Genomic DNA, 57,671 nt, shown 5'->3' with positions numbered 1-57,671 from the left:
GCCATCATTCTGGTTTGGTGAATCTTTATATCGCGCATCAGGGCCAAAGCGTGCGCACTTATTGGCGTAAAGTGGATAGAGGAGTTATCGCCAAACACAATGAAGTGCTTGAAAAAAACCCTAAAGCAAAGCTCAAAGACCCTAGAGGGCCTTTATTCATGCTAGGGAGTGAGCGCTTCATGCTTTTATGGAAAAACCGCTACGCTTTAGCCAAAGTCCAATCGTTCAAGCTAGATCCTGGGTTTTATTACTTGGATTCTTTTAGCGTGGAAACTCAAAAAGGCATCTTGCAGAGCGCTCCTGGCTATTCATACACTAAAAATGGCTATGATTTCAAAAACAACCGCCCTTTTTTCCTAGCCTTTGAAGTCAAACCTGACAGCAGGATCATTCTTCCTAGCGTGGAATTGAGCCTGATTAAAACCCCTAGAGGCCTTTTAGGGGTGTTCTTGTTTGACAATAACGAAAAGGGGGCTAATACCCAATGGATTGAAGGGAGCTTGAATTTAAAGCTTAAAAACGCTTCTTTTAAAGACGCATGGGGGTTGGAACGATAAAACGCAAGGCTTTATTTTATGGAGCGTTGGTATTAAAATATTAAAAAGTCTTAACAATATTATTAAATAAAAAATTACTTTTTATAGGCATTGATGAGTATTTTTAACATTAATAAATGTTTGTAAAAATAAAAATCAAGCGTGTTGCGGTGGTTGGATTGGATTTAATGGGTTTGATTAGAATGGGTTAGAATGGAATGATTGTATCTTAAGGTCAAAGCTAGAGACAACCCTAGTCAAGTTGCCCCTAGCCACACCGATATTACTCGTGATGCCCGTGGCAGCAACCTTCTTCTTGATGATGACTATCGCTAGTGCTGCAACAACCTTCTTCATGATGAGAGCTGTGATGGTGATGGTGGTGTTCACCGCCATGATAGTGGTGGTGGTGTGTGTGGTGATGGTGGTGGTGGTGCCCGCCGTGTTGTTCTTCATGGTGTGCCATGATGACTCCTTTGATTAAAAATTTAAACTCTAGCTCACTGGCTAGGATTTTATTCTACAATATAAAATCTAATTAATTGTTAATGAAAGAAAATTTAGCACTAATTTTTAATCCATATCCCCTAAATTTTGAATTATCGCTTGACTAAAACCAACGCCCCCTATTAGAAAAAAGACAAACACCACAAAAAAGTTTTCAAATTTGCTGAGAGAGTTTTTTCTCCCTCAATTGCCCACAAGCCGCTTCAATATCCAAAGCTTTAGATTCTCTAATGGTGCATAATAAGCCTTTGGAGTTTAAAAAATCCGCAAACATTCTAGCGCTCTCTAAACTGGGGCGTTCAAATTTAGAGCCTTCATGCGGGTTGAATAAAATCAAATTCACTTTGGATTTAATGCCGTTTAAAAGTTTTAAAAGTTTTTTAGCGCAATCCAGGCTATCGTTTAAATCTTTGATCAAAAGGTATTCAAACATCACTCTTTTGCGTTGCTCTAAAGGCCATTTCCTCACTTCATTCAAAACGCATTCAATGTTGTATTTTTTATTCAAGGGCATTAAAGACGAGCGCGTTTTGTCATCTACGGCGTGTAAGGATATGGCTAATTGCACGCCTAAATTTTTGCCCGCTAAAATAGGGATTTTATCGGCTACGCCGCTCGTGGAAATCGTGATTCTTTTAGGCGAAATTTGCATGCCAGTATTGAAAATTTCAATCGCTTTACACACCTCATCTAAATTGTTCAAAGGCTCGCCCATTCCCATAAAAACAATGTTGAGCGCTTTTTCAATGGGGAGGTTATTGTCTTCTTTAATGAGTAGGGCTTGCTGGATGATCTCGCTCGCTTTTAAGTTCCTTACAAAACCGCCTTTTTGAGTGAAACAAAACGAGCAACCCACTTGACAGCCGATTTGACAAGACACGCACACGGTGTATTTTTCCCCCTCTAAAATAGCGTTTGTCTCTTCATCAATCTTTTTGTCTTTCATTTTCAACAACACCGCTTCAAAAGTGTGATTGTCTCTTAAAGATTTAAAAAGGTATTTTTTAGAGCCATCAACGCTCTTTCTCACATGCGTGATTTCTATCGTGCGCAAAGTAAATTCTTGTTCCAAATAAGCGATAAAATCTTTTGAAAAATTATTTTGCATGTCTTTAAAGCTTGTTTTATACTTCGCATAGAGCCACAAATAAAGCTGTTTAGCCCTAAAGCTTGGTTTTAAAAGCTGGCCCAATTCCTTTAGAGTGAAATCATAAATGCTAGCTTTCATGCTTTAAGCCCTAATTCTAAAAGTTGGTGCAAGTGCAAGACCCCTAAAACCTTATTATGATCATCTACGCACACTAAAAGCTGGATCTTATGGCGCTCTAAAAATTCTAATGCTTCTAAAAGAAGAGCGTCCAAATTCTTAAAGCTTTTAGGCTTTAAAGTGGCAAAATGCCTCACCTCACTTTCCAAGCTAAGCCCTTTTAATAGTGCCCTACGGACATCGCCATCGCTTAACACCCCCACAAGCTCGTTGTTGTCATTGACTAAAATCGCGCTGCCTAGGCGTTTTTCACTCATTTCTATGAGCGCGTCTTTAAAACTTGTGCTAGGGGCGATTAGGGGGAGGTTCGTGGTTTGCAATAAATCTTTAACCTTGACAAAAAGCTTTCTGCCCAAAAGCCCGCCCGGATGAAAGGAGGCAAAATCTTCTTGGCTGAAGTTTTTCGCTCGCATCAAGCATGCCATTAAAACATCGCCTAACGCTAAGGTTAGAGTGGTGGAAGTCGTTGGAGCGGTGTTGATCGGACAAGCTTCTTTTTTGATTTTCAAGCTCAAATAATAATCGCCAAGTTTAGAGAGCGAGCTATTAGGGCTTTTGGTGAAAGTGATGATTTTATGGCTTAAGCGTTTTAAATGGCTCACCAGATTCAACAATTCCAAAGACTCGCCCCCATAGCTAATCATTAAAATCACATCGTTTTTTTCCACCATGCCCAAATCCCCATGCATGGCTTCTGTGGGGTGTAAAAACGCGCTCCTGTTACCGGTGCTTAGCATGGAAGCAACGATTTTTTGTGCCACTAAAGCGCTCTTACCCACGCCCACTATCACAAGCTTACCCCCCTTTTCTTGGCTTTTTAAAATGAGCTTGACAATCGCTTCCAAATCGTTAGGTTCTTGGAATTGTCCAACGCTTTCTAAAAGCGCACTCGCTTCATCTTTTAAAACTTGTATAGCGGTAGCGTTACAATCAAAAAGAATGGGCATGACAAATGATAGCCGGGTATTTTCTAAACTTTTTAAAGAGCGCTTTTCTGATGAAATTACGAGTGTGATCTTCTAATTTTTTAGGGTTATTCAAAATTTCGGCGTTGCTGGATTTTAGTAACATTTCTAAGCCCCCTTGAATTTCTTTAATCAAATGCTTTTCATCTTTGAAACCCACAAGCCCTAAACTGGAAAATTGAGAGCTTTCTAAAAGCGCTTGTTTGTTTTTATTCACAAAAATCGTAGCCGCAAACACCCCGGCGCTAGCGACTTCTTCTCTTTGCTGCACAATGCTTGTGTCAATACTCAAATTGCTTTGGTTATCCACATAGCTTTTCCCGCTTTTAATCGTGCCGACTTTTTTAATGAACGCAGGACCAACCTCCACCTGATCGCCATCTTCCATTAAATAGATGTTTTTTTCAGGCACCCCGCAAGCAATAGCGGTTTGTTTGTGGCGCGCGACATGGTTATATTCCCCATGCACGGGTAAGAAAAACTTAGGCTTAATGAGTCTTAACATGAGCTTTTGCTCTTCTTGGGCGGCATGCCCGCTCACATGGATATTGTCAAATTCTTGGTAAGCCACTTTGGCTTCTTTTTTGATCAAGAAATTCAACACCGCTGAAACGCTCGCTTCATTGCCAGGAATGGCTTTGGCGGAAATGATGACCAAATCGTTGGGTTTGATAGAAATGTGGCGGTGCTCATCAGTCGCCATGCGATAAAGCGCGCTCATGGTTTCGCCTTGTGAGCCGGTCGTTACGATTAAGACTTCATTGTCCGGGTATTTAGCGACTTCATTGGCTTCAATAAAAGATTGATAAGGCAAATGGATATAGCCCAATTCTCTAGCGATGTCTAGGTTTTTTTCCATAGAGCGCCCGATTACAGCGATCTTGCGGTTGTATTTAATGCCGTATTGTATGGCTTGATAGACCCGGTGGATATTGCTAGAGAAAGTGCTCATAATCACCCTCCCTTGCGCTTCTTTAAAAAGGGTATCAAAAGCCGGTGCTATGGTGCTTTCACTCGGCGTGGTCCCGGATTTATGGGAGTTGGTGGAATCGCTTAAAAGAAGCATCACCCCCTTTTCGCCATAGTGCGCTAAACGATACAAATCCGTGGGCAAATTATCCACCGGAGTGTGATCGATTTTAAAATCGCCGGTGTGGATGATCGTTCCCGCTTTAGTTTGGATCGCCAAAGCGCTGCTGTCAATGATAGAATGCGTGATGTGGATCCATTCAATGATAAATTCGCCCACGCTAATGGGGCAACGCTTTTCTACGATTTTAAAATACGAGCGGTATTTTTTCAAACCATGTTCATCAAATTTGCTCCCGATCAACCCCAAACTCAAAGGCGTGCCATAAAGGGGGAATTGCAACTCTTTAAACAAATAAGGTGTGGCCCCTATGTGATCTTCATGGGCATGGGTGATGATAATACCGGCGATTTTGTCCTTGATTTGGTGCAAGTAGGAAAAATCCGGGATTAAAATATCCACGCCAAAAAGCCCTTCTTTAGGGAAGCTCATGCCCGCATCAATCACGATCGCGCTTTTTGGGGTTTCAATGACCATCATGTTCCCCCCAATCTCGCCCAATCCCCCTAAAGGCGTGATTTTAACGCTCGCTTTAGAGTTTAAATTCATCTTATAATGCGGGTTTAAATGCTCCACTTGGATCTTGTTATTCGCTTCAACGCCCTTTTTTAACTCCTTATGAAAGCCTAAAGTCCCTCTCTCATTCACATGCAAAATTTCCGTAACGCCCTCTACTTTGTTGTTATCCAGTTCTTCTTTGGCGTAATTTCGTGTTTTGGCATGTTTAGGTTTGTGGTGGTTGTTTGGCTTTTTGTTGGGGCGATGCTCTTTTTTATGGTGCGAAGGCGCTTCATGGTTTGAAGACTCTGCGTTTTTTTGCGCGTTTTCTCTGAAACGCTTTTTGCGGTTGGTGAATCGCTCAAACGCCCCGGCTCGCACCTCATGGTGATCTTTTGAATTTTCACTGCTGTTTTCATGGTTTTCATTATTTTGGTTGTTATCAGTCATAACGATTATTCCTTTATTTCAATTTTTATCTTTCAATTTTTAAAAAGGCATTAGCCTTTTAAAAGGTAATTTAAGAGCTTGAGATAATCTTTTACCTCAGACGCCCTCACGCTTGTTGGTTGGCTTTCTAACGCTAGAAAATCTAACACCTTATCAAGCTTTTCTTTATAAGAAACGCTTTTTTTAAGATTGTTTGAAAGCGTCTTCCTGGGAGATGAGAAACAAGCTTTCAAAAAATCTTCTAATGTTTCAAACCCTTTTTGTAGGGCTTCTTCAAAAAATGGTGCTTGGGCTAATGAAGCCAACGCCTTTTCTTTCAGCGACTCTTTGATCACTTCAAACACGCTAGAAAACACCTTTGGAGGCGGACTAAACGCACTAGGCGGCACATCAAACAAAAGGGTAGCGTTCCCTATCGTGTGCACTAAAACGCTTAAAGCGTTCTGTGAATCTTTAGCGCAAAATTTGAGCGCCACTTCCTTTTGCGTCATCACCAATAAGCCCCTGCATTTAGGGTCTTTGAGCGCGTTTAAAACAAGCCTGGTAGCGATATAATAAGGCAAATTAGAGATCAAAAAATAAGGCTCTTCTTCTTTTAAAAAAAGAGCATCTTTTTCCACCAATTCTAATTGAAAAGGCTTTTTTTGTGCCTTTAGTTTTGATCGCATTTTCTCGCACAAATTGCTGTCTATCTCATAAGTCTTTAAGGGATAGCGATCCAACAACTTGAGAGTCAAATCCCCTAACCCCACGCCGATTTCAATTAATCTTAACGAATTTAAGGGAGGCAAAGCATTAACAATTCTGTCTAAAAACGACTCGTCCGTCAAAAAATGCTGTCCTAAAGACTTTTTAGCTACTACCATAAGAAGCGCTTCTAAAACTCCTCATATTATACCTTAAAAAGGGGATTTGTCTTTCCTTTTTAATGCAACTTTTTTATTATAGCTTTTTTCATTCAAAGATGTTGGTAGTTTTGACAATAGGAACGCTTCAATTAACACTCGTGGCGCTCGTATTAAAAATTAGTATTAAAATCTTTTTCGTTAATAATTGGTTAGATTTTGCATTATAAAATGAAATCCTAGCCAATGAGCTAGAATTTAAATTTCAATTAAAGGAGTCATCATGGCACACCATGAACAACAACACCAAGCGCAACAACAGCAACAACAACAGGCTAACAGCCAACACCACCACCATCACCACGCACACCACCACCATTACTATGGCGGCGAACACCACCATCATAATGCGCAGCAACACGCCGAACAACAAGCAGAGCAACACGCCGAACAACAAGCAGAGCAACAAGCTCAACAACAGCAACAACAACAAGCACACCAGCAACAACAACAAAAAGCACAACAACAAAACCAACAATATTGATTGGAGCGTTTTGTGGGGGCGGCCTTAGGGCTACTCCTAGCTTTTAGCTCTTTCTTTTAATCTAGTAAATTTATCCATTTAAACCAACCCTTTAACTTCGTTAGATTTTTAAACTTTTAAAATCCCTCTTTTGATGGTTATCAAATGGCTCTGTTTTCTATCCAATAAAGATAAGCTTATTCATTGAGTAGTCATAATGGGGCGTAAAACTTTGCCATGCGTATTTGGTGCGATCTAGGGGTGTTTTAAAGGGGTTTGTTGTAGAATCTCATCACGCCCCATAGTTGCGATATGGGGCAAATCCTATGTCAAAAGGAGCATGCCATGAAACACAAAAGTGGCAAACGCTCTTGGAAAACATTATACTTTGAGTTTGCTTTTTTAGGGCTTAAAGTGATCGTTTCTGTGAAACGCTGATTTTCTAAGAGCGTTCCCTTAAGCTTTTAAGCTTAAGGGTTTCCTTTATAAGCGGGTTTGTCCTTGACTTTTGGGGCGTTGGTCATTTTGGTATAAAACTTATTTTTTTAAGGGGATAGAAATAATTCTCCCCTCTATAAAACTAAATCCTCTCATAGAGTGCTTTTAAAAAATACCGCTTTGCTTTAACTCTTTGATTATTTGTCTTAAAAACTACTCCCTTAAAAACCCGTATTCATAGACTTTAGGCTGTATTTCTTTGGCGAGATCTTTTAGGGCGTCTTGCAAGTTAGCGTAAAGCTGTTTGTAATATTCATCTTTAGCTTTAGCGGGTGAATTTAATTTGCCTTGCGCATTACGGCCTTGAAAAAATTCCTTGATGTCATAAAGGCTTGCGTTGGCGTTATAGGGGCGATTTGCGAAATCTTGTTTGTGGTAATAGTGGTAATAGCGATAAATCTCTCTGCCAGCGTCAAACACCCTTGAAGCGCTCGGGCTGAATTTCAGGGGCTTGTTTTCTTTTTTGTCGTTTAAAAAGAGGCTATCGCTCTTTTTAGGCTCTTTGATTTCGCCTTTTAAAAAGTCTAATAAAGCATGGCTAGAATATCTTTCTTTGGCATTGACTTCAGTTTCGCTAAAGGGGATGAAATGATTGATCCCTTGAGCGGTGGTGATGCGGTTTTGGGTGTGAAAAAGCATGAAAATCAAACAATTGTTTTTGAACTCGCTATCGTCTTGCCATGTATCATCATAAGGGGCGTAGAATTGATCCCTATCGTTTTGCCATGTGGCTTTGATGCAATGGCGGATGGAAAAGTAGATTGCGCCGATGAGAAGGTTTGTGGGGGTTAAATTTTCATAGTGTAAATGGCTTGTGCCTTTATGATTTTGTAAATAATTTGTATTTTGGTGAGAAAAATCAGGGGCATCATAAACCAAAATACCCAAATAATCCTGCTCATCTTTGTAGATCTTAAACCACTCGTTTATACTCTTAACCCTATCCACTATCGGCTTAAAAGTTTTATACCCCAAAAATTCGCCAAGCGAGTCAAACACTTCCAAATTGAGCGCGTTGGTTGGTTTTAAGGGGGGGGGGTAGCGGTATCCCACACCAAAAAGCCGATGGGGAATTGCCCTTTCACGTTATCAAAGCTATCCGCAGGCACCATAAACCCCTCTAAAAATTTGGCTTTAAAGACTTCTCTGAATTTTTTAAAATTGCTAGAATTAAGGTATTTGAGCTTTGAAAAACTCGCCATGATGCAACCATCCAATTCCTTATAAATGCGCATGAAAAATTGAGCGAAAAGTTCGTTAGCCCCAGACCCCAAACAATCTTTATAGGTTTCATGAGTCTTGTTGTTTCTTGCGACTTTGGCTTTGTGTTCGCCTGTGCCGCTCATTTTAGCTTTGTTGCCCGCTTCTGCATAAGGCGGGTTGATGTAAATGATGAGCTTTTTTAACTTCTCTTTATCTTTTAAAATTTCTTGTAGGCTTTTAGGCACTTTTTCACTATAAAAATCATCGTTTAAAAAGTCAAATTGGAAAACATGGTTTTCTAGTAGTTTTAAGTGGTTTTTTGCAGCCAGATCTTTAATAATCGCCACATCGTTATGATCTAAAGTGGACAGATACAAATTCGCTTTATTCAATAAACCTCGAAGCAAATTCCCAGTCCCCCCAGCGCAATCCCAAATGATATAATCCTCTTGATAATCTTGCCCCAAAGCTTTAGCTAAATATTCTTGACTCTTTTCTACCCAAATCTTAGGGGTGAAAAACGCCCCCTTTCTTTCTCTAATATCATTTGAAACCAGTAAATCACGCCTTTCTATGATGTAGTCCCAAAATTCTCTTTTAGGTGGTCGTTCATAGATGTTCCAAAAGGTTTGGTGGGCTTTTTGCTTGTCGTTAAATGAAGTTTCATCAAAATTAAACGCCCCAAAATTATTTAACTTCTTATTGAATTTGTAATGATTGATTTTTAAAATGGTGTTAAGGCTTTCCAAAATGGTCTCATTACTCTCGCTTAATAAATCCGCTAAGTAAAAATCAGCGTCTAAAATGCCTTGTTTTTTAGCCTGTTGCCACTCAATAGAAATGCTAGGCTTAACATGTTCTACCCATTTGAAATACACATGCACGAAATTATTCTTATCTACAGGAATTTTAGAGCGTTTAGAATAGAGCAAATTATCTTTAATAAAGGCTTTGAGTTCTTTATTTTGAGTTTCATAATCAAAGATTAAAGCTTCTTTTTCTAAGAGTGGGGTAAGCTCATTGAGTAGGTGTTTAAAACTCTCGGTGTTATGGTTGCTTGGAGTTACAGAAAAATCTATATCGCTTCGTGTAAAAATAAAATCCAGTTTGTGATATTCCACAAAAAGAAAACTAAACGCATCAAACGCCCCTAAATATGGTGGGGGGAAATGCGTATAAAACTTATGCTTACCTATGGTTAGAATGAGTTGGGCTAAAGACTTAAAAAGCTCGCTTTTACCTTTTTTGCCCTCAGCCCATAAAATCGGCTCAATCCATAAAGGCTTGCCTTTGTTCTTATGGCTGTAAGTGATGATAAAATCAATTTTATCTCCGCTAAAGTCAAAGTTTTCAAAAAAGGCTTTGGCTACGCTAGATTTTAGGGGTTCTTCATTGAGGTTACTGAAATCTAAAAGCATTCAAAACACCACCGTTTTGTTTTCATGCACAAACACCCGATCTTCTAAAACCAGTTTTAAAGCCCTAGCCAAAACCAGTTTTTCTATATCCTTACCCGCTAGGCGCATTTTTTCCACGCTGTAATTGTGGTTAATGGGCAGAGTGTCTTGTATGATAATTGGCCCGGCATCAAGGCTTTCATTCACAAAATGCGCCGTGGCCCCAATGACTTTCACGCCCCTTTCAAACGCTTGCTGGTAAGGGTTAGCCCCAATGAATGCGGGCAAGAAACTATGATGGATATTTAAGATCTGATTTTCATAGCGCTTCGTAAAATCATGGCTTAAAATACGCATGTATTTGGCTAAAACGAGCAGATCCGCGCTCACTTTGTGTTTTAATTCCAGGTCTTTAATGATCGCTAAAACTTCTTTTTCATGCAAAATTTGATCAACACAAGGCGCGTAAAAATAAGGGATGTCAAATTTTTCCACTAAAGGGCGTAAAATCTCGTGGTTGGAAATAACGCCTAAAATTTGAGCGTTCAATTCCCCCCCATACACCCTTAAAAGCAAATCCCCTAAGCAGTGGCTCTCTTTAGTAGCGAGTAAAATGATGTTTTTTTTATGCGTTAAAATGACTTCAATCAATAACTCGTTAAAGTTTTCTAAGGCTTTAAAAAGAGCGGTTTTTAAGGATCGCTCTTCTTGCTCTTTAATTTCAGTATTCAAGGGCTTCATTTCTTTTTGGATTTTTAGCCGCATGAAAAAGCGCTGTTTTAAGGGATCAACAAATTCATCGTTTTTGACGATGTTATAGCCCTTGTTAGCGATAGTACTACTTATTGCGCTCACCAAGCCTTTAGAGTCTCTAGCTTGAATTTTTAAAATAAATTCTAACATCTTCATCTCATCAATAATTGATAGCCAAAGGCTTGCGTGATGATACTACTCGCTGATTGCGTGGCTTTTTCAATGAAGCGCTCCATAGGGCTTTTTTCTAGCCAATAAGCTTTTTTAACCTTACTCAATTCCATTAAGCGATCTTGGGCTTGTTTGATCGTGCTGATTTTATCAATGAGTTTTAATTTTAGAGCGTTTTGAGCGCTAAAGACCTTCCCTTCAGCAAAATCCTTATAATCCTTAGCGTTTAATTTTCTGGCTTTAGCGACATCATCCACAAACATTTGGTATTGCTCATTGACTAAATTTTGCAAAAAATCTTTTTCGTTGGGTTTCCACGCTCTGGTGAAAGTGCCTATTTCTTTGTATTCGCCCGCATGCACGCCTTGAGTGGCTACGCCGACTTTATTGAGCAAATTTTCCACATTCGCGCCTGAAAAAATCACCCCAATGGATCCTATCAAACTCGCTTTAGAGGCATAAACTTCGCTCGCTTGCATGCCCGCATAATAGCTCCCGCTCGCCATAACCCCCCTAGCATACGCTAAAACGGGCATTTTTTGCTTCAAATCAGCGATTTTTTCGCTCAATTCCACGCTCGCTGACACCGCCCCACCAGGAGAGTCAATCAAAAGCAAAACGCCCTTAATGCTAGGGGTTTTTAGGATTTTATCCACTTCTTTGTCAAAATCATCGGTGCTAAAAATCGCCCCATTTAAATAGAGTTTAGCGAGATTGGGCGGTTCGCTTGGCGCGCTTTCTTTAGCGCTAAAAAAGACTAACACAATCAATAACAGCACAAACGATTTGAAATACTTCGTGATAAAATCTAAAGGCATAATGATTAAAGCCTTAAAGATTTTTTGAATGAAACTCCACATGCGGTTTTCCTAGACTTAAAAATTTGACCATAAGAGTGTATTATACTTCAAATGTTTTAAGGATTAAATCATGGCGTGTAAATTTTGCCCTAAGATCAGAAAAACAGATTGGATTTTTATTTTAATCGCCGCTTTAGGCTTTTATGCAGTCAATAAACTAGGGTATGCGCCCAAATTCAATACCCACACTTCAAAGCTTTCACGCCCTATTGAAAAGCCTAGCGGTATGACTGAAGAAGAAAGGAAAAAGCGCTTTATTGAGTTGCAAAAAGAATGCTTACTCCATAAAGACAAGAAGGCATGCGAAGAGGTTTTTTAGATTGCATTTGTTGTTTTTTGCGCTTTTAGGGTGTAAATTTTTACGCCCTTTTTGTTTGCAAAAAGGCTTTTTTTAGCGGTGGTTTTTAGTTATTCTAACAACCCCAAACACCCCAAAATTCAAGCACTCTTAAGCTAAGTCTAAGTCTACTATAATCAAAGGATTTTAAAGGGAACTTAAAATCGTATTTATAAAGGTTTGGAATGAGTGAAAACATTAAAAAAACCACGAAAGCTTTTAGGGTTGATTTAGATAGTAGTGAAAATCAAAGTATTTTAAAATCCAGCACACGCTGTTCTAACAACCAGGCCCGTCAAGTTAATGAAGCGGCCAAAAAGATTTATGAATTGATTAAAAACGCTCCATATTCTAACGATGACATCATTTTAAACCACAATAAAATTAAAGAAGCCTTTTTTAGCCCGTTCGAACCGCAGCTAAAAACGCTCAAGTGTTCCTATCGCATTCGCATGCGGATAAAAATAAGGCTTTAAAGGTTAAAGACTATTTGGAAAGCAAAACAAAACACAAAGTGTTTATAGACTCGCTCTTTTGGGATTATAAAGACGATGTCTTAAACAAATTGGCAGAATACGCAGAATACGATGATATAAGTGGGATTGAAGACGCTTTCACGCTCATTCTCAAAAAGTCTTTAGAATACATGATCAAAAAATGCCCTTACTTCGTGTTTTTACAAAGCAAGAATAGTGTTTCTCTTAATCAAGATCTATTAGGCATCACTTATTCAGAATGGATTTATGAAGAATTAAGAATCGCTCATTCTATTAGCAGCGAGAGTCGCTTAACTATAATGATGGAGAGCTTTCAAGTTAGTCATGATATATCGCCATTTTTAAAACATCTAGAGACTATAACCCTCAGCAAACTATCGCAACAAATCAATTCATAGGAACAAGCATGCTTTTAGAAACTTATCAAAAATTACTGGGCGCGAGCTGTTTGGTGCTGTATTTAGTGGGCTGTGGGAGTGGCGGTGAATCGCCGATTGGGATGATTGCGAATAGTGAGAGTGAGTTTCAAATCAGCTCCAAAGCAGATAGCGTTACTATTCAAGGCGTGAAGCTTAATCGGGGTAATTGTGTCGTCAGATTTTCTCAAGCATATGATCGATCAATTTCTGTGCAAGACTTTAAAGATAAAGCAAATGCGTACTGGTATTACTGGTATTTTCAAGATAATAAACCGTTAGCAGGCATGCGGAATAAATTCTCTCAATTAGAGCAAAAGGGTGTGATGATGGAACCTCAAACCCTTAAATTTGGAGAAAGTTTCACAGCGCATTATAAGTGTCAAAATCTCATAGAAGTTGGAGTCAAAACCGACAAAGGCGCTTGGACTTTTAACTTTAAGAGATAAATATCAAACATGGAAAATACCCCAAAAGACAGAGCAAAAATCCTTATAGAAGAGCTTAAAATCTTGCAAGGCGTTATCAATAGAATGGCGCAAAATTCTTTAGAGTGCAAGAAATGGACACTCGCGCTCGCTGTGGGTGTCTTATCCCTTAAAATAGAAGCGATTTCTAATTCTTATGGGTTATGCGTTTTAGGGGTGTTGTTAGCATGTTTTTATCTTTTAGACGCTTATTATCTCACGCAAGAAAGGTTGTTTAGGGAGCAATACCAATGGCTGATAGAAAACAGGCTCAAAACCGATGAAAGATTGTTTGAAGTCTTTCCTGCTCATCAAACTTGCCGGTGCGTGCAATTCTTATGCTCCATGTTTTCGTTTAGCCTTTTCCCTTATTGGGTGTTAGGTCTTTGCTTGGTGGGCTATGGTTTTTGTTTTTGATTCTGTTTCAATGGAGTGTTGGCTATAAAACAACTTGACTCCAATCAAACGATAACTTTTGAAGCGTTTTAAGATTTAGGGTATCGCAAAATAACCCCCTATTTTCTCATGAATTTCACCATTTCTCATGAATTTCACCATAAAATAAAACTTAAAACTATAAAAATAAGGCTTTAAACACCAATACTTGATAAGAACAGAATTTTCAAATCCAAACGCATTCATAATCAGCTCAGACCCACCAAAAACACCAAAAGCAAAAATCAAACATTAAGAAATAAGAAACAACAAAAACAACAAGTAAAAAACCATAAGCAGTAAAAAAACAAACGATTAAGACATAAAAATTAAAACGCAATAAGTAAGAAATAACAAACAACAAGTAAACTAAACACATTAAACATTAAATATAAAGACACCAACAACTAAAAATATAAGCATTAAGAAATAACAAACAATAAGCAAACAAGAATTAAACAAAATCAAGAAGTAAAAAAAAGAAAGAATAAGCTCAATCTTTCAAAACTAAGCAACAAGAAGTTCTTTTGTCAGGTAATACTCTTGGCTTTCAATAAGCGAATATTAAAAGCTTTTCTCTAGAAAGGAGGTGATCCAACCGCAGGTTCACCTACGGTTACCTTGTTACGACTTCACCCCAGTCGCTGTGTGTGCCGTGGGCAGTAGCCAATTTAGCATCCTGACTTAAGGCAAACACAACTCCCATGGTGTGACGGGCGGTGAGTACAAGACCCGGGAACGTATTCACCGCAACATGGCTGATTTGCGATTACTAGCGATTCCAGCTTCATGCAGGCGAGTTGCAGCCTACAATCCGAACTGAGAGGTGTTTTGAAGATTGGCTCCACTTCGCAGTATTGCTTCTCTTTGTGCACCCCATTGTAGCACGTGTGTAGCCCTAGGCGTAAGGGCCATGATGACTTGACGTCGTCCCCACCTTCCTCCTCCTTACGGAGGCAGTATCCTTAGAGTTCTCAGCATGACCTGTTAGCAACTAAGAAAGGGGGTTGCGCTCGTTGCGGGACTTAACCCAACATCTCACGACACGAGCTGACGACAGCCGTGCAGCACCTGTTTTCAAGGTCTGGCAAGCCAGACACTCCACTATTTCTAGCGGATTCTCTCAATGTCAAGCCTAGGTAAGGTTCTTCGTGTATCTTCGAATTAAACCACATGCTCCACCGCTTGTGCGGGTCCCCGTCTATTCCTTTGAGTTTTAATCTTGCGACCGTACTCCCCAGGCGGGATGCTTAATGCGTTAGCTGCATTACTGGAGAGACTAAGCCCTCCAACAACTAGCATCCATCGTTTAGGGCGTGGACTACCAGGGTATCTAATCCTGTTTGCTCCCCACGCTTTCGCGCAATCAGCGTCAGTAATGTTCCAGCAGGTCGCCTTCGCAATGAGTATTCCTCTTGATCTCTACGGATTTTACCCCTACACCAAGAATTCCACCTACCTCTCCCACACTCTAGAATAGTAGTTTCAAATGCAGTTCTATGGTTAAGCCATAGGATTTCACACCTGACTGACTATCCCGCCTACGCGCTCTTTACGCCCAGTGATTCCGAGTAACGCTTGCACCCTCCGTATTACCGCGGCTGCTGGCACGGAGTTAGCCGGTGCTTATTCGTTAGATACCGTCATTATCTTCTCTAACAAAAGGAGTTTACAATCCTAAAACCTTCATCCTCCACGCGGCGTTGCTGCTTCAGGGTTTCCCCCATTGAGCAATATTCCCTACTGCTGCCTCCCGTAGGAGTCTGGACCGTGTCTCAGTTCCAGTGTGTCCGTTCACCCTCTCAGGCCGGATACCCGTCATAGCCTTGGTAAGCCATTACCTTACCAACAAGCTGATAGGACATAGGCTGATCTCTTAGCGATAAATCTTTCCCCCGTAGGGAGTATCTGGTATTAATCATCGTTTCCAATGGCTATCCCAAACTAAGAGGCACATAACCTATGCGTTACTCACCCGTGCGCCACTAATCAGCCTTCTAGCAAGCTAGAAAGCTTCATCGTTCGACTTGCATGTATTAGGCACGCCGCCAGCGTTCACTCTGAGCCAGGATCAAACTCTCCATAAAAGTGTTTGTCCCAAAGCTCTTTTGTTTTTTGATAGGCTGTTGTTATTCCTAACAACAGCTTTAGCGTATCACAAGAACTCGTTTTATTTGATTATTGAATAAAACGGGTTGTGTTCTTAAGTATTACAACAACAAAACAGAAAGAAACTTTTTAAAAAGGTTTAGCCAAACGCTAACCTAAAAATACTCTCATGCCATATCAGTCATCAATCATAATGATATAATCATCATAATCAATGAAATTGATTGGCACTGGTTGGATAAGAATTTCTTATAAAAGAATGAAAGTTATAAAAACCCTCACTCTTTCAAATAAGTTATCCTTAAATCATTTAGAATATCCCTTTAAAAAGAACTTCTATCAATTTGCTTAGTTTTCAAAGATCGTTTGCTTTTAATCAGCTATCCTTGTAAGGTATCAAGCGACTTTTTAAAAGCCCTTGCTGAAACAAGGAAATGAAAGTATAGTCATAGAAAGCTTAAGGTTTGCTTAAACTATGGAATGTTTGGGAAAATATTTTGATTTTTTAGAGCGCTTAAAAATTGCACGATCTTTTCTTTAGGGATAATCACCAAACTTTCGTGGTTTTCTAAAGTGCTGCTAGCCATTCCCATAAACTCCCCTACTTCGCTAAAATAGGGCCTCCCTCCCCACAACATGCTCCCCTTTTTAAAAGAACTATCAAGCGAAAGAAACTTTTTAGATTTCAAAAGTTCAGCCACAGAAATGCCCGTTATCTGTATAGAAAAAGAATTCCCCTCATTCAACGCTGGGTAGTAGAGATCAGAATTGGGTGCTTTTTGATCGGTATAAGGATTTGAATGAAAAGTTTGAGCGTATTTTGTGTAAATCCTTGCATGATAATAGCTCTCTTCTCTTTTATGGCAATAATCGTCTCTAAAATCGGCGGTTTTTAAAAGCGAAAGCCCTTGATTCCTATCCATCGCTTCAAGGCGTAGGCTAGCTATACAAATCAGCTCTTTAGCGCTGCTGTCTTGCATTTTGGCCAAAATCGTTTTAGGGTATAAGCCGTTAGAATAAAGCGTTTCAGAAGAAGCGATATAACGCCCGTTTTTGAGCAAAGTCGCATAGCCTTCTTTATAAGTCCCATCGCTAAAATACACCTTCAATAACGCAACAGAATAAACCCATGCAGGGAGCGTTGGATCAAGGGGCGGATCGTCTCTAACGATTTGAATGCTATTAGCGTTCATCATGCATGAAAATAAAACGATACAACAACCAACCGCTAATCTTTTATGCCAAAACACCATTATCAAACTTACCGCTTAAATTTCAAAAGTATCCTACGGCACTATCGGCCAAAATACCATTTGTTTTAATTTGTTGCTATAATAGATCATTTGAATGACAAAAGCTTATCGCAAAGGTTTATGATGGATCCAATTAAAACTTATGAAATTAAAGAAGAAGAGCTTGCAAAAACCGCTTACGCCACGATCAAAACCAATAAGGGCAATATCGCTCTAAAGCTTTTTTACAAAGACGCGCCCCAAGCGGTCAGTAACTTTGTAACTCTAGCTAAAGAAGGCTTTTATGATGGGCTTAATTTCCATCGTGTGATCGCCGGCTTTGTGGCTCAAGGAGGCTGCCCTTATGGCACAGGCACAGGCGGGCCAGGACACCGCATCAAATGCGAAGTGGTCCATAACCCCAACAAGCACAAAAGAGGCTCTATTTCTATGGCGCATGCTGGGAGAGACACAGGGGGGAGTCAATTTTTCTTGTGTTTTGTGGATTTGCCCCATTTAGATGGCGAACACACCGTGTTTGGCAAGATCACTAGTGCAGAAGGTCTTAATGTCTTGGATAAAATCAAGCAAGGCGATATGATAGAGAGCGTTGTGTTTAGCCCTTCTCTATAAGGAACAAGAGATTAAACATGCTCATACTCAGCCGCAAAGTTAATGAAGGGATTGTCATTGATGATAATATCCACATTAAAGTCATTTCCATAGATAGAGGGAGTGTGCGTTTAGGGTTTGAAGCGCCTGAAAGTACCCTTATTTTGCGCGCTGAACTCAAAGAGGCCATTGTGAGCGAAAACCAAAAAGCTTCTGCTTCCGTAGATGAAAGCGTGTTAGAAAACATCAAAAAGGTCATTAAGCCTTGATGCATGTTTTTGAAGTTTATCCTAAAGTCAATATTTTTTTAAAAATCCTTCACAAAGAAGGGGCTTACCACAAGCTCATTTCTCGCATGTGTTTGGTCAAAGACAAGCTCAAAGACATTATCAGCGTCAAAAGCGCGCTTTCTTTTTCGCTAAAAGGGGATTTTGACTGCCCTTTAGAAGAAAACTCGCTCTTTAAAGCCCTCCAAATTTTAAAAAATTTTTTAAAATCAAAAAATTTCTCTCATTCTGTCATCAAATCCCTAGACACCCTAGCGATTGAAGTGGAAAAAAACATCCCCACTCAAGCCGGATTAGGCGGTGGGAGCGCTGATGCTGGGGGGCTATTGTATCATTTAAATCAGATTTTTGACTGGCGTTTGAGTTTAGAAGAGCTTTATACTATGGGATCTTTAGTGGGCGCGGACACTAACTTTTTCATCTCGCAATACAAAAGCGCTAACGCCACTTCTTATGGCGAAGTCATTGAAAATTTTGAAGAAGAGTCTTTAGGAAATCGCCTAGAAATCTATGCGCCAAATCATGTTTTTTGCAGCACTAAAGCCGTTTATCAAGCTTATAAGCCTAAAACTTGTTTTTCTCAAGCTAAAGAATGGCTTAAAAAACCGAGTTTAGAATGCCTAAAAACTTATGATAGAAACGAATTAAACGATCTTTTAAAACCGGCTTTACTCACTAACCAAGCTTTAAGAAGTATAGAAAGCGAATTAGGCAAGGAGTGGTTTTTTAGCGGGAGCGGGAGTGCGTTTTTTAGGCTAAAGCCTGTGCAAAAAGGGGGCGAATGAAACTCATTGCTAGCAATAAAAAAGCCTATTTTGACTATGAAATTTTGGAAACTTTAGAAGCGGGATTAGCGCTTTTAGGCTCTGAAGTGAAGGCTTTAAGGCAAACTAGGGTGAATTTAAAAGATAATTTTGTTAAAATAATCAAAGGAGAAGCTTTTTTATTTGGTGTTCATATATCATATTTAGATACAATCCATGCGTATTACAAGCCCAATGAAAGGCGAGAGCGTAAGTTGCTTTTACACAAAAAGCAATTATTGAAATGGCAAATTGAAGCGTCTAAAGAACGCTTGAGTATCGTAGGATTGAAATTGTATTTTAACCAAAGAAATAGAGCTAAAATCCAAATTGCTTTAGTGAAAGGAAAAAGATTGCACGACAAAAGACAAAGTCTTAAAGAAAAAGCGCTCAATAAAGAAATTCTTACCGATTTAAAACACCACTTTAAAGGATAATAATGAAAGAAATGGTAGATTATGGGATTATAGGGTTTTTGATCTTCCTCTCTGTTATCGTTATAGCGATCGCAATAGAAAGGTTGTGGTTTTTTGCCACTCTTCGTGTAGATGACTACACAGACAGGCGTAAACTGGAATTAGCCTTACACAAACGCTTGACTTTAGTGGCCACGATTGGCTCAAACGCTCCTTATATCGGTCTTTTAGGAACGGTTATGGGGATCATGCTCACTTTTATGGATTTAGGATCCGCTTCTGGCATTGACACTAAAGCGATCATGACTAATTTAGCCCTTGCTTTAAAGGCGACCGGCATGGGGTTATTGGTAGCGATCCCTGCGATTGTGATTTATAACTTGCTCGTGAGAAAAAGCGAGATTTTGGTTACCAAATGGGATATTTTCCACCACCCGGTTGACACGCAATCCCATGAGATTTATAACAAAGCCTAAGGATTAAGCGGTGAAAAAAGTAGAATCCATGAATGTGGTGCCTTTCATTGACATCATGCTTGTGTTGTTGGTGATCGTGCTTACAACGGCGTCTTTTGTGCAAACTTCAAAGCTCCCTATCAGCATTCCTCAAGTGGATAAAGACAGCACTGATTCTAAAGACGTGTTGGACAAAAAACAAGTTACGATCGCCATTTCTAATAAGGGTTCTTTTTATTTTGACGATAAAGAAATCAGCTTTGAAAATTTAAAACACAAGGTTTCCACTTTGGCTAAAGACACCCCTATTGTCTTGCAAGGCGATAAGAAAAGCAATTTGGATAACTTTATCAAAGTCGTGGATTTATTGCAAACGAACAATTTGAAGCAGCTTTACATTCTTGTTGAAGATAAAAAGAATCAAAAAAATTAGTTTTAGTCAATTTTTAGCATTCTTTAGCTAAAATCTGTGTTTATGTTTAATTTTTATCAAGGGAGTTTTAAATGAAACGCACTTACCAACCACACAACACACCAAGAAAGCGAACCCATGGCTTTCTTGTGAGAATGAAAACCAAAAACGGGCGCAAGGTGATTAATGCCAGACGAGCTAAGGGCAGAAAAAAGCTTTCCGTCTAAACCCTATGACTCTTTAAAAAACAAGAGTGAGTTTGACAGGGTTTATCAAAAGGGGTTTAAAAAACATAACCCTTTTTTTTCGCTCTTTGTTTTGGATTTGTCAAAAGAGTCGCCAAAAGAAAAAGCGGGCTTTAAAGATCCGCTCTTTTGTAGGCTTAAAGACAAAAAAACGCTTTATTTATTAGGCTTGAGCGTGTCCAAAAAAGTCGGCAACGCCGTGAAACGAAACCTTATCAAACGCCGTTTGCGTTCGCTTACATTAAAGCATGCCGCTCTTTGTCAAGGGCTTGCTTTGGTGTTTGTGCCTAGAAGCGATTGTTACCATTTGGATTTTTGGGCTTTAGAAAAACATTTTTTAGAAATGCTAACTTCCATTAAAAACTATATGAACAAAGCCTTAAAAGACTTGAAAAAAGGAATAACTCATACCTATGCGAAACAATAAAACGCCTTTTTTGAGTGCGATTTTTACGGCATCAATTAAGGGTTACCAACGCTTTTTTTCGGCTTTCACTTTTTCAAGCTGTCGGTTTTACCCCACTTGCTCCAACTACGCTCTGTGGTTGCTCTGTTTTGAAAACCCTTTGAGCGCTATGGGTAAGATCATTCTAAGGATACTCTCATGCAACCCTTTTTGCTCTGGGGGCATTGCTTACCCTACTACTCGCTTGAAACGCCCTAGTTTGCTCCAATCTCATAAAGATTTTAACCGCAATTTTAAAACCATTACTTTTTGGCTCGTTCCTACTACAAAAAGCCGCACAACTTACTACATCATTAAGGTTTAATCACAATGGATAGAAACAACAATAATAATCTCCGCTTGATTTTAGCGATCGCTCTGTCTTTCTTGTTTATCGCTCTTTATAGCTATTTTTTCCAAAAACCAAACAAAACAACAACCCAAACCACAAAGCAAGAAACAACCAACAACCACACAACAACAAGTCCTAACGCGCCCAACGCCCAACATTTTAGCGTTACTCAAACCATCCCCCAAGAGAATTTGTTAAGCACCATTTCTTTTGAACATGCCAGGATTGAAATTGATTCTTTAGGGCGCATCAAACAGGTTTATCTCAAGGACAAAAAGTATCTAACCCCCAAACAAAAGGGCTTTTTAGAGCATGTGGGCCATCTTTTTAGCTCCAAAGAAAACGCGCAACCCCCCCTAAAAGAGCTCCCCCTTTTAGCAGCCGATAAACTCAAGCCTTTAGAAGTGCGTTTTTTAGACCCTACGCTCAATAACAAAGCGTTCAACACCCCTTATAGCGCTTCAAAAACCACTCTTGGGCCTAATGAACAGCTTGTTTTAACCCAAGATTTAGGCGCTCTTACTATCATTAAAACCCTGACTTTCTATGATGATTTGCATTATGATTTAAAAATCGCCTTCAAATCGCCCAATAACCTTATCCCTAGCTATGTGATCACCAATGGTTACAGGCCGGTGGCTGATTTGGACAGCTACACCTTTTCAGGCGTGCTTTTAGAAAACAACGACAAAAAAATTGAAAAAATTGAAGATAAAGACGCTAAAGAAATCAAACGCTTTTCTAACACCCTCTTTTTATCCAGCGTGGATAGGTATTTCACCACCTTGCTTTTCACTAAAGATTCTCAAGGTTTTGAAGCCTTAATTGATTCAGAAATCGGCACTAAAAACCCCTTAGGGTTCATTTCTCTTAAAAATGAAGCGAATTTGCATGGCTATATTGGCCCCAAAGATTACCGCTCTTTGAAAGCGATTTCACCCATGCTCACTGATGTGATAGAGTATGGCTTGATCACTTTCTTTGCTAAAGGCGTGTTTGTTTTACTGGATTATTTGTATCAATTCGTGGGTAATTGGGGTTGGGCTATCATTCTTTTAACGATTATCGTGCGCATCATCCTTTATCCTTTAAGCTATAAGGGCATGGTGAGCATGCAAAAGCTCAAGGAATTAGCCCCTAAAATGAAAGAACTCCAAGAAAAATACAAGGGCGAACCCCAAAAGTTGCAAGCCCACATGATGCAGCTTTACAAAAAACATGGGGCTAACCCATTAGGGGGTTGTCTGCCTTTAATCTTACAAATCCCGGTGTTTTTTGCCATTTATAGAGTGCTTTATAACGCTGTGGAATTGAAAAGCTCAGAGTGGATCTTATGGATTTATGATTTATCCATCATGGATCCGTATTTTATTTTACCGCTTCTTATGGGAGCGTCTATGTATTGGCACCAAAGCGTTACGCCAAACACCATGACCGATCCCATGCAAGCAAAGATTTTTAAACTCTTGCCCCTATTATTCACAATCTTTTTAATCACTTTCCCTGCAGGGTTAGTCTTGTATTGGACCACGAACAACATCCTTTCGGTGTTGCAACAACTCATCATTAATAAAGTCTTAGAGAATAAAAAACGCATGCATGCGCAAAACAAAAAGGAACATTGATGCAAAATTTTATTGAAATCAAAGCCAAAACCTTAGAAGAAGCCCTCATTCAAGCTTCTATCGCCTTGAATTGCCCCATTATTAATTTGCAATACGAAGTCATTCAAACGCCCTCTAAAGGTTTTTTAAACATCGGTAAAAAAGAAGCCATTATTTTAGTGGGCGTTAAAGAGAGCGTTAAAGAGGTTAAAGAAGAGAGCGTTAAAGAAACCAACACGAAAGAAATCCATCAAAACAATATAGAAGAAAAAAAACAAAACTTAGAAACAGAAACACCGCAAGAAGAAAGAATCACCCCTAAACCCCCTAAAAAAAACCCTAAAGAAGAATCTCATAATGGAGACAAACTCCATGAAATTAAGCAAGAATTGAAAGACTTATTCTCCCACTTGCCCTATAAAATCAATAAAGTGGAAGTCAGCCTTTATGAACCGGGGGTTTTATTGATTGATATTGATGGCGAAGATTCCGCCCTTTTAATTGGCGAAAAGGGTTATCGCTACAAAGCCCTTTCTTACTTGCTCTTTAATTGGATCCACCCTACTTATGGCTATAGTATCCGCTTAGAAATCTCCACTTTTTTACAAAACCAAGAAAAGGTTATGGAAGCGCAACTCCAAAGCGTGATCATGACCGTGCATGAGGTGGGTAAAGGGCAGATGAAAGCCCCTGATGGCGTTTTAACCTATATCGCTTTAAAGAAACTACGAAAAGCGTTCCCTAACAAATATGTTTCTATCAAAACCAACTTAAACGATGAAAAATACATCGTTATCAACGACTTTAACAATGAATGACACCATCGCCGCTATCGCTACCCCTTTAGGCAAGGGAGCGATTAGCATCATTAAAATCAGCGGCCATAACGCCCTAAACATCCTCAAACAACTCACCCAAAAACAAGACTTCACCCCCAGATACGCTTACGTGTGCGATATTTTTTCTAATGGCGTTTTATTGGACAAAGCGCTAGTCATTTATTTCAAAGCCCCCTATAGTTTCACCGGTGAAGATGTGTGCGAAATCCAATGCCATGGAAGCCCCCTTTTAGCGCAAAATATCTTACAAGCCTGTTTGAATTTAGGGGCTAGGCTCGCTAAAGCGGGGGAATTTAGCAAAAAAGCCTTTTTAAACCATAAAATGGATTTGAGCGAGATTGAAGCGAGCGTTCAGCTCATCCTTTGTGAAGATGAAAGCGTTTTAAACGCTCTGGCTAGGCAGCTTAAGGGCGAGTTAAAAATTTTTATTGAAGAAGCCAGAAATAATCTTTTAAAGCTTTTGGCGAGTTCAGAAGTTTTGATTGATTATAGCGAAGAAGACATCCCTAGCGATTTTTTAAAGGAAGTGTCTTTTAATTTAGAAAAACAAATCGCCTCTTTTAAGGATTTGTTAGACTTTTCTAACGCGCAAAAACAAAGGAACAAAGGGCATGCCTTAAGCATTGTTGGCAAACCCAATGCCGGTAAAAGCTCCCTATTAAACGCTATGCTTTTAGAAGAAAGGGCTTTAGTGAGCGATATTAAAGGCACGACAAGAGACACTATAGAAGAAGTCATTGAACTAAAAGGGCATAAGGTGCGCTTGATTGATACGGCTGGCATTAGAGAGAGCACGGATGAAATAGAGCGTTTAGGGATTGAAAAAAGCCTTAAAAGTTTAGAAAATTGCGACATCATTTTAGGCGTGTTTGATCTTTCTAAACCCCTAGAAAAAGAAGATTTTACTATCATTGACACCCTTAATCGCGCTAAAAAGCCTTGTATTGTCGTTTTGAACAAAAACGATCTAGCCCCCAAACTAGAGCTTGAAATTTTAAAATCTTATCTTAAAATCCCTTATTCTATCCTAGAAACCAACACCCTAAATTCCAAGGCTTGCTTGAAAGATTTGAGCCAAAAAATCAGTGGGTTTTTCCCCAAACTAGACACTCAAAACAAACTTTTGCTCACTTCCCTAGCCCAAAAAACCGCCCTAGAAAACGCCATTACTGAATTGCAAAACGCTAAAAGCCATTTAGACACTTTAGAGCTTTTTTCTTATCATATTTTAAGCGCGATAGAAAACTTGAACTTGCTCACCCGCCCTTATGAAACCAGCCAAATGCTTGATAGCATGTTTAGCGAATTTTGCTTAGGCAAATGAAACCGCTTAAAGAATGGATAAAACCCTTTTTAGCGCTACTTTTTAAGACTTTTTACCCATTAGCGCCGTTTAGTATCCGTATTTGCAAAAAACCATACTGCCATTTTTCAAAAAGGGGTAAAATGAGCTAGTTTAAAATATATACATACTATCAACTGCCTATCAACTGTTTTTGAGTAAAAATGTTAAAAAAGACAATAAGGAGATTTCATGCTAAAACTCGTTAGTAAAACGATTTGTTTGTCCCTAATCGGATCATTCACCGCTGTAGAAGCCTTTCAAAAACACCAAAAAGACGGCTTTTTTATAGAAGCCGGCTTTGAAACCGGGCTATTACAAGGCACACAAACCCAAGAACAAACCATAGCCACCACTCAACAAAAACCCAAACCAAAACCCAAACCCAAACCCATTACCCCTCAAAGCACCTATGGGAAATACTACATCTCCCAAAGCACCATTTTAAAGAATGCGACTGAGTTGTTTGCAGAGGACAATATCACCAACTTAACCTTTTATTCTTTAACCCCTGTGTATGTAACCGCTTATAACCAAGAAAGCGCTGAAGAAGCAGGCTATGGTGATAGCAGCTTGATTATGATACAAAACTTCTTGCCTTATAATTTAAACAATATTGAGCTGAGTTATACAGACAATCAAGGCAATGTAGTCAGTTTGGGCGTGATAGAGACTATCCCTAAACAATCTCAAATCATTCTGCCCGCAAGCTTGTTTAACGATCCGCAACTTAACGCTGATGGCTTCCAACAACTCCAAACCACCACCACAAAATTTTCTGATGCCAGCACGCAGAATCTGTTTAACAAGCTCAGCAAGGTTACAACCAATCTTCAAATGACTTATATCAATTACAACCAATTTTCTAGCGGTAACGGCACTGGTTCTAAACCCCCATGCCCTCCATACGAAAATCAAGAAAATTGTGTGGCTAAAGTGCCGCCTTTCACCTCTCAAGACGCTAAAAATTTGACCAATTTAATGCTGAACATGATGGCGGTGTTTGACTCTAAATCGTGGGAAGATGCTATTAAAAACGCCCCCTTTCAGTTTAGCGACAACAACCTGTCAAAGCCATGTTATTCCAATTATTCTACATGCGTGAACCCTTACAACGATGGGCTTGTGGATCCTAAATTGATCGCTAAAAATGCCGGAGATGAATACAATATAGAAAACGGGCAAACAGGCTCAGTGATATTAACGCCGCAAGATGTTATCTATAGCTATAGAGTTACAAATAATCTTTATGTGAATCTCTTGCCCCCAAGAGGAGGGGATTTAGGGCTAGGGTCTCAATATGGCGGCCCGAATGGCCCAGGCGATGATGGCACCAATTTTGGCGCTTTAGGGATATTGTCTCCTTTCTTAGACCCTGAAATACTGTTTGGCAAAGAATTGAATAAAGTCGCCATCATGCAATTAAGAGACATCATCCATGAATACGGCCATACTTTAGGCTATACGCATAACGGGAACATGACTTATCAAAGAGTGCGCATGTGTGAAGAAAACAATGGGCCAGAAGAGCGCTGTAAGGGCGGGAAAATAGAGCAAGTAAATGGGCAAGAAGTGCAAGTGTTTGACAACGGGCATGAAGTGCGAGACACCGATGGCTCTACCTATGATGTGTGCTCTCGTTTTGGCGGCAAAAATCAGCCCGCTTTCCCTAGCAATTACCCCAATTCCATTTATACTGATTGCTCTCAAGTCCCCGCCGGGCTTATAGGCGTTACCAGTGCGGTTTGGCAGCAACTCATTGATCAAAACGCTCTACCGGTGGATTACACTAATTTGAGCAGCCAAACCAACTATTTAAACGCCAGTTTGAACACGCAAGATTTTGCGACCACTATGCTTAGCGCGATCAGTCAAAGCCTTTCATCTTCTAAATCTAGCACCACTACCTATCGCACTTCAAAAACCTCACGGCCCTTTGGAGCCCCCCTATTAGGCGTTAATCTTAAAATGGGCTATCAAAAATACTTTAATGATTACTTAGGGTTGTCTTCTTATGGCATCATCAAATACAACTACGCTCAAGCCAATAACGAAAAAATCCAGCAATTAAGCTATGGCGTGGGAATGGACGTGTTGTTTGATTTCATCACCAATTACACCAACGAAAAGAACCCTAAAAACAATCTAACCAAGAAAGTTTTCACTTCCTCTCTTGGGGTGTTTGGGGGGTTAAGGGGCTTATACAACAGCTATTATTTGTTGAATCAATACAAAGGGAGCGGTAATTTAAATGTGACCGGTGGGTTGAATTACCGCTACAAGCATTCTAAATATTCTATAGGCATTAGCGTTCCTTTAGTCCAGTTGAAATCTAGAGTCGTTTCTAGCGATGGTGCAACTACCAATTCTATCACCCTTAATGAAGGGGGCAGTCATTTTAAAGTGTTTTTTAATTACGGGTGGATTTTCTAGGGGTTAAAAATTGGCTTTAACCCTCTATTGACTCTAAAACGCTCTTTTTAGGATCTCTTGTAGGCGTTTTTAGTTCTGTTTTGCACATGGGTGTGAGAGTTCGCTCTTTTTGTTCTCACATCGCTTGCGTGTTTTCTTTAAGCTTACTGAAGCTTTTTTCTATCTCATTTGTTTGTTTCATGTTTTTGTTCTCCTTTCACATTCAAACGCCCCTTTTTAGGCGTTTGTTTGGTTTAAAATTGCGTTAGTTTTTAAAAAAGTTTGTTAGTTTGTGGGACAAAAAGATAGACCCTAGCTTTGGGTATTTGAACGCCCAAAGTCATTTGGTTTTTTCAAACAAGCTCGCTTGCGTAGGCTCTTAAAAAAAATTTTAGTTTTTGCGGATTTTAGTTTTTAGTGGGTTTAGTTTTAGAGAAGCTTGTGGGATAAAGAGTATTGAATGATATTTAGTTTATTTGGCGAGAACAAAAGCCACAAACCTTTAGAGGGTTTATTTTAATGGGTGCGAAAATGCCACGCTAAACAAAATAATGACGCTATAAAACTGAATGAATAAAAAAGTGCAAGCAAGATTAATATCCTGCTTATAACCCCGTATTGCCTTGCCCTTCTTTATTGGCATAATCTTTCAGTTCTTTATAAAGCAAAGATTGCAAGCGCGTGATAGCAAAATTCTTATTCTTTTCATCCACTTCAAGGCTTCTATTCAATACAGGCGTGCCTTGACAATCGCTCGCGCTAACAACCACTCTAATGCGTGTGGTGCCATTAGCGTTTTCGGTAAAAACTTCATTTTTGATTTGATAAAGCTTTTCTTCATCGCTAGGGGTCAATACTCTAGCGTAAGCGCTCATGAGAGCGTTTTTAATCTCTGCGTCGCTGTTATCATCAAAAGCGATTCGCACTTTAGGTTTGAAAGCGTTTTGATAATAGATTTTTTCATAATTTTCTAACGAACTCACCGGGACAGAATACGCTTTTAAAATCCTTTCTATAGGCATCGCTTTAGCCAATAAATCCCCCATGCTCTTAGATTGTTGTAAAAAAACCCCTTTACAAACTTTAGGCATTAAGGTGGAAAACTGCCCATAAAGAGCGTTATACTTATCCCTTAAACCCTGCAAAAACAAGTTTTGATTAATCCTTACTCTGGTGTAGTAGATCCCTTTTTGCGCTTCTTGATTGACAATTTCTACATTATTCAATTCCAAGTCATCGGTTTTTAAATTAATCGTTTGCGAATCACTGGATTTTAACTTATTATCCACACGACTTTTTTGAATATGGATTTGTGAATTGACCACCACGCTAATAGAAGCCACTAAATCCGCTAACGCTTTTTGTTTAGAAGCCTCTTTAGAAGTGGCTGAACCACTCCCATAAAGATAGCCTTTTTGGGTGTTTGTTTTGTTATAGGCCTTGCTATACCACTTAGGCTCTGCACTTAAATTGGCACCCACAAAAGCCACAAGGCATGCAAGAATAATCTTTTTCATTATCAATCCTCACTCATTCATTAAAGCGACATGCTTCTTAGTAATCCTTAAAAGCACATAAACTTTATCCGTATCAATAAAAGTGGCCTTTAGCTCACTAGCCTTAATCTCTATTTTATCCCCCTTGAAAGCTTCCATCACTTTCTCTAAGGCGTTTTGTCTGGCTGAGGACAAGCTATAATCCATATCTGAAAGCAATATATCGCTCACCCCACACACTAAAATTTTTTCGTCTTTGGTTTGGGTCTTTTCAATCTGCACTTCTTTTGAGCAATCTTTTGCCCACTTAGGCAAGGACTTCCCCCACGCCACTCCCAACACCAAAACAAGTGCGATAGCAAGGCGTTTCATTAAAACCCTACTTTTTAACCATGCCTAACTCTTCGCGCACTTTATCCACAATTTGCTTATCCAAGCCCACTAAAACAAAAACCCTATCTTTACCAACATAGCGGGCAAGCATTTTAGAAGCGATCAATTCCTTATCCACCAATTGAGAAATTTTTTCAGTATCAGTGCCGCTGATGGACCTTTTACCAGAAGCGTCTACCGTTCTAGTTTTTTCATTTTCCAAATCTTTTTGTAAAGTGGATTTTAAATTCGCCGCTAAATTAGCCCTAGCCTTCGCTGTAGCCTGGTTAGTAGAATAATCCACATCATTATTGGTGATCAAATCTTCAGCCCTTCCTAAAAAGACCCCTGAATATTTTTCATACTTCGCCACTTTTTCCAAATCCCCTACAACCCAATCAGGAGCGCCTTTAGTCGCTTCTTTGTATGCCTTATTGCTTTTACTGATACCTGATTTTGGGGCATGGCTGCAACCTACGATCACCATCGCTGCTATCACACTCATCCCTAAAATTTTTTTAACTTGATTTTTCATTGTTCATCCTTTCAAATATAAATTTAAAACATACGCTTATTGCTAGCGTTCTTCACAATAGGCTTAACATCGCTCCATACCTCTTCACCCGTTTTCCTATTGGTAAGGCTTAGGGTGAAGTCATAGTCCAAGCGCTGCCTAGAACTACTAATAGAGGCTGCGATACTAGATACTTTACCACTTAAAGATAAATCAGCGGCTTTTAAAGTGCCTTTTTCTACAGTGGTGTCTTGATTATACTCTTCGCTCTCTCGTTCTTTTTCGCGCTGTTTCACCATTCGGCTATCCGCTGCAATGCCACTCCCTCCACTCGCCCTTGTGATATTGAACCTCCCATTAGATCGCAACCGCAACTGCCGTGCGATTTCAGTCGTCAAAAGATTCATGTCCAAATTGGGTTGCGTGGTGTCGTTAATCACATCTGAAACTTCAATCAAATGCTTGCCCTTGAGTTGCTCAAAATTAGGGTCGCTAAACATGGAATCTAACATCGCGTTAGCGGTTAGTAATAAATCCGTGCTGTTAATACTTGCAGTCGTATTTTTAGTGGCATCATTCACATTTTGATAAGTCGCCATTTCGCTTGAGCAACCCACCCACAATAAAGCACTCAAAATCACCGAGCTTATAATTTTTAATTTTGTTTTCAATAACATAATGATAGAAACTCCCTATTCAAAATTTAAAACAGATACTTCCGTTCCTAATTTTAAACTTCTAATATAAACACATAGTCAGTGTTTTTGCGGATTTTAGCATTTTATGTGTCTTTTTTTTCACATTCTACAAGTTCTAGCCCTACAAATTTCACACTGTAAGCATTAATACCACAAATCCGCTCATTTTTAGCTTAATTAAAGAAACTTTTTTAACAAACATCTTATTTAAAAACGATAAAAACGATTTTTTGAGATTAAAGAAATAATATAAAAGCTATTTGAAGTTAGCCCCCTATCAAAAAAGGGCTAAAAAAGATTTTTACAAGCTCTTATTTTGACAATAAGACTCTTTAACGCCCTTTATAATAACGCTTTTAAGGCGTCTTCAATCGGTTTTTGAGATCCGGGTTCTACAAGCCTTTCACCCACTTCTTTGGCGTTTTTGTAAAAAATCAAAGTAGGGATCTTGCGAATGCCTAAGCTCTCTTTTAAATCCTGGCTCTCATCAAAAGAAACCTTAAAAAATTCCACCTTGCCTTTGTAAGTTTTGGCTAAATTTTCCATGATCGGCTCAATCTTCCTGCAATCCGGGCACCAGCTCGCCCCCACATTAACCACTACCGCTTGATGGGCGGTTTTTTCTGCGTAATTCTTCCCGTTAATCACTTCTAACATGATAATCCTTATTTTTTATTTCCCCCAACCGCCGAAGTATAGCATAACTCAAGCGCTAATCCTCTTTAACATTAGCCCTATTAGCCATAAACGCATGCAACTCATTGTATTCTTGGCGGTTTAAAAAACGCATTTTCCCTACCGGCAAGGCATTCAAATTCACAAAACCATAACGAACGCGCCTTAAATCCAACACTCCAGCGTTAAAAAACGCAAAAAAACGCCTCAATTCTCTGTTTTTCCCCTCATTGATGATGACTCTCAGTTTAGAATATTTGGCATGGTTTTTGATGATTTCATAACCAATAAAGGGGGCAAATTCCATGCTTTTAATGGGGGTTTTTTGGTGCGCTCCCTTAGTGGCGTTTTTTAATTTCAAGCCCTCTTGCATGGCGTTTTCCATCTCTCTTGTAACAAAACCTTGAATTTTAATGAGATATTCTTTTTCTAAATCCGCATGCATCAAAGCGCTCACCACCGCCTTACTATCGCTTAAGAGTAGCACCCCCTCGCTCGCAAAATCCAAACGCCCCACCGGCGCGAAATGGGCGTATTTTTTCTCCAGGCTTTCATAAATCACGCGCCGTTTTAAGGGATCGGCTTTGCTCACTAATTCGCCCTTTGGCTTGTGATAGATTAGCACGCTGAATTTTTTGTTTTTTAAGGGCTTGATGAGCCGTTTGTCTAAAAACACCTTGTCGTTTTCTTTAACCACGCTAGCGAGTTTGGCATGCTCATGGTTGATTTTCACCCGCCCTTCTAAAACCAATTTTTCAGCCTCTCTTCTGGAGTGCTTGGTGTAATGGGCTAAAAACTGGTTGATCCTCAAGCCAAATCCCTCCACTCTAATTCTTTAAAATCGTCCTTAATCTTTTCATTTACCATTAAATCGCTTTGGATTTTGAATTGTTTATCCTTATCTTTGATGATCAAATACAAGGGGCGTTTGCCCTGGTGTTTTAGAGCGCTCTCTTTGATTTGTCTTAAAAACTCTTTTTTCACATCGTTTTCTAACACGATCGCTAAAGAGCAAGAGCTAGAAGCGAGCATTTCCATGGGGGGGATTTCGCGCACCTCTTCTTTTTGCTTTTCAGGGTCTTTATAACGGGCTTTAGGGATTTTAACCTCTCTAGCGCTCTCTAAATCCAAGATTTCAAAAAGCCTTAATCGCGCCACTTCTTCTTGCTCCTCAATCTTGCATTTAAACACTAAAGGCTTATTAATATCCAACTCTTCTAAGGCGTTTAATTGCTTTTCAAAAAGCATGAGTTCAAACTTGCCGTATCGGTCCAAAATGTCCGCCGTACCATAAGGCTTACCGCTTCGTTTGCCAATTTTCTTTTTAACTTCCATGATTTTACCCAGCAAATAAGCTTGCGATCCGATTTCTAACTCTTCAATATCAATGCTTTTGACTAAATTTTTAAAGCCCTTAATTTCTTCTTTAAACTCATCTAAAGGGTTGCCTGAAACATGGATTCCTAAAGTTTCATACTCGCATTCTAAAAGCGTTTTAGCGTCATGTTCGCCCAAATCAGTCATGTCCAAAATAACCTGCTCTTTAATTCCGCCTTCCATGGCTCCAAAAAGGGAGTTGCCCCCTTGCATCATTTCATTAGCCTTGTCTTTAGCACGCCCGGCATCACAGATCAAATCCAAGTTAGCGAGCATGGTTTTTCTAGTGTAGCCTAAATTGTCCAAGCTCCCTGATTTCACTAATGGCTCTAAAGATTTTTTAGTGAGTTTAGAAAAATCCACCCGTGAAATAAAATCTTCTAAACTCTTATAATCCCCTTTAACCCTTTCTTCAATGATGTTTTTAATCGGCTCACCCCCAACCCCTTTAACCGCTCCTAAACCAAACACGATTTTCTTTTCCAATTCGCCCTTTTGGTTTTTAAACTCCGCCACGCTGAAATCTTGCATGGAAGAATTGATGTGTGGGGGCATCACTTCAATTTCTAAAGCCCTGACCTCATCAATATAGCGCGCCACGGATTCGATCTTATTGGATTCGCTAGTGAGCATCGCTGCCATGAACTCATGCTTGTAATAAGTCTTTAAATACGCCGTTTGGAAAGTGATCATCGCATAAGCGGCCGAATGCGATTTATTGAAACCATAACCAGCAAATTTAACGATCAAATCCCACAAATTAGCCGCTTTTTGGCCATCATGCCCTAAATTCTTAGCGCCTTCTACAAACTTAGCCTTATTGTCCGCCATGATTTGAGCGTCTTTTTTCCCCATAGCGCGGCGGATGAGATCCGCTTCACCCAAACTAAAACCACCGATAGTTTGCACGATTTGCATCACCTGCTCTTGATAGACGATCGTGCCGTAAGTGGGCTTTAAAATCGGCTCTAATTCTTTAAACGCATAAGCGATAGGCTCAACGCCATGCTTTCTATTCACAAAATCATCTACCATGCCTGATTCCATGGGTCCCGGTCTCCCTAGCGCGATAATGGCAATAATGTCTTCAAAGCTTGAAGGCCTTAAGCGCTTGTTAAGCCCTTGAAACATTCCGGATTCAATCTGGAATATCCCCACCGTGTCCCCGCTTTGGATCGTTTTATACACTTTCGGATCGTCCATATCCAACGATAAAAAATCCACGCTAATTTTATGCTGCGTTTTAATGATTTTAAGCGCATCATCAATCACGGTCAAGGTTTTAAGCCCCAAAAAGTCAAACTTAATCAAATCCACCGGCTCTAAATACTTCATGGAATATTGCGTAACGATACCGCCGGTTTTTTCAGAGGCAAACAAAGGGGTTTTGTGCCACAACTCTTTTTGGCTATCCACCACTAAGGCTGCGGCATGCACGCCTGCGTTACGATTCAAATTCTCTAAATTGAGCGAATACTCCCACACTTGTTTGGCTAATTCATTACTCTCTACTAATTCTTTGATTTTAGGCTCTAATTCCCACGCTCCCTCGATGAACTCGCCATTTTTTTCATAACCCTTAAGCGTGATGCCTAAGCGGTTAGGAATGAGTTTGGCAAAATCATCGGCTTCTTTATAGGGCATGTCCAAAACCCTTGCGACATCTCTGATCACGCCTTTAGCCAACATCTTGTTAAAGGTGATGACTTGAGCCACATTGTATTTGCCGTATTTTTCAATCATGTATTCTATGATTTCCTTACGCCGGCGTTGGCAAAAATCCGTATCAATATCAGGCATGCTGACTCGTTCAGGGTTTAAAAACCTTTCAAAGAGCAAATCGTATTTCAAAGGGTCAATATCCGTGATTTTTAGTGCAAAAGCCACCAAACTCCCGGCCGCGCTCCCCCTACCAGGTCCCACAGGAATGCCCATTTCTTTAGCGTAACGGATAAAATCCCACACGATCAGCATATACCCTGGGAATTTCATGTTCGTAATGACTTCAATTTCTTTTTCTAGGCGTTCTTTGTATTGATCGTGCTTTTCTTTAGGTACTAAGATCAAGCGCTCTTTCAAGCCTTCTCTAGCCTTATGGGCGAAATAAGAAGCGTCATCTTCAAAATTCAGCCCCTCATTTTGAGCGTAAGCTTTAGTGAATTTGAAGCTTGGGGGGGTTGGGGGGTTCTTTTTATCGTCTTTTAAATCAATCTCTAAAACGCATTTATCAGCGATTTCTTGGGTGTTTTCTAAAGCTTCTGGAATATCTGCAAAGAGCTTTGCCATTTCTTCAGGGGACTTAATGTAAAACTCATGCACGGAGTGTTTCAAGCGCCCCTTATCGTTTAGGGTTTTACCCATCGCTACGCACATCGCTACTTCTTGAGCCTTGGCGTCATTGGGCATGGTGTAGTGGGTGTCGTTGGTGGCAATGATTTTTAACCCCGTTTCTAAAGACATTTTAATGACTTGCTCATCAATGAATCGCTGATCTAAAATGCCATGGCGCATGATTTCTAAATAAAAATCGTCTTCAAAAATCTCCTGGTATTCGCAAGCGATTCTTTTAGCTTCATCATAGCCTTTAGCCCCATACTTGCGGTTCCTCTCATTATTGGTATTCAAATGGTAATTAACTTCCCCTTGCAAACACGCGCTAGAAGCGATAATGCCCTTAGAATGCTCCCTTAGAAGCTTTTTATTGATGCGCGGGAAATAATAAAACCCTTCTAAATACGCCATAGAGCTTAAGAACATCAAGTTTTCATAGCCCTCTTGGTTTTTAGCGAACAGGCACAAATGGAAGCGTTGCTTGGTTTCTTTGCTAGAAAGGTTGTCATCATTATGGATATACGCTTCCATGCCGATGATAGGCTTAATGCCTTCTTTTTTCATGCTCGTGTAAAAATCAATCGCTCCAAACATATTCCCATGATCAGTTACGCTCACGCTTTTCATGCCCAATTCTTTAATGCGCTTGGCTAAGATTTTAATCTTGTTCGCCCCGTCTAAAAGCGAATATTCTGTGTGCAAGTGCAAATGCGTAAAGGCTTTATTCTCTTTCATTGTCTAACCCCTATTTGGATTTAACGCCATTATACCTACCGCTCTTTAAAAAACTCTTTATTAGATTATTTAGTGGTGAATTATTTTAAAATGGTGGTTATAATAAGAAAGTTTTGTCTTATTTTTAACGCTATTTTAGGAGCTCATCATGAAAAAATCCATTTTATTGGGCGTTTGCTTGGCTTTTTCTTGCGTTTATGCTTTAAGCGATATGGATTTGATTAAAAAAGCGAAGGAAAGCCAATTAGAACCCATGCCTATGGGCAAAGCGCTCAAAGAATACCAGATTAAAAAAACCAGAGATGTGGGCATTGGCGCTAAAAACAGCGAAATCATGACCTCCGCTCAAGTGGAATTAGGCAAAATGCTCTATTTTGACCCTAGGATTTCCACTTCCTATCTCGTGTCTTGCAACACATGCCATAATTTGGGCTTAGGCGGGGTGGATCTAATCCCAAGCGCTATAGGCTCTCAATGGAAGAAAAACCCCCACCTTTTAAGTTCCCCAACGGTGTATAACTCTGTGTTTAACGATGTGCAGTTTTGGGATGGTAGGGTTACGCATTTAAACGAGCAAGCGCAAGGGCCGATCCAATCTTCTTTTGAAATGGGGGCTGATCCTAAAGTCGTGGTAGAAAAAATCAATTCCATACCAGGCTATGTCAAGCTCTTTAGAAAAGCTTATGGCTCTAGAGTCAAAATTGATTTTAAATTGATCGCTGATAGTATCGCTATGTTTGAAGCCACGCTTATTACCCCAAGCCGTTACGATGATTTTTTAAGGGGCAATCCTAAAGCGCTCAGCAAAGCCGAAAAAGAAGGGCTGGATTTATTCATTTCTAAAGGCTGTGTGGCTTGCCATAACGGCATCAATCTTGGGGGGACAATGCAGCCTTTTGGGGTGGTCAAACCTTATAAATTCGCTAATGTGGGCGATTTCAAAGGCGATAAAAACGGGCTTGTTAAAGTGCCTACTTTAAGGAATATCACCGAAACGATGCCTTATTTCCATAACGGGCAATTCTGGGATGTTAAAGATGCGATTAAAGAAATGGGCTCTATCCAGTTAGGCATTGAAATCAGCGATGCAGAAGCGAAAAAAATTGAAACTTTCTTTGGAGCCTTAAGGGGTAAAAAGCCTAAGATAATCTACCCAGAACTCCCCATAATGACAGACAAAACCCCTAAACCCTCTTTTTGATTTAAAAAGTCCTTTTTAAGGGGGCTTTTGGTGCCAAATCTAAAAAACGCTCAAAGCATCTTTTGCGATCAAAATAATAAAAAAGCTTTCAAAAAGCAAGCGATAATCCCTTAAAAAGCGATCTTTATGGGTTTAGAGGGATTTAGTTGGAGGGTTGTAGGGGGAGAATTGTTTCAAAATACCCCTATCCCCTTAAAAGAATGAGTTTTACTCCTATTTTTTAAAAATTTTTTAATCTCTTTATCATTTAGAATGTTTTTTGATTTTAGATCGCATTTAAAACACAAAACATAAATTCAAGGCGTTTTCAAATAAATTTTCATTTTTTGGTTGTCTAAAATGAGCGTGTCCTTGCCCTTAGTTACCGTAAAATTACCCTTAAAATTCTCCATAAATTCCAATTCAAACGCCATTAAATGCTCATCTTTACACACTTTTCTTGAAATCCCGCTATCTTCAATCCCAATGTGCCTATCGCCCTGCCATACATAGCTGGCAAAATACCGGTTGCAATAGCCTTTGCCATAAATACGATTTTCTTTTTGGTCAAACACAAACTCTCCCATAGAGCTTTTAGGCTTTGGCTTCTTTCTAAAAAGCTCATACCAGTGTTTTCTTTTTTCTTTTTGTTCCTGCTCTTTGGCTTCAAGTGCTGCTTTATCTTCAGGTAAAGCGGTATTTAGAGAGGAATCTTGCTCTTCTTCATGCTCTCTAAAAGCGCTATCAGCGAGCATGGTTTCAATGTCATACACTTGATGGTTCATTTCTACTTTTTGGATATGCCAATCGTTACTAGAAAGTTTTTTATCAAACATTTTTAAAAAAAAACACCCCGAAAAGACACAAGCCGTTAAAACGCTTGCTCCAGCCAATCGTAAATTCAAACAATTCCTCCTTATTTTATTTTTTTAACGGGCTTACGCTTTGCGCTTCAATGGCTTTTTTAATCAAAGAAATCGCTTCTTGCATCGCTTGCGTGCTGACATGTTGGAGGGATTGTATTGCGCTTTCTTGAAAATCTTGATTGCCATTTTTACTCGTTTTGGTCGTTTTATTTTCCAAGCTAGAAATATTTTCATGCTTAATGATCACTCCAGAATGCGAATCGCCTTTCACGCTAATGTCATAGCCTAGCGCGAATTCCGCCCTATAGGTAGAATTTTCTTTTTCTAAAAGAGAAAACGATAAAATCGTAAAACGGACCGCATAAGTGGGCGCGCCCGCGCCATAAGGGGGCAAAGCCACGCCTAAGCATGCTTTTTGCGCTTCTTGCATGAACATGGTTTTTAACATGTTGCGAGGCAAGTCTATCCATTTTTGGTGCTTCCCATGCGTGATCTGCCCGTCTTTGGCTTTAAACACGATCTCTTTAGTGTTGAATAAATCCGCGCTCAAAATACTAATAAGCCTTACTTCAGTCAAAGGTTTAGGGCATTGCGTCATTTCAAAAGAACTCGCATTCAAATCATAAGTTCTGATCTCTGGCAGCATTTGTTTTAAATTGATGCTCAAGCAACCCTGAAGCAACAACGCTAATGCTGATGAGAGTGAAAAGATTTTTATCGCCGTAGCTCTCATGGTTATTTCCTTTCTCCAAAAATCGTTTTATAGGGGTTAGCGTCAAATTTATCTATCAAAGCAGAGCCTTTTTCCACAAAATTATCAATGTTTCTTAAGCTCAACTGCGCTTGCATGATTAAGGGAGTGAACATCGCCTTAAAGTCGTATTGCCCCTGTTTGACGCGTTTATCCACATCTAAAGCCACGTTATTGACATTAGAAACAAGGTTGTTAGCGTTGCTGATTAGCGAATCAAATTGAGTCTTTCTTGAATCCAAGTTAGCGATGAGATCATCTACTGAAGCGAGAATGTGCTTGAATTTTTCCACGTTTTCATCGTCTAAAATCCTATTCACATTCCTGATCGCTTTCATCACTTCTTGCACCACTTGATTAGCATCACCGCTCAAGCGATCCATAAGCCCTTCTTTAAAGATTAAAATCCGCTCCCCTTTATCGCCACTACCATAAAATTCTTCATTGTGGCTTTGCTCTAAGGCTAAAAATTTTAACCCCATAAACCCTCTAGAAGAAACCGCCACTTTGGAGTCTTTGCGGATCTTAACGCTGGATTTAATCATCAAATCCAAACGGACCACCCCCACTTTATCCTTTGCAAAACCCACCTTGATGACATTACCCACTTGAATCCCTTTGTAATTAATGGGCGAGTTGGTCGCAATGCCTCCCAAGTCTTTGTCCGTATAGACCACGTATTCATAATATTTTCCGTCATCTAATCCCAAATGGCCTAGCCATAAAATAAAGCCTACCATGCACACTAAGCATAAAAAGAAGAGCCCGCCGATTAAAGTGTAATTTACATGCCTTTCCAAAATTTCTCTCCTCGTGTTGAATTGAATAAATTGCCTTCATCTAGCCCTTGAGTTTGAGCCTTTTTAATAAAATCCTTTAAATCCCCATTAAATTCTAATAGCCCGTCTTTGAGCATGATGAATCGATCCACGCAATCATGCACGGAGTCTAAATCATGCGTAATCATCACCACCGTGAGCTGCAAGCTCTCTTTGAGCGTCATGATCAGTTCATCAAATTTGCCCGCGCTATAAGGATCCAGACCGCTTGTTGGCTCATCTAAAAATAAGATTTCCGGATTAGTCGCCATAGCCCTTGCTATACCCACGCGCTTTTTCATCCCCCCACTCAATTCATAGGGGTAAAGGTGGTAAGCCCTAGGGGGCAAACCCACTTTTTCAATCCACATTTTAGAAATTTCTTCAACAATTTTTTTAGAATAAGCGCCGTATTGCTCTAGCATCACACCCACATTTTCTAAAACGGTTAGAGAGCTATAGAGCGCCCCAAACTGGAAGCAAATCCCACAGCGGTTAAAAATCTTTTGCTGCTCTCTTTCTTTGAGTTTCCATATATCTTCCCCAAAAAGCAACACTTCCCCCTTTGTGGGGCGATTGAGTAAGATCATGCATCTTAAAAGCGTGCTTTTACCGCTCCCTGACCCTCCTAAAATCGCCATCACTTCGCCCTTATGCACGCTAAAACTCACGCCCCTATGGATAATGGTGCTCCCAAAAGCGCTATGGAGATCCTTCACTTCAATTAAGACTTGGTTGTTAGTAGCGTTCATTATATGTTCAACTTAGAAAAGAGAATAGAAAAAATAGCGTCTAAGAAAATGATCCAAAACAAAGCGTTCACGACGCTAATGGTGGTCAAGCGCCCAATGCTCTCAGTATCCCCCTTGACTTCAAACCCGCGCATGCACCCCACCATCGCAATCGCAAACCCCCAAAAAGGGGCTTTGACAATCCCTACCAAAAAATGATTCCAACCCACTGTGTCATGCAGTCTGTCTATATAGCTTGGAAAGCCTAGATCCAATTGGTATTTAATCGCAAACATGCCCCCAAGAATGGCGAACGCATCAGCGATAAACACCAATAAAGGCAAAACAATCACTAAGGCTAACACCCTAGGCAACACTAAAAATTCAAAAGGGTTAAAGCCCATGGTTTTCATCGCATCCAATTCTTCAGTGATCTTCATCACCCCAATTTGGGCGGTAAAACTGCTCGCGCTCCTCCCGGCCACCACAAGGGTTAAAATGAAAGGGCCGATCTCTCTTAAAGCGAGTTTGGCCGTCATTTCCACCGACATCAAAGGCGCGCCCAAGTCTTGTAGTTGTAAAGCCCCTTGCAAAGCAACGGCAAACCCCACGATAAACACCGTTAAAATACTCACCGGCAAAACCTTAAACCCGGATTCATTAATATGATAGAGCAAAGGAGTGATGCAAAAGCGTTTGGGGTTGAAAACGCTTTTAATGAAGTAAAATAAAATCATGCCGCAAAAATTGAACGCGTTTAAAAAGGTGTTATAAGTCTCTACAAGACTCTTACCCAATTTAGTGATCATGAGTTCGTATTTTTTGCCCGCTTTTTTAGATTCTAAATCCTCTTCTTTTTCAAGCCAGTCTTTAACCACTTTCAAAGCGCATGCGTTATTCTCGCTCACGTTGCACAATTCAATGTTTAAAGAACGCTCCTTAACTAAATCAAATAAAAACATGCCAAAAACAAAATCCACTTTTTGACACCCTGAAAAATCCATTTTTAAAGGCCCTTGATGATCTAATAAATTTTTTTTCAACTCATCTAAACGAAACACGCTCGTTTTAAAATCCCAATCCCCTCTTAAAATCAGCACAGAGTCCGCCCCATCTTTACGCATCTCTAAAAATTTTTGTTTCTCTGTCTTCATTAAAATATATTCTCTCTCAGATTAGGTAAAATCTATTAACAAAATTTTGTTTGTTAAAACGGCTATTTTAACACAATGATAAAACAAAAGGTTAAACAATATTCTGTTTAATAAAGGATTAGTTATTTTTAAAATGTTTAAAAAAATCATTTTTTTGGCGTTTTCTTAATGGGGGGATTTGTTATTCCGCCCCTTGAAGCCATGCCTATTTTGCATAATAAAACCCCTAAAAAAAATTACCAAGAAGCCCATGAAAAGCTCTATAGAAGCATCATTAACCGCCAAAAGCTCACGCGCAAAAAAAGCGGGTGGTATTTTTTAGGAGGGTTTGGCGCTGTAGAGGCCATTAAGGACTATCAAGGCAAGGAAATGAAAGATTGGATTGCAACGCTTGATTTAAAAACCGGCGTGCAAAGTTTTTTTAAAAAATACATCGGGATTAGGGGGGTTTTTGCATGGGATCTTGGGTCAGGAAAAGTGAATTACCAAAGCCATAAAGATCCTACAAACTCTTTTTTTACCATGCTTGCGGTGGGTTTGGATGTGATTATGGAATTCCCTTTAGGGAGTTATAAGCATTATTTGGGGGCGTTTGGGGGAGCTAGGGGGGCTTTAGTCGTTTATACAGACAAGCAAAATTTCAAATTTTTTAAACATTCTGTGGTTTCAGGGGGTTTAGCGATTAATGGGGGGGTTATGCTCACGCTTTTTTTAAGACACCGCATTGAATTAGGGTTTAAAATCTTACCCACCGCCAGATTGCTTTCTAGCTCCAAACGCTTTGAGACTTCGCCCCTATTTTATGCGGCATACAGCTATAAATTTTAACCTTTTAGCCAACTTCAAAAATCCAATCTTTAGGGGCTTCTTGTTCGCCTTGCTGAATGGATAAAAGCAAGTCATAGAGTTGTTTAGTAATATGGCCCGGTGTTTCAAAAAAATAAGACTTGTTATTATGCGTGATTTCTTTAATGGGCGTAATGATTGCGGCTGTCCCACACGCTCCAGCTTCTTTAAACGCGCCCAACTCATCCATTAAGATTTCCCTCTCTTCTACTTTTAATTTCAAGTGTTCTTTAGCCAAAACCATCAAGCTTTTTCTAGTAACGCTTGGCAGAATGCTTGGCGAATGCGGGGTGATAAAGGCGTTGTCATGCGTGATGCCAAAAAAATTCGCCGCCCCCACTTCTTCAATTTTAGTGTGCGTGGCAGGATCTAAATAAATGCAATCATCATAGCCTTGCTCTACAGCCATTTTATGGGCTAACAGGCTTGCAGCATAATTCCCCCCCACTTTCACCCCACCAGTGCCTTTAGGCGCGGCCCTATCAAAAATCGTAGTGATAAACCTAGCCCCTCCTTTTTCTATACCCCCCTTAAAATACGCCCCCACCGGTGCGCAAAACACGATAAAAAGGTATTCATTAGCCGGCTTCACCCCCAAATTATCCCCTACGCCTATGACAAAAGGGCGCAAATACAAACTCGCCCCGCTTTTATAAGGAGCGAGCCATTTTTGATTCGCTTCCACCACTTCAGCGCATGCCCTTAAAAACAGCTCTTCGCTCACTTTGGGCATGAGCAGTCTTTCGCATGAAGTTTGCAAGCGTTTGGCGTTTTCTAAAGGGCGAAAAAGTAAAGCCTTCCCCTTTTGAGAGCGGTAAGCCTTCAAGCCTTCAAAACAAGCCTGTCCGTAGTGCAAGACCGGCGAGCCTTCGCTGATCTGTAACACGTTTTCGCTAACCAATTCGCCTTGCGACCAAGAGCCGTTTTTATAAGTAGCGATGAAGCGAAAATCCGTTTTAATGTAGCTAAAGCCTAAATTTTTCCAATCTAAATTTTCTAAATTTGCCATTTTCACACCTTTAAATGGATAGTTTCAGGCGTGATTGTATCTAAAAAGGGGTTAAAAATCCCTCAAGTAACTGATCTGAAACGCATAGACCCTGCGCACATCAGCCTGCAAGGTGTATCCCTTTTCGTTGGTAATGGAGAAAAGCCGGTGCGTGATCGTAGGCACTTTAATCCCTAATTCCAGGCTATTGTGTTTAGCGATATGGGTGCGGACCCCAAACTTCCATAAAAACTGGAAATTGGCCGGGCTGTAACTGGAATCGCTGTGGTGCTTTGCATAATGAGCGATCTCTTTACTGATGCTCGTTGCCCAACTATCCCCAGCCAATTGGATCCCCACCACAAAACCAAAAACCATGTTTTCTTTATTCACAAAATTCCACAGCGTATCCAACCCTACACCATAAGTGAATAAATTGATATAGTATTGCCCCTGATAGGAATCCCTTTCGGTTAAAGTCGTCCCTCCAAAACTAAAACTATTGTAAATAAACCCGCTCTCACCCACAGGAATACCCTTTTTCATCACGCCAAAGCGGTTGTGCGCGTAGTCAAAAAACCCATAATAACGCATGCCAAACCATTTTTTCTTACCAAAAAATTGCTTATAGCCCACTTCAAAACCCGCTCCTGCGTAAGGCGGGAACTTTATCAAAGGCTTTTGCAAGCCGTTGTCATTCACCATTTTAGTCTGATTTTGTATCATGCTCACCTGGTAATTGACTCCCACAAAAGCCGTGCTCTCTTCAGCGCTCGCTAAAACACCCAAAGCCCCTAACAATATAATTCTTTTCAACATTCAGTCTCTTCCCTTTATTTTTTGATAATCGCTCTATATTATATTAGCTTAAAATGGCTAAGTATTACTTATAAAGAAATAATAATATATTTTTCTTAAACTCAATTAAAAAACTAACCTTTTAGTTCATTCCAACGATTCGCCACAAACGCGCTCGTTTCTAACGGCACCCTCAAAGGATAAACTTCATCATTGAGAATGCGTTGGATTTCTTGCTGCAACTCTGGGGCGTTCTTTTCTTCAATCTCAAAAATCAATTCGTCATGCACTTGTAAAAGCAATCTCACTGAAGGGTTATTTTTGAAACGCTCGCTCACTTTGAGCATGCCTAATTTCAATAAATCACTCGCACTCCCTTGAAAAATCGCATTCACGCCCTCTCGCAAGTAATTGCCCTTGATGTAATCATTTGCGCCGGTAAAATCAAACACCCGATAACGCCCAAGCAAAGTGAAGGCTTTAGAAGTTTTTAAAATCTCTTCTTTCATGCGGTTTAAATAATCTTTAATGCTAGGGAATCGTTTGAAATACGCTTCTATGTAGCTTTTAGCTTCATTTAAAGAGATGTTTAAAGTTTCGCTCAATTTCTTACTCCCCATGCCATACACCAGCCCAAAATTAATGCTTTTAGCGATGGATCGTTTTTCTTTGGCCAAATCTCCTCCAAACAACGCTTTAGAAGTTTCTAAATGGATGTCTCGCCCCTTTAAAAACGCTTCCATTAAATCCTTATCCTGGCTGAAATGGGCCAATAAGCGCAATTCAATCTGCGAATAATCCACCCCTAACAAACAATATTCTTTAGAGCTGGCAATAAAGCCCTTACGAATGAGTAAGCCTTTAGGCGATCGCACCGGGATATTTTGCAAATTAGGCGAATGCGAGCTTAAACGCCCGGTAGCTGTGCCGGTCTGGATGAAAGTGGTATGGATTTTATCGTCTTTGTCTTTTAGGCGCAATAAGGGGGTGGTGTAAGTGTTAAAAAGCTTATTCAATTCTCTGTATTCTAAAATCAAAGCGATGCTTGGGTGCTTGTCTAGGATTTTTAACAGGCTTTTTTCATCGGTAGAATGGCTTTTATTTTTATGAAGCCCTAATTTTTCATACAAGACTTCGCTAAGTTGCTTGGGCGAATTGAGGTTAAAATCCACGCCGATTAGATCCAAAATTTGGTGCTCTAAAACGTTTAATTCATTTTTAAACTCCTGTTCTAATCGCTTGAAATAAGGCGCATCAATCTTAAAGCCTTGAAATTCCATGCCCATTAAGACTTTCATGAACGGCGTTTCAATGTCTCTAGCCAAAATAAGCAAATTCTCTTCTAGCCCCCCTTTTTCAAAATACTCGCACAAACGCTTTAAAGCGTTTAATTCCATATCCAATTGCTCTAATTTCTCCGCTTTTGTCTTAAAATCTTTGATTTTTTCATGCGGGATTAATTCTTCTTTTAAATATTCCTTTAAAACTTCATCAAACCCCACTTTTTCCGGATTCTTTAAAAACGCTAAAATTTGAGTGTCTTGGATGCGGATGTTTTCTAAAGACACCTGATATTTGGCTTTTAAAAAGCTCAACAAGGGTTTTAAATCATGCCCAATGATACACGCATGCTGTAACATTTGAGAAAAAGCGTTTTGCAAAAACTCCAAAGAAAAGGGCGAAAATAACGCCTCTTCTAAAGGTAAAAAATAGCCTTGATCCTCATATAAAAACGCTAGGGCTAGAATTTTTTTTTCTTTATCCAGCACCAAACGCATAAAAATCCTTGCGTTAGGATTTTTTAATTTTTCTAAAAACGCGCTCAAAGGCGCGGCGCTTTCTAAAACGATCAAGCGCGATTTTTTAGGGGCGTTGTCTAATGTGGGGGCATTGTCTAATAGGGGGGCGTTTTCTACAATTAAAGGCGAATTTTCTAAATCCCTTAAAGTGGAAATAAAACCATATTCTTTCAGTTCGTCTTTAATTTTCAATAAGGGGTTTTCGCTAGGAAAAGCGCAACTTAAAAAATCAAATTCCTTAATACACCCTCTTTCTAAAGTGGCTAATTCTTTGCTTAAAAACGCGCTTCCTTTGTCGTGTATCAGGGCTTGATACATTTTAGGGCTGAGTAAATTTTTCGCCAAGTCTAAATTTTCATAGATTTTTTCCAAGCTCCCCAATTGCTGTAACAATTCCTTAGCGTTCTTGCTCCCAATGCCTTTAACCCCCTTGTAATTATCGCTGCTATCCCCAACAATGCCCTGATAATCCGTGAATTGACTCGGCAAAATCCCGTATTTTTCCACGCAATCTTTCGCCAAAAACTCCGTTTTACCATCAAAAAGCACGATTTTATCGCTCAAAAGCTGGTTAAAATCCTTATCTTTAGAATAAATGCGCGTTTTATAAGGGCTTAGCGTGGCTAGGCTGGCGATCACGTCATCGGCTTCAAACCCATTCACTTCCACGCAAGTAAAACCCATTTTTTGCAACCATTCTAAAGCGATAGGGATTTGTAAAAGCATCTCTTTAGGGGCGTCTTTACGATTTTGTTTGTATTCGCCTAATTTTTCAGCTCTTTTAGTTTTAGTCTGGCTTTCTAGGGCGAACACGATAAAAGGCATGTTTTTTCTATCTTTATAAAATTTTTTAACCATGCCCACAAGCCCCGTTAAAAGCCCTGTAGGAAAGCCCTTATCGTTAGTCAAAGGCTTATTTTTAGCGCTCATGTAATAGCTTCTAAACAAATACGCAAAAGTATCAATTAAAGCTAAAGTCCCCTCTTTAATGACTGGCTGCTCCATGACTCAATCCCTCTTCAATCAAGCAAATTTTAAATTTATTGTAACACAAGCTGGACCTCATCTCTTTCAAAATAACGAGTCTTTTTGAACGGGTGTTTCTTGGCTGATAACCTCTTTTGCGGCCTGTATTTTAGCGTCGCAGTATTCAGCCACGCCCTGAATGGTTTGCTTCATTAGGGCATTGATAAGGGTGCACATGAAATGAAAATCAATATCATTAAGGCTTTGAGCGTTAGCGGTGGGTTTTAGGGGTAGAGAAATTAACTCGTTTTTAACTTTATTCCACCCTGCTTTATTTGTCCACTCGTATTTACTATTATTATAAATAACTTTTGAGATAGCACATACAAAAAATAAATATTCTTTATCGTTAAGCTTTTTATCGCCAATAAATTCAATAGCGTAAGCGTCTTGTAATACGCAAAATTCATGGGGTTGGTAAAATGTAGCCCCGGTGTTAGCCCCATTAGCAGAAATTGAAATAACATTTTTTAAAATCGTGGCGTTTTCTTTTGGCACAAAATTATTTAACCCTTGATTTAAAATCCCTGCGGTTAGGGCTGGTAATTCATGCGTTGGAGTTTTTTCCTTTGGTAATTGTGCAGTTTGATAAGGTAATGGCTTTATAATAATTTTTTCAAACAAATCCCCTAGTTTGAAGCTTTGCCATGTCAAGCCGCATGGGGTATTACCCCCCCCAGAATGGTTGCCATTGAAAAGATTAAGGGCGTTTTCTTCATCGTTAGAAAGGGTGGTGTTTTCTAGCCCTGTAGCTTTTAAATAAGCCTGAAGTTCGGCGAGCCGACACTGCTCAAGTTCGGCTATGAATTTTTCCATGAAATGAAAATCAATATCCTCAAGGGTTTGAGCGTTAGCGGTGGGTTTTAGGGGTAGAATGACTTTATCGTTTTTAATTTTTGCCCATGAACACATGTTTTCATAGCCGAATTTTTTAGGGTAACCAAAAAATAGCGTGGATAAAAACAAGCCGATTTTATGGTTGATTTCAAATTTAGGTTTGAGAGAAAATACCCTAGCATGTGTTACCATTTTATAAGCAAAACTGCGATAAAACGCGCAACCAAACATGTCAATAGTAATGGTATGGCTTTCAAAAACTTTTGCTTTTATATCGCTTTGCCCTAAAACGCCATTATTGCTAAGCCCTGCGGTGATGACAAATTCGCCCTTATGATTGATGTGGCGTTTTTGAATGTCAAAATCGCCGTTACTCGCTTCAAACAAATCCCCTAATTTGAACTCGCCCCACTTAATAGCGTTGAGTTGGCTACTAAGGGGGCCTATCACTTTGGGGGCGTTTGGTTTTTTAAAATCAAGCCCACTTCATAAGAAAGGTAATCGGCTATCGTTCTTTTAAAATCCTCTAATTCGGGTTTAGTCTCATTCTTTAGGGAATGTAATTATTTTCTAATTTATAAGAAATCAATATCTAGGAATTAGGACCATGCAAGAAAGAGTTTTTAAAAGAAAAGTTTTAGATGCGAATATCTTAAAAGAAATGCATGTGAACAATGTCTGTTATTCCAAGCATTCAAAAGATAGGTTTATTCCTTTCAGATTTGACAAATTTGGTTATGTTGAATGTAAACTCTTTAAAAAGATATTAAACTTTCCTAGCAATACAACTTTCTTTGGTGGCACAGGCTGTAAGAAACTCATGGAACTTTTAAGTGAAATCGTTATAGATTCTAGAAGTTCTAAAATCGCGTTAAACCGCCATTATGCCTTAACTCGCTTGCAATGGTGCGATAGAACCTTAAGACATAATCTCCAAATTTTAGAGAAAATAGGATTTCTAACTGCTTTTAAGAACAAAAAAGGTTATATTTTTTTGTCTATGCATGATTTCACTAAAATAGAAAGCTACGAACATTCGGGTTTGAATGGGGAGAGCAATTTACCTAATAACTTCTTTTTAGGAATTTGTGGGTATTTGAAAAAAATCTTCAAGAAATTAAAAAATAGAGCATTCAAGCTCACAAACAAGCACGGTGTATTCTTTTTGAATATCCCTAAGCATTTTCAAATGCAAAACTTTAACAATATTTTTTTGGAGTTTGTGTCTGTTAATAATCCTTGTCTTTCTTATAGATTGACTTATGATCAACTTGTTGGCAAAAAAATTCCAAATATCAAGTGCTCTTACCAACAAGCAATTGTAAAAAAGAATATCTATAGAGCATTAGAAGAACTATCTATAGATAAGGAAATTTTAGCATCATAAAGAAAACAAAGGACAAAAAATGCAATTCCCACTCAAAAAAGATTTAAAAATTTCACAAAAATATGTGATCCCTAAAGGGTTTGATCCTACAAACAAAGAATACAAAAATCTTTTGGTGAAAGATCTACCTAAATTAGTGCATAGGGAAATTGAAATCGCTATGGGATTGTTATTTGAAATCAACGAAGTAGAGACTGCGATTGAAGTCATGAAATTTCTCACTCAAGCAATGGATCGTGTTTTGTATGATGCAAGAGCCAGACATTATGAAATGAGATTAGCCAAAGAGATTAAAAGTAGATTTGGGTGAAAGATTATGGCTTATATCGCTAATTTACAATTCTTACCATTAGATGAGATTTTACTCTCTAATGGCTATAAACACAAAGTAGAGAAATCAAGCAAAAATAACCCGGCTCTTTACAATGAGAACGATACCATTAAAGGCACACTTATTGTTTCAAGAAAACCTGATGGGAGTTATCATTATTTTAACGCTCATAACGATGAAGATAAAGGCACGATTATCGCCTTCTGTAAAAATCGTGGGCTAGATTTTAATGATTTGATCAAAAACAGAGATGATTTAGAAATTAGCGATAAGCCAAACCACAAATATAACAATTCCAAGCCTTATACAATCATTACCAAAGAACAAGAAGCAGAGCGTCAAAAAGTGGTGAAACAATTTGAAAAACTCCCTACCTACGATATAGAAAGCTCAGATTTGTTTCACACTTTATTGGATAGCCGCTCTTTAGATAAATCTTTATTAAAATCTTACAATCATTTACTTAAAGAAGATGAACATGCAAATTTATGCGTGCCTTGCTATTTGATCAATGATAATGGAAACTTAATACAGGGTGGGTATAACAAGCGATTGTCCAAACCTTTCACTATGCAAGGCGCTACTAATCCCACTAAACACTTAATGCAAGCAGGTTCTATCAAGGGTTTTGAAGTTTTATTCCCACAAAATACTAAAAATATTCAAAATATCATTGTAGCTGAAAGCGTTTTTGATGGTTTAAGCGTGTTAGAAATGCAAAGGTTTGATCCCAATCAAACAGCTATTATTTCTACTATTGGTAATTTCACAGAAGAAAGAATGCAAAAATTTGTAGATAAATTTCTTAATACCATCAACACTTATAAGTGTAAGGAATACAATGAATACCACAAAGAAATTGATCGCTACAACAAGCAATTAGAGGACTATGAAAATTACATAAATTTTCAAAAAAGATATGAAAAATGGCGTGCTAAAGAGTTAGCTAAACACGATAATGACCCTAAAAAAGTCCCTAATAATTCCATTTTCTCGCCCATAAGAGATAAAAATAATCTTATCCCTAATCCCATTTTTAAACCCAATACTCTAGCCTTACGCCTAAAAGAACCAAAAATTCCTAATTTAAGTCTTAATGTTATTTTAGCAATGGATAATGATGAACAGGGGCGAAAATTCAACGCTATTTTGGAAAAAATTTTTTACGCTCACACTAAAGAAATTCCAAGCATCTATACGCCTATCAGTAAAGATGCGAACGATGATTTGAAAATCGCTAAAGTATTAGGATTGAAGCAAATTAGCAATAGGATGTTACAAGATTTTTTGATTGATGCTAGAAAAAAAATGCAAAACCCTACTACCACACCACCACAAAAAAGCATCTTGGCTAACCAATTACAAAAACTACAAGATCTAATGCCAAAACCTAAACTACCACAAGGAGTGTTTAATGGTTACCAACAAGATCATGGCTTTGGATCTAAATATGTAGCTAATTCTGTCTATTACACCAACAATCAATCTCAAAACAAAGGACATGAAAGATGAAAATAAAACATAAAGGAATAAGAATGTTTAAGAAAGTTTGCAAAATGATGAGTTTGGCAATGTTAATGCCCAGTTTTTTATTGGCGGTGCCAGATTACAAACAAAAATTCACTCAAATATTGGATTTCATAAGCAATGACTTTATCAAAGCTATTGGCGGCCTAATCATTGTTGGGACTTGCATTTATGCTTACAAAAATTGGGATAGGCTTGGAGAAATTGGTTGGAAATGCGTTGGGATTATCATCATAACCGCTGCTATTTCTAATGCTAAAACTTTAAGTCAATGGTTATTTTAGATGGCATTGCATATTGTTTGTGTTGAAAGTATCAACATTAGAGAAATCAGCAAAAGAGAAACTTTTTTGGGATTAAACTTGGATAGTTGGATTGTTAGTTTCTTAATGTCGGCATGGTTACTTTCATTCCAACCACTTTATGCTATGGGTTTAATGGCTAGTTGTGTGTTTGTATTTTACATTTTAGAATTTTTTGATGAAGATATAACAGCCATTTTGCATGCACTTTTCACATTAAGAACAGGAGCTAGAAATTATTATGCTTGAGAAAATTTTCACTTCTTTATGCTCGCTAGTTCCTAAGCGTTATAGCATGAAAGAAGAAACTAACATTGTTGACATTTACAATGAGCATTATCTTTTAAGTGAAAAATCAAACCTTGTAGGCGCTCTTAAATTAGAGGGAATTTCTTATTTGTCTTTAGATGACAAAGAAATAGCGCAAAAATTCAATGAACGCATTTTAGCTCTTAATGAGATTGTAGATGGAGTGCATTTTAAAATCGTAGCTAGAAGGCGTAAGATTTTCATGCACCATGAATATACTCAAGAGGAGATAAGCAATCCTTTTGCATTAGAGGTTATCAATTTATGGGAGCAGGGGGTTGAGGATGTTTATCAAAATTTCTATTACTTAATTTTTGAAACTAAGAATGATAGCATTAAAGGTTATTTGGAACGATTTAAGAAAAAAATCACTACCAATGAATTAGAAAATATTCAAGAAAATAATAAACAAGATGAAGTTAAATATCAAGAAAACTATTTCATAGGCTTTGATAATTTTAATCTATTAGATAAATCTAAAATATTAGACAGCATTATCAATAATGTTAAAAACATGCTTTCTGGCTTATTTGTAGAAAAAATAGATGCCAATAGTTTGCTTAATTTTTATGCGGAATATATCAATGGTGTTCCTAGTGAATACACTTTCGCTAGAGGTCGTTTGCATGATGGCATGATCAATTCTGATGTGCATTTTAAAAAAGATTTTTTCACTCACATTCATAATAGTAAAGAGATTTTCAAGCGTTTCATCAGCATTAAGACTTATGATATAGACAAAATTGTCAGCACTGCTCTTTCTTCAGTGTTGCATTTATCTTTAGAATTTGATGTGATTTTAAACATTGACAATATTCCTAAAGCAAAGGCTGAAAAAAGGATTGAAACTAAAAGAAAAAGAGCGAATAAGAGCATTAGAGTTGAAATTGATGAATTGAATGACCTTATTAAAACAGACAGAGTTTTGATGCAAGAGATTTCTTTAAACATTTTAGTTCATGCCAAAACTAAAACCGATTTAGATAGTGCTTGTATAGAAATTACCAACTTGCTTAAACAAAAAGGCATTGTAAGCACACAAGAGAGTATTGGCATGTTGCCTATGTTTTTTAGCTTCTTCCCCAATCGTAATCGCTTGAATTTTAGAAAGCGTTTGTTGTCTAGTCAAAATATTGCTTCTTTAATCATATTGGAAAAACAAAATTGTGGTTTTTCTAGAAATTCATGGGGTAATCGCCATTTAACTATTTTTAGAAACCAAGACAAATCGCCTTATTTATTCAATTTCCATGCCTATGAGGCAAAAAGAAAAAATGATATGGTATCAGGGCATACCATCATCTTTGGTGGCACAGGGGCTGGTAAAACCACTTTAATTGAATTTTTAATCACCAATTGTTTTAAGTATGAAGATTTAAGTATTTTGGCTTTAGACAGAAATAATGGCATGCGTGTGATGACTGAGTTTTTAGATGGTCAATACAACGATAGCAATGATTTTTACATTAATCCGTTTTCTTTAAAAGATACAAGCGCTAACTGCACCTTTTTAGTGAGTTGGTTGGCATTCATGCTCAATATTGATGAAGATACTAAAGATGAAAAAGAAAAAAAGACTTTAAGTGCTTTATCCAAAACAATCAGAGTTTGCTATAACAATATCACAAAACAAGGGGGTGCTATTTTCAAGTTAAGAGATTTTAAAGACACGCTAGAAAGAGACTATTTAGATAGCAAAGACATTTTAGAAAAAGAGAGCTCAAAAGACTTATACAAGCATTCCACTGATTGTTTAGACTTTGCTAAAAAGCTTTCTGTTATTGATATGGATGCTCTTTCTAGTAGTAAAAAAGATTTCAACTTGGCAGTACTATACCTATTCTACAAAGTCATGAATAGAGCTAAATTAGAAAACAAGCCTTTTTATATCTTCATTGATGAAGCAAAATCTGTTATTGAAAATCCCATCATGTTAGCTAAAATCAAAGACACACTCGCTCAAGCTAGAAAACTCAATGGGGTTTTAACTTTAGCCTTTCAAGACATTAACCAACTTGATGGCGTAGAGGGAGCAAAGTCCATTATAGAAAACGCCGCTCAAGTCATACTCTATCCTACAAACAATTTTGAGAAATTAGAGAGCTATGGCATTTTATTAAGTCCTATTGAAAAATCCTTTTTAAACAAAACGCCGTTAAACGCTAGGCAAGTATTAGTGAAAAACCTTCTCACTCAATCTAGCGTATTTTTAGAAATCAATTTAGAAAAGCTAAACAGCACCAGTAAAAAATTTTTAAGAGCGTATAACTCTAGCGCGTCTAGCGTTTTTGAACTGGAAACGCTTAAAAAGGATAATCCAAAGGATTATAAAGAAATTTACTTGACAAAGGAGTAGGAATGAAAGATAGCGTGATTATCATTGAAAGCCCTAATAAGGTTGAAAAGATTAAACAACTAACAGGTGCGGAAGTTTATGCAACTATAGGGCATTTTACTAACCTTATAGGCGTAGATATTGAAAATAATTTTGCTTGTAAGTTTGAAATCAAAGAAGACAAGGCTAAGAAAATAAATTTTTTAATCAATGCTTGTAGGGACAAAAAAGTCTATATCGCTACTGACCCTGATAGAGAGGGCTATGGTATTGGCTATCAATTTTATGAAAAAATTAAAAATGTAGCTAGTGAAATTTATCGTGCAGAATTTCATGAGATCACACCAAGCGGTATTGAAAAGGGCTTAAAAAATGCGGTGTTATTTTCTCGTTCTAACACTAATTTATACCAATCATTCTTAGGCAGAATTGCAAGCGATCAGGTCGTTGGATTTGCTCTAACAAGCTATTTAAAAAAAAGTTTAAATCTTAGTGAATTGAGCGCTGGTAGAGTGCAAACTCCAGCTCTAGCTTTAATCTGCCAAAGAGATCAAGAAATAAGGGATTTTGATAAGTTGGATGCTGAAGAAAAAGTAGAATATCAAATCCAAGCTAGTATTGTGTACAATGAAAAAGAAGTGATTATTAAGCATGTAAGGGCGAATGAAAAAAACGAACTAGTGGATTTTAAATTTAAAGACAAAAACGAAGCATCTCAATTTTTACAAGATCTAAAGGACGGATTAGGCTCTATGAGTGTTCTAGTTTCACTAAAAGAAAGTCTATCCAATAAAGAACCCAAAAAACCTTTCACCACCTCTAAACTTTTATCCCAAGCGAGCAAATCCTTAAAAATACCCACTAAAGAAATCGCACAACTTGCTCAAAAACTCTTTGAAGCTGGTCTCATCACTTATCACAGAACTGATAGTGAATTTTTAAGTCCTGGGTATCTCAAAGAACATGAAGCGTTTTTTGAACCTATTTATCCGAGTGTTTATCAATATAGGGAATATAAGGCTGGTAAAAATTCACAAGCTGAAGCGCATGAAGCCATAAGAATTACACATCTGCATGCTTTAAAAGACTTAGAAAAAGTGTGCAGTGACGCTAAAATAAGCGAAGAATTAGCGCTGAAGTTGTATCAACTTATTTATGCCAATACAATTTGTTCTCAAAGTAGAAACGCCTTATACAATCAATATGATTGTATCTTTAAAATTAAAAGCGAGAGTTTTAAGCTCTCTTTCAAACTTTTAAAAGAAAAGGGTTTTTTAGAGATTGAAGAACTCATTCAAGGCAAAGAAGAACTTAACAAGGAAGAACAAGAAAGTGAAATAGAAAACTTTTCATTAAAAGAAAATGATAGTGTCCCGTTAAAAGAAGTTTTTATTAAAAAAATAGAAAAACCCAGTCCCAAACCTTATAAAGAAAGTGCCTTTATTCCCTTATTAGAAAGCGAGGGGATTGGTCGTCCCAGCACTTATGCGATCTTCTTAGATCTTCTTTTGAAGCGTAAATATATTAGCATTGATACAAAAACTAACGCTATCACCCCTACTAGTCAAGGATTAGAAGTGATTTCATTTTTCAAAAAAGATAAAGAAGTGGATTTCATCGCTCTTACAAGCAAGGATAAGAGCAAATTAGGAAGCACTACCAAACAATTTGAAGAATGTTTGGATTTAATCATGAGAGGTGAAGCTAGTTATGAAAAGTTTATGTCTGAAGTCATAAGCAAGTTAAAAAGCACCGCCAAGTTTTATTTAGCTAAAGGCTCTTTTATGAGATTAGTGGCTGATGAAAGGTTCAGTCAAGATTACTTGATCACTTTTTGCGAACAATTAGCGAATTTTAGAAATCAAATGTTTGATTTAAAACACCCACAGCTCGCTACTTCTATACCTTACACACAATTTCGCGTGCATGCTTTACATCCTAGTGTTATTGCTAATAGCAATATTGCGATCAACATTAGAATACCTAGTCTTTTCAAATTCCCAATCGAGAGCTTTAAATTTTCTCAAAAATGTTTAGAGAAAAACATGACTTATCAACAAATTATCAATGCAGTAATAGATGCAAAAAACATGCTTATTGTAGGTGGGACAAGTAGCGGTAAGACTTCTTTTGCAAACTGCTTACTCAATTTTATTTCTTTAGAAGATAGAGTAGTTACTATAGAAGATAGTCCTGAATTACATATGGAAAATCCTAATCAAGTTAATATTTTGGTAGGAAAAAATGAAGATAGCTTTTTTACCTATGAGCAAGCTTTAAACTCTGCTATGAGAATGACACCTAAAAGGCTTTTGCTTGGCGAACTTGACACAAGAAACACTTCTTTATTTTTAAGGCTCTCTAACACAGGACATAGTGGCATGATAAGCACTTTACATGCTAATAGCACTAAAGATGCCTTTGAAGCCATCTCTATGAATATGGCAATAAGCAGAAATGAAGTAAATCCAACCGCTCTTTTAAACTATTTTTGTGCTGGAATAGATTATTTAATCCATTTGAAATTTAATCATAATGGTTCGCTCATTTGTGTATCCTTTTAAAAAGCCTTTTCTATATGCTTTTAAAGTTATAGCTTTCATTAACATAGGTTATACAATATCATAAATATAATAGTAAGTCAACATAAAAAATATTTTTATGTTTATTGTTTAAATTATTTTAATAGCAGAAAAAAAGTATAAATATAATAATTAAGTAAAACCTACATCAAGTTCTACTTAAACCAAATTAAAAAAATCCATTTAAGTTATCTTAACCCTTTAGTTTAACCCTACCCCACAATATCCAGCAAATGCTCTTCATGCCACAATTCAATTTCTTCTTCTTCCAAGCCAAACGCCTTAGCCCTTTGGCTGTTTGGATAGCGGTTTTTGGAGCCTTCTTTAGAGTCCTTATCGCTAATAGCTTGCATGTTTTCTAACGCCCTTGTTTCTTGGGCTAATTCAAGCTTACTTTGAAAGCTTTGCGCTAAATCCAGCATATCACTTCTCGCACCCTGTTGGATAGCAGAATTTAAAGGAGCGTTTTGATTGATATAAGTTACATTGCCTAAAGCGGAAACACCCATGCTAACCTCCTTAAGTGTTTAAGTGTCCTTTAGACTAATAGTTCGGTATTTTGAGTAAATGACATTAGCTCCTTTGATGATTTTGACAAATTTTCGCTGCGTGTAGTCAATTTCGTAACTATTAAACGCATCTTTTTGCATTTTAATCAACATTTTGGCTAATTCCATAATGACCTCATCTTTGGGCGTATTCTTTTGGCAAAAAACGATCAAATGCGATCCAGGAATATTTCTTACATGCATCCACAAATCATTCGCTCTTGCGTCTTGTAAGAGTTTGATATTCTCTTTTTGGTTTTTCCCTAAACCGATTTTAAAATCCTTATAATACAGCACTTCATACCCGCTCATCGGGCGTTTGATTTTGGAATTTTTTACCGGCATAAACATTTCTAAAACGCTTTCTTCTTGCGCTCCTTTAACATAATTAATTTGATTTTCTTTAAAAGCGATTTTTTCTTTTAGATTCTCTTCTTCTAAATGCAAAAATTGCGATTTTTGTTTCTTTTTCTTGCTGAGAGTGAATTTTTTATTGATAAAAGCGTTTAAGGGCATGCTCTTATCAATTTCAATCGCACACTCCTTATCTTCAAAATCCTTTAAAACCACGCGACTTTCATGCTTATGGATTAAATGTTGGTAAGTGAGTAATAGCGAGGCTTGAGTTTGCAATTCTTTCGCTTCAAGCTGTAAATTTTTAGGATCTTCTAGTTTTTCTAATTTTTCTTTCAAGCGTTCTTTTTGGGCGTTTAATCGCTTGATGATTTGACTTTTTTTGTGTTCTAGTTCTTTGTGTTGGTAAAATAAAAAATCTTTTTCTAAAATGTCTAACAATCCCTTAAAATCCAAATCCTCTTCTTGATGCTCGTAGGCATTAGGAGGCAATGCCCCTAAAATATCGTTTTTAGCGACCCTATCATTAAAACGAAAGGCTTCTATCACGCATTTTTCTTGATCTAAAATCATGAGGTTGGCTTTTTTAGGAATCATTTCTAAACGCAAAATAAAATTTTCACTCTTATAGGCCAAATCTTTAGCACCTGTGATTTCTAAAATTCGATCGTTATCAATGATGTTTGCTTGTAAAATTTTGGCGTTTTTAGTGAATTTATTCAAA

At 38.4% G+C, this 57,671-nt stretch carries 53 protein-coding genes, 1 rRNA gene and 5 pseudogenes (2 of these 59 running past the window's edge); 29 read left to right on the top strand and 30 right to left on the bottom strand.

Going from position 1 to position 57,671, the window contains the following annotated elements; genetic code table 11:
• On the top strand, positions 1-557 hold the 3' portion of the coding sequence (locus AYS37_RS07640) for a hypothetical protein (protein WP_000671826.1). 64 nt of this gene lie to the left of the window's left edge; 557 of the gene's 621 nt are visible here — the last part of the coding sequence; the start codon falls outside the window, past its left edge; its stop codon occupies positions 555-557.
• 177 nt (positions 558-734) lie between these two features.
• On the opposite strand, the gene AYS37_RS08860 is transcribed toward AYS37_RS07640, so the two are convergent.
• From AYS37_RS08860 to rsmA, 6 genes and pseudogenes are all read right to left on the bottom strand, one after another.
• Positions 735-932, bottom strand: a complete 198-nt coding sequence (locus AYS37_RS08860) for a hypothetical protein (RefSeq protein ID WP_241209039.1) — start codon at positions 930-932, stop codon at positions 735-737.
• Positions 883-1,002, bottom strand: a pseudogene (locus tag AYS37_RS09080) (hypothetical protein); the annotation flags it as partial. The gene AYS37_RS08860 and the pseudogene AYS37_RS09080, both read right to left, overlap by 50 nt.
• A gap of 195 nt (positions 1,003-1,197) precedes the next feature.
• Positions 1,198-2,271, bottom strand: coding sequence for a dual-specificity RNA methyltransferase RlmN (gene rlmN / locus AYS37_RS07630; RefSeq protein WP_000647758.1), 1,074 nt, complete (start codon positions 2,269-2,271; stop codon positions 1,198-1,200).
• Positions 2,268-3,257, bottom strand: coding sequence for a KpsF/GutQ family sugar-phosphate isomerase (locus tag AYS37_RS07625; protein ID WP_001121934.1), 990 nt, complete (start codon positions 3,255-3,257; stop codon positions 2,268-2,270). Before AYS37_RS07625 ends, rlmN begins: the two co-directional genes overlap by 4 nt.
• Positions 3,241-5,313 (bottom strand): ribonuclease J, encoded by a 2,073-nt coding sequence (locus AYS37_RS07620; protein ID WP_000131662.1) that lies wholly within the window; start codon positions 5,311-5,313, stop codon positions 3,241-3,243. Before AYS37_RS07620 ends, AYS37_RS07625 begins: the two co-directional genes overlap by 17 nt.
• A 50-nt stretch (positions 5,314-5,363) precedes the next feature.
• The gene (gene rsmA, locus AYS37_RS07615) at positions 5,364-6,179 is read right to left on the bottom strand and encodes a 16S rRNA (adenine(1518)-N(6)/adenine(1519)-N(6))-dimethyltransferase RsmA (RefSeq protein ID WP_000259470.1); all 816 of its coding nucleotides are present in this window, start codon (positions 6,177-6,179) and stop codon (positions 5,364-5,366) included.
• Positions 6,180-6,441: 262 nt separating this feature from the next.
• Here rsmA and hpnL point away from each other — a divergent pair, with 262 nt between their 5' ends.
• Together hpnL and aapA3 are read left to right on the top strand one after the other, a co-directional pair.
• Positions 6,442-6,702 (top strand): nickel-binding protein HpnL, encoded by a 261-nt coding sequence (gene hpnL / locus AYS37_RS07610; protein ID WP_078260801.1) that lies wholly within the window; start codon positions 6,442-6,444, stop codon positions 6,700-6,702.
• A gap of 324 nt (positions 6,703-7,026) precedes the next feature.
• Complete coding sequence (gene aapA3, locus AYS37_RS09100; RefSeq protein ID WP_000681134.1) at positions 7,027-7,119, top strand: type I toxin-antitoxin system toxin AapA3; 93 nt, start codon at positions 7,027-7,029, stop codon at positions 7,117-7,119.
• A 213-nt stretch (positions 7,120-7,332) separates the two neighbouring features.
• On the opposite strand, the pseudogene AYS37_RS08855 reads toward aapA3, so the two are convergent.
• From AYS37_RS08855 to sppA, 3 genes and pseudogenes are all read right to left on the bottom strand, one after another.
• A pseudogene (locus tag AYS37_RS08855) lies at positions 7,333-9,800 on the bottom strand (hypothetical protein).
• Positions 9,801-10,682, bottom strand: coding sequence for a formyltetrahydrofolate deformylase (gene purU, locus AYS37_RS07595; protein WP_000889136.1), 882 nt, complete (start codon positions 10,680-10,682; stop codon positions 9,801-9,803).
• A gap of 2 nt (positions 10,683-10,684) precedes the next feature.
• Positions 10,685-11,563 carry a signal peptide peptidase SppA gene (gene sppA, locus AYS37_RS07590; RefSeq protein ID WP_000269563.1) on the bottom strand — a complete coding sequence of 293 codons (879 nt, stop codon included), beginning with the start codon at positions 11,561-11,563 and terminating at the stop codon, positions 10,685-10,687.
• Positions 11,564-11,633: 70 nt separating this feature from the next.
• On the opposite strand from sppA, the gene AYS37_RS07585 reads away from it, so the two are divergent.
• The 4 genes and pseudogenes from AYS37_RS07585 to AYS37_RS07570 all read left to right on the top strand — a co-directional run bounded on the left by AYS37_RS07585 (position 11,634) and on the right by AYS37_RS07570 (position 13,697).
• Entirely contained in the window at positions 11,634-11,882 is a 249-nt protein-coding gene (locus tag AYS37_RS07585) for a hypothetical protein (protein ID WP_000752198.1), read from the top strand.
• A gap of 203 nt (positions 11,883-12,085) precedes the next feature.
• Positions 12,086-12,795: pseudogene (locus AYS37_RS07580) on the top strand (toll/interleukin-1 receptor domain-containing protein).
• A gap of 8 nt (positions 12,796-12,803) precedes the next feature.
• On the top strand, positions 12,804-13,262 hold the full coding sequence (locus AYS37_RS07575; protein ID WP_000923756.1) for a hypothetical protein: 459 nt from the start codon (positions 12,804-12,806) through the stop codon (positions 13,260-13,262).
• A 9-nt stretch (positions 13,263-13,271) separates the two neighbouring features.
• Positions 13,272-13,697, top strand: coding sequence for a hypothetical protein (locus AYS37_RS07570; RefSeq protein WP_001874805.1), 426 nt, complete (start codon positions 13,272-13,274; stop codon positions 13,695-13,697).
• 600 nt (positions 13,698-14,297) lie between these two features.
• Here the strand turns inward: AYS37_RS07570 and AYS37_RS07565 are convergent.
• Both AYS37_RS07565 and AYS37_RS07560 read right to left on the bottom strand, forming a co-directional pair.
• Positions 14,298-15,802 (bottom strand): 16S ribosomal RNA (locus AYS37_RS07565).
• Between the two features lie 495 nt (positions 15,803-16,297).
• On the bottom strand, positions 16,298-17,077 hold the full coding sequence (locus AYS37_RS07560) for a hypothetical protein (RefSeq protein WP_000232332.1): 780 nt from the start codon (positions 17,075-17,077) through the stop codon (positions 16,298-16,300).
• A 123-nt stretch (positions 17,078-17,200) separates the two neighbouring features.
• Between AYS37_RS07560 and AYS37_RS07555 the strand changes: the two genes are divergently transcribed.
• The 13 genes from AYS37_RS07555 (at position 17,201) to AYS37_RS07495 (ending at position 27,301) form a co-directional block, all read left to right on the top strand.
• Positions 17,201-17,689 (top strand): peptidylprolyl isomerase, encoded by a 489-nt coding sequence (locus AYS37_RS07555; RefSeq protein WP_001874803.1) that lies wholly within the window; start codon positions 17,201-17,203, stop codon positions 17,687-17,689.
• Positions 17,690-17,706: 17 nt separating this feature from the next.
• Positions 17,707-17,937, top strand: coding sequence for a carbon storage regulator (locus AYS37_RS07550; protein WP_000906446.1), 231 nt, complete (start codon positions 17,707-17,709; stop codon positions 17,935-17,937).
• The gene (locus AYS37_RS07545; protein ID WP_000557922.1) at positions 17,937-18,740 is read left to right on the top strand and encodes a 4-(cytidine 5'-diphospho)-2-C-methyl-D-erythritol kinase; all 804 of its coding nucleotides are present in this window, start codon (positions 17,937-17,939) and stop codon (positions 18,738-18,740) included. Before AYS37_RS07550 ends, AYS37_RS07545 begins: the two co-directional genes overlap by 1 nt.
• Positions 18,737-19,195, top strand: coding sequence for an SsrA-binding protein (gene smpB, locus AYS37_RS07540; RefSeq protein WP_000766481.1), 459 nt, complete (start codon positions 18,737-18,739; stop codon positions 19,193-19,195). Before AYS37_RS07545 ends, smpB begins: the two co-directional genes overlap by 4 nt.
• A gap of 2 nt (positions 19,196-19,197) precedes the next feature.
• Entirely contained in the window at positions 19,198-19,650 is a 453-nt protein-coding gene (exbB, locus tag AYS37_RS07535; RefSeq protein ID WP_000661837.1) for a TonB-system energizer ExbB, read from the top strand.
• Positions 19,651-19,660: 10 nt separating this feature from the next.
• A complete protein-coding gene (locus AYS37_RS07530; RefSeq protein ID WP_000755082.1) occupies positions 19,661-20,062 on the top strand; it encodes an ExbD/TolR family protein in 402 nt (133 codons plus the stop codon).
• A 71-nt stretch (positions 20,063-20,133) separates the two neighbouring features.
• Positions 20,134-20,268, top strand: coding sequence for a 50S ribosomal protein L34 (gene rpmH / locus AYS37_RS07525; RefSeq protein ID WP_001847286.1), 135 nt, complete (start codon positions 20,134-20,136; stop codon positions 20,266-20,268).
• Positions 20,228-20,713 carry a ribonuclease P protein component gene (gene rnpA, locus AYS37_RS07520; protein ID WP_001112472.1) on the top strand — a complete coding sequence of 162 codons (486 nt, stop codon included), beginning with the start codon at positions 20,228-20,230 and terminating at the stop codon, positions 20,711-20,713. The genes rpmH and rnpA overlap by 41 nt, the downstream gene beginning before the upstream one ends.
• A complete protein-coding gene (gene yidD, locus AYS37_RS07515; RefSeq protein ID WP_001245467.1) occupies positions 20,700-21,056 on the top strand; it encodes a membrane protein insertion efficiency factor YidD in 357 nt (118 codons plus the stop codon). The genes rnpA and yidD overlap by 14 nt, the downstream gene beginning before the upstream one ends.
• A 5-nt stretch (positions 21,057-21,061) precedes the next feature.
• A complete protein-coding gene (yidC, locus tag AYS37_RS07510; RefSeq protein ID WP_000375766.1) occupies positions 21,062-22,708 on the top strand; it encodes a membrane protein insertase YidC in 1,647 nt (548 codons plus the stop codon).
• Positions 22,708-23,505 carry a Jag N-terminal domain-containing protein gene (locus tag AYS37_RS07505; protein WP_001178838.1) on the top strand — a complete coding sequence of 266 codons (798 nt, stop codon included), beginning with the start codon at positions 22,708-22,710 and terminating at the stop codon, positions 23,503-23,505. The genes yidC and AYS37_RS07505 overlap by 1 nt, the downstream gene beginning before the upstream one ends.
• On the top strand, positions 23,498-24,850 hold the full coding sequence (mnmE, locus tag AYS37_RS07500) for a tRNA uridine-5-carboxymethylaminomethyl(34) synthesis GTPase MnmE (RefSeq protein WP_001874802.1): 1,353 nt from the start codon (positions 23,498-23,500) through the stop codon (positions 24,848-24,850). The genes AYS37_RS07505 and mnmE overlap by 8 nt, the downstream gene beginning before the upstream one ends.
• 210 nt (positions 24,851-25,060) lie before the next feature.
• On the top strand, positions 25,061-27,301 hold the full coding sequence (locus AYS37_RS07495) for an outer membrane beta-barrel protein (RefSeq protein ID WP_000916352.1): 2,241 nt from the start codon (positions 25,061-25,063) through the stop codon (positions 27,299-27,301).
• A 584-nt stretch (positions 27,302-27,885) separates the two neighbouring features.
• Here the strand turns inward: AYS37_RS07495 and AYS37_RS07490 are convergent.
• The 7 genes from AYS37_RS07490 to dnaE form a co-directional block, all read right to left on the bottom strand.
• Positions 27,886-28,797: an LPP20 family lipoprotein gene (locus tag AYS37_RS07490; protein WP_000720449.1), complete on the bottom strand. Its 912-nt coding sequence runs from the start codon at positions 28,795-28,797 to the stop codon at positions 27,886-27,888.
• A 9-nt stretch (positions 28,798-28,806) separates the two neighbouring features.
• Positions 28,807-29,148 (bottom strand): hypothetical protein, encoded by a 342-nt coding sequence (locus AYS37_RS07485; protein ID WP_000824768.1) that lies wholly within the window; start codon positions 29,146-29,148, stop codon positions 28,807-28,809.
• A gap of 7 nt (positions 29,149-29,155) precedes the next feature.
• On the bottom strand, positions 29,156-29,683 hold the full coding sequence (locus AYS37_RS07480) for an LPP20 family lipoprotein (protein ID WP_000795968.1): 528 nt from the start codon (positions 29,681-29,683) through the stop codon (positions 29,156-29,158).
• Between the two features lie 23 nt (positions 29,684-29,706).
• The gene (lpoB, locus tag AYS37_RS07475; protein WP_000925186.1) at positions 29,707-30,339 is read right to left on the bottom strand and encodes a penicillin-binding protein activator LpoB; all 633 of its coding nucleotides are present in this window, start codon (positions 30,337-30,339) and stop codon (positions 29,707-29,709) included.
• Positions 30,340-30,702: 363 nt separating this feature from the next.
• Positions 30,703-31,017: a thioredoxin family protein gene (locus AYS37_RS07470; RefSeq protein WP_000895152.1), complete on the bottom strand. Its 315-nt coding sequence runs from the start codon at positions 31,015-31,017 to the stop codon at positions 30,703-30,705.
• Between the two features lie 55 nt (positions 31,018-31,072).
• Complete coding sequence (locus AYS37_RS07465; protein WP_000398264.1) at positions 31,073-31,861, bottom strand: pseudouridine synthase; 789 nt, start codon at positions 31,859-31,861, stop codon at positions 31,073-31,075.
• Positions 31,843-35,478, bottom strand: coding sequence for a DNA polymerase III subunit alpha (gene dnaE / locus AYS37_RS07460; RefSeq protein WP_000662155.1), 3,636 nt, complete (start codon positions 35,476-35,478; stop codon positions 31,843-31,845). Before dnaE ends, AYS37_RS07465 begins: the two co-directional genes overlap by 19 nt.
• A 148-nt stretch (positions 35,479-35,626) precedes the next feature.
• Here dnaE and AYS37_RS07455 point away from each other — a divergent pair, with 148 nt between their 5' ends.
• Positions 35,627-36,679, top strand: coding sequence for a cytochrome-c peroxidase (locus AYS37_RS07455; protein ID WP_000748360.1), 1,053 nt, complete (start codon positions 35,627-35,629; stop codon positions 36,677-36,679).
• Positions 36,680-36,975: 296 nt separating this feature from the next.
• Here AYS37_RS07455 and AYS37_RS07450 read toward each other — a convergent pair whose 3' ends face one another.
• The 5 genes from AYS37_RS07450 to AYS37_RS07430 are packed head-to-tail and all read right to left on the bottom strand — an operon-like array spanning position 36,976 to position 40,978.
• The gene (locus AYS37_RS07450; RefSeq protein ID WP_001053515.1) at positions 36,976-37,563 is read right to left on the bottom strand and encodes an META domain-containing protein; all 588 of its coding nucleotides are present in this window, start codon (positions 37,561-37,563) and stop codon (positions 36,976-36,978) included.
• A gap of 16 nt (positions 37,564-37,579) precedes the next feature.
• A complete protein-coding gene (locus AYS37_RS07445) occupies positions 37,580-38,257 on the bottom strand; it encodes a hypothetical protein (protein ID WP_001202855.1) in 678 nt (225 codons plus the stop codon).
• A 2-nt stretch (positions 38,258-38,259) separates the two neighbouring features.
• Entirely contained in the window at positions 38,260-39,075 is an 816-nt protein-coding gene (locus AYS37_RS07440; protein WP_000439509.1) for an MlaD family protein, read from the bottom strand.
• Positions 39,060-39,845 carry an ABC transporter ATP-binding protein gene (locus AYS37_RS07435; protein ID WP_000994585.1) on the bottom strand — a complete coding sequence of 262 codons (786 nt, stop codon included), beginning with the start codon at positions 39,843-39,845 and terminating at the stop codon, positions 39,060-39,062. Before AYS37_RS07435 ends, AYS37_RS07440 begins: the two co-directional genes overlap by 16 nt.
• A complete protein-coding gene (locus AYS37_RS07430) occupies positions 39,845-40,978 on the bottom strand; it encodes an ABC transporter permease (RefSeq protein WP_000845738.1) in 1,134 nt (377 codons plus the stop codon). The genes AYS37_RS07435 and AYS37_RS07430 overlap by 1 nt, the downstream gene beginning before the upstream one ends.
• A 133-nt stretch (positions 40,979-41,111) precedes the next feature.
• On the opposite strand from AYS37_RS07430, the pseudogene AYS37_RS07425 reads away from it, so the two are divergent.
• Positions 41,112-41,806: pseudogene (locus AYS37_RS07425) on the top strand (outer membrane protein).
• A 4-nt stretch (positions 41,807-41,810) separates the two neighbouring features.
• Here AYS37_RS07425 and ilvE read toward each other — a convergent pair.
• The 5 genes and pseudogenes from ilvE to AYS37_RS09075 all read right to left on the bottom strand — a co-directional run.
• A complete protein-coding gene (ilvE, locus tag AYS37_RS07420) occupies positions 41,811-42,833 on the bottom strand; it encodes a branched-chain-amino-acid transaminase (protein ID WP_001284843.1) in 1,023 nt (340 codons plus the stop codon).
• A gap of 51 nt (positions 42,834-42,884) precedes the next feature.
• Positions 42,885-43,631 (bottom strand): outer membrane protein, encoded by a 747-nt coding sequence (locus tag AYS37_RS07415; RefSeq protein ID WP_000919459.1) that lies wholly within the window; start codon positions 43,629-43,631, stop codon positions 42,885-42,887.
• A gap of 113 nt (positions 43,632-43,744) precedes the next feature.
• Positions 43,745-46,414 (bottom strand): DNA polymerase I, encoded by a 2,670-nt coding sequence (polA, locus tag AYS37_RS07410; RefSeq protein WP_000437568.1) that lies wholly within the window; start codon positions 46,412-46,414, stop codon positions 43,745-43,747.
• Between the two features lie 66 nt (positions 46,415-46,480).
• A complete protein-coding gene (locus AYS37_RS07405; protein WP_000580078.1) occupies positions 46,481-47,722 on the bottom strand; it encodes a restriction endonuclease subunit S in 1,242 nt (413 codons plus the stop codon).
• Positions 47,719-47,823: pseudogene (locus AYS37_RS09075) on the bottom strand (restriction endonuclease); the annotation flags it as partial. The gene AYS37_RS07405 and the pseudogene AYS37_RS09075, both read right to left, overlap by 4 nt.
• A 56-nt stretch (positions 47,824-47,879) precedes the next feature.
• On the opposite strand from AYS37_RS09075, the gene AYS37_RS07400 reads away from it, so the two are divergent.
• Genes AYS37_RS07400 through AYS37_RS07370 form a run of 7 tightly spaced genes read left to right on the top strand, consistent with a single transcriptional unit; the run spans position 47,880 to position 56,027 of the window.
• Positions 47,880-48,659: a hypothetical protein gene (locus AYS37_RS07400; protein WP_001158059.1), complete on the top strand. Its 780-nt coding sequence runs from the start codon at positions 47,880-47,882 to the stop codon at positions 48,657-48,659.
• Between the two features lie 19 nt (positions 48,660-48,678).
• Positions 48,679-48,969 carry a hypothetical protein gene (locus AYS37_RS07395; RefSeq protein ID WP_001160311.1) on the top strand — a complete coding sequence of 97 codons (291 nt, stop codon included), beginning with the start codon at positions 48,679-48,681 and terminating at the stop codon, positions 48,967-48,969.
• Positions 48,970-48,975: 6 nt separating this feature from the next.
• Complete coding sequence (locus tag AYS37_RS07390; RefSeq protein WP_000323322.1) at positions 48,976-50,502, top strand: toprim domain-containing protein; 1,527 nt, start codon at positions 48,976-48,978, stop codon at positions 50,500-50,502.
• Complete coding sequence (locus AYS37_RS07385) at positions 50,499-50,801, top strand: hypothetical protein (protein ID WP_025445986.1); 303 nt, start codon at positions 50,499-50,501, stop codon at positions 50,799-50,801. Before AYS37_RS07390 ends, AYS37_RS07385 begins: the two co-directional genes overlap by 4 nt.
• Positions 50,802-51,068 (top strand): hypothetical protein, encoded by a 267-nt coding sequence (locus AYS37_RS07380; protein WP_001173705.1) that lies wholly within the window; start codon positions 50,802-50,804, stop codon positions 51,066-51,068.
• Complete coding sequence (locus tag AYS37_RS07375) at positions 51,061-53,484, top strand: VirB4 family type IV secretion/conjugal transfer ATPase (RefSeq protein WP_000890327.1); 2,424 nt, start codon at positions 51,061-51,063, stop codon at positions 53,482-53,484. The genes AYS37_RS07380 and AYS37_RS07375 overlap by 8 nt, the downstream gene beginning before the upstream one ends.
• A 2-nt stretch (positions 53,485-53,486) precedes the next feature.
• Positions 53,487-56,027, top strand: coding sequence for an ATPase, T2SS/T4P/T4SS family (locus tag AYS37_RS07370; protein ID WP_000655388.1), 2,541 nt, complete (start codon positions 53,487-53,489; stop codon positions 56,025-56,027).
• Positions 56,028-56,257: 230 nt separating this feature from the next.
• Here the strand turns inward: AYS37_RS07370 and AYS37_RS07365 are convergent, their stop codons facing one another.
• Complete coding sequence (locus tag AYS37_RS07365; protein ID WP_000539108.1) at positions 56,258-56,554, bottom strand: hypothetical protein; 297 nt, start codon at positions 56,552-56,554, stop codon at positions 56,258-56,260.
• An 18-nt stretch (positions 56,555-56,572) separates the two neighbouring features.
• Positions 56,573-57,671, bottom strand: partial view of an NFACT family protein gene (locus tag AYS37_RS07360; RefSeq protein ID WP_000667868.1) — the 3' portion only. It continues 209 nt past the right edge of the window; only the last 1,099 of its 1,308 coding nucleotides appear in the window; its start codon lies beyond the right edge, outside the window — the gene reads right to left on this strand; the stop codon is at positions 56,573-56,575.

It is taken from the genome of Helicobacter pylori NQ4053 (genome assembly GCF_000274605.1).
GTDB classification, from domain to species: Bacteria; Campylobacterota; Campylobacteria; order Campylobacterales; family Helicobacteraceae; genus Helicobacter; species Helicobacter pylori_CV.
The sequence above is the reverse complement of the archived record's forward strand: the minus strand, read 5'-3'. Positions and strand labels throughout refer to the sequence as shown.

Bases quoted from the DNA above. Each gene is read 5' to 3' on its own strand.
- AYS37_RS07495 (WP_000916352.1), top strand. From the start codon at position 25,061: ATGCTAAAACTCGTTAGTAAAACGATTTGTTTGTCCCTAATCGGATCA.
- AYS37_RS07585 (WP_000752198.1), top strand. From the start codon at position 11,634: ATGGCGTGTAAATTTTGCCCTAAGATCAGAAAAACAGATTGGATTTTT.
- mnmE (WP_001874802.1), top strand. From the start codon at position 23,498: ATGAATGACACCATCGCCGCTATCGCTACCCCTTTAGGCAAGGGAGCG.
- AYS37_RS07555 (WP_001874803.1), top strand. From the start codon at position 17,201: ATGGATCCAATTAAAACTTATGAAATTAAAGAAGAAGAGCTTGCAAAA.
- AYS37_RS07380 (WP_001173705.1), top strand. From the start codon at position 50,802: ATGGCATTGCATATTGTTTGTGTTGAAAGTATCAACATTAGAGAAATC.
- AYS37_RS07620 (WP_000131662.1), bottom strand. From the start codon at position 5,313: ATGACTGATAACAACCAAAATAATGAAAACCATGAAAACAGCAGTGAA.
- AYS37_RS07445 (WP_001202855.1), bottom strand. From the start codon at position 38,257: ATGAGAGCTACGGCGATAAAAATCTTTTCACTCTCATCAGCATTAGCG.
- smpB (WP_000766481.1), top strand. From the start codon at position 18,737: ATGAAACTCATTGCTAGCAATAAAAAAGCCTATTTTGACTATGAAATT.
- polA (WP_000437568.1), bottom strand. From the start codon at position 46,414: ATGGAGCAGCCAGTCATTAAAGAGGGGACTTTAGCTTTAATTGATACT.
- ilvE (WP_001284843.1), bottom strand. From the start codon at position 42,833: ATGGCAAATTTAGAAAATTTAGATTGGAAAAATTTAGGCTTTAGCTAC.
- AYS37_RS08860 (WP_241209039.1), bottom strand. From the start codon at position 932: ATGGCGGTGAACACCACCATCACCATCACAGCTCTCATCATGAAGAAG.
- lpoB (WP_000925186.1), bottom strand. From the start codon at position 30,339: ATGTTATTGAAAACAAAATTAAAAATTATAAGCTCGGTGATTTTGAGT.
- AYS37_RS07550 (WP_000906446.1), top strand. From the start codon at position 17,707: ATGCTCATACTCAGCCGCAAAGTTAATGAAGGGATTGTCATTGATGAT.
- AYS37_RS07365 (WP_000539108.1), bottom strand. From the start codon at position 56,554: ATGGGTGTTTCCGCTTTAGGCAATGTAACTTATATCAATCAAAACGCT.
- AYS37_RS07505 (WP_001178838.1), top strand. From the start codon at position 22,708: ATGCAAAATTTTATTGAAATCAAAGCCAAAACCTTAGAAGAAGCCCTC.
- AYS37_RS07575 (WP_000923756.1), top strand. From the start codon at position 12,804: ATGCTTTTAGAAACTTATCAAAAATTACTGGGCGCGAGCTGTTTGGTG.
- sppA (WP_000269563.1), bottom strand. From the start codon at position 11,563: ATGTGGAGTTTCATTCAAAAAATCTTTAAGGCTTTAATCATTATGCCT.
- rsmA (WP_000259470.1), bottom strand. From the start codon at position 6,179: ATGGTAGTAGCTAAAAAGTCTTTAGGACAGCATTTTTTGACGGACGAG.
- exbB (WP_000661837.1), top strand. From the start codon at position 19,198: ATGAAAGAAATGGTAGATTATGGGATTATAGGGTTTTTGATCTTCCTC.
- rlmN (WP_000647758.1), bottom strand. From the start codon at position 2,271: ATGAAAGCTAGCATTTATGATTTCACTCTAAAGGAATTGGGCCAGCTT.
- AYS37_RS07400 (WP_001158059.1), top strand. From the start codon at position 47,880: ATGCAAGAAAGAGTTTTTAAAAGAAAAGTTTTAGATGCGAATATCTTA.
- AYS37_RS07435 (WP_000994585.1), bottom strand. From the start codon at position 39,845: ATGAACGCTACTAACAACCAAGTCTTAATTGAAGTGAAGGATCTCCAT.
- AYS37_RS07625 (WP_001121934.1), bottom strand. From the start codon at position 3,257: ATGCCCATTCTTTTTGATTGTAACGCTACCGCTATACAAGTTTTAAAA.
- dnaE (WP_000662155.1), bottom strand. From the start codon at position 35,478: ATGAAAGAGAATAAAGCCTTTACGCATTTGCACTTGCACACAGAATAT.
- AYS37_RS07415 (WP_000919459.1), bottom strand. From the start codon at position 43,631: ATGTTGAAAAGAATTATATTGTTAGGGGCTTTGGGTGTTTTAGCGAGC.
- AYS37_RS07395 (WP_001160311.1), top strand. From the start codon at position 48,679: ATGCAATTCCCACTCAAAAAAGATTTAAAAATTTCACAAAAATATGTG.
- AYS37_RS07455 (WP_000748360.1), top strand. From the start codon at position 35,627: ATGAAAAAATCCATTTTATTGGGCGTTTGCTTGGCTTTTTCTTGCGTT.
- AYS37_RS07375 (WP_000890327.1), top strand. From the start codon at position 51,061: ATGCTTGAGAAAATTTTCACTTCTTTATGCTCGCTAGTTCCTAAGCGT.
- AYS37_RS07370 (WP_000655388.1), top strand. From the start codon at position 53,487: ATGAAAGATAGCGTGATTATCATTGAAAGCCCTAATAAGGTTGAAAAG.
- AYS37_RS07385 (WP_025445986.1), top strand. From the start codon at position 50,499: ATGAAAATAAAACATAAAGGAATAAGAATGTTTAAGAAAGTTTGCAAA.
- yidC (WP_000375766.1), top strand. From the start codon at position 21,062: ATGGATAGAAACAACAATAATAATCTCCGCTTGATTTTAGCGATCGCT.
- AYS37_RS07430 (WP_000845738.1), bottom strand. From the start codon at position 40,978: ATGAAGACAGAGAAACAAAAATTTTTAGAGATGCGTAAAGATGGGGCG.
- AYS37_RS07390 (WP_000323322.1), top strand. From the start codon at position 48,976: ATGGCTTATATCGCTAATTTACAATTCTTACCATTAGATGAGATTTTA.
- AYS37_RS07560 (WP_000232332.1), bottom strand. From the start codon at position 17,077: ATGGTGTTTTGGCATAAAAGATTAGCGGTTGGTTGTTGTATCGTTTTA.
- purU (WP_000889136.1), bottom strand. From the start codon at position 10,682: ATGTTAGAATTTATTTTAAAAATTCAAGCTAGAGACTCTAAAGGCTTG.
- AYS37_RS07570 (WP_001874805.1), top strand. From the start codon at position 13,272: ATGGAAAATACCCCAAAAGACAGAGCAAAAATCCTTATAGAAGAGCTT.
- rnpA (WP_001112472.1), top strand. From the start codon at position 20,228: ATGCCAGACGAGCTAAGGGCAGAAAAAAGCTTTCCGTCTAAACCCTAT.
- aapA3 (WP_000681134.1), top strand. From the start codon at position 7,027: ATGAAACACAAAAGTGGCAAACGCTCTTGGAAAACATTATACTTTGAG.
- hpnL (WP_078260801.1), top strand. From the start codon at position 6,442: ATGGCACACCATGAACAACAACACCAAGCGCAACAACAGCAACAACAA.
- AYS37_RS07480 (WP_000795968.1), bottom strand. From the start codon at position 29,683: ATGAAAAATCAAGTTAAAAAAATTTTAGGGATGAGTGTGATAGCAGCG.
- AYS37_RS07485 (WP_000824768.1), bottom strand. From the start codon at position 29,148: ATGAAACGCCTTGCTATCGCACTTGTTTTGGTGTTGGGAGTGGCGTGG.
- rpmH (WP_001847286.1), top strand. From the start codon at position 20,134: ATGAAACGCACTTACCAACCACACAACACACCAAGAAAGCGAACCCAT.
- AYS37_RS07545 (WP_000557922.1), top strand. From the start codon at position 17,937: ATGCATGTTTTTGAAGTTTATCCTAAAGTCAATATTTTTTTAAAAATC.
- AYS37_RS07470 (WP_000895152.1), bottom strand. From the start codon at position 31,017: ATGTTAGAAGTGATTAACGGGAAGAATTACGCAGAAAAAACCGCCCAT.
- AYS37_RS07490 (WP_000720449.1), bottom strand. From the start codon at position 28,797: ATGAAAAAGATTATTCTTGCATGCCTTGTGGCTTTTGTGGGTGCCAAT.
- yidD (WP_001245467.1), top strand. From the start codon at position 20,700: ATGCGAAACAATAAAACGCCTTTTTTGAGTGCGATTTTTACGGCATCA.